General features: G+C 51.5%; 60 protein-coding genes, 1 tRNA gene and 1 riboswitch (1 of these 62 cut by a window edge). Of the genes, 8 read left to right on the forward strand and 53 right to left on the reverse strand.

Features of this window, described 5'->3' with window-relative positions; all coding sequences use genetic code 11:
* Nucleotides 1-308: 308 nt before the first annotated feature.
* The 10 genes from AC1BI1_RS06875 to priA form a co-directional block, all read right to left on the reverse strand.
* Nucleotides 309-443, reverse strand: a complete 135-nt coding sequence (locus tag AC1BI1_RS06875) for a cyclic lactone autoinducer peptide (RefSeq protein ID WP_476716548.1) — start codon at nucleotides 441-443, stop codon at nucleotides 309-311.
* Nucleotides 444-449: 6 nt separating this feature from the next.
* Nucleotides 450-1,118: an accessory gene regulator ArgB-like protein gene (locus tag AC1BI1_RS06880; protein WP_476716549.1), complete on the reverse strand. Its 669-nt coding sequence runs from the start codon at nucleotides 1,116-1,118 to the stop codon at nucleotides 450-452.
* A gap of 51 nt (nucleotides 1,119-1,169) precedes the next feature.
* A complete protein-coding gene (locus AC1BI1_RS06885) occupies nucleotides 1,170-2,030 on the reverse strand; it encodes a sensor histidine kinase (protein WP_476716550.1) in 861 nt (286 codons plus the stop codon).
* Nucleotides 2,023-2,526: a hypothetical protein gene (locus AC1BI1_RS06890; protein WP_476716551.1), complete on the reverse strand. Its 504-nt coding sequence runs from the start codon at nucleotides 2,524-2,526 to the stop codon at nucleotides 2,023-2,025. Before AC1BI1_RS06890 ends, AC1BI1_RS06885 begins: the two co-directional genes overlap by 8 nt.
* 28 nt (nucleotides 2,527-2,554) lie before the next feature.
* Nucleotides 2,555-3,922 (reverse strand): 16S rRNA (cytosine(967)-C(5))-methyltransferase RsmB, encoded by a 1,368-nt coding sequence (rsmB, locus tag AC1BI1_RS06895; RefSeq protein ID WP_476716552.1) that lies wholly within the window; start codon nucleotides 3,920-3,922, stop codon nucleotides 2,555-2,557.
* Nucleotides 3,912-4,607, reverse strand: coding sequence for a zinc metallopeptidase (locus tag AC1BI1_RS06900; RefSeq protein WP_476716553.1), 696 nt, complete (start codon nucleotides 4,605-4,607; stop codon nucleotides 3,912-3,914). Before AC1BI1_RS06900 ends, rsmB begins: the two co-directional genes overlap by 11 nt.
* Before the next feature lie 84 nt (nucleotides 4,608-4,691).
* On the reverse strand, nucleotides 4,692-5,492 hold the full coding sequence (locus AC1BI1_RS06905) for a DUF116 domain-containing protein (protein ID WP_476716554.1): 801 nt from the start codon (nucleotides 5,490-5,492) through the stop codon (nucleotides 4,692-4,694).
* Nucleotides 5,483-6,421 carry a methionyl-tRNA formyltransferase gene (gene fmt / locus AC1BI1_RS06910; RefSeq protein WP_476716555.1) on the reverse strand — a complete coding sequence of 313 codons (939 nt, stop codon included), beginning with the start codon at nucleotides 6,419-6,421 and terminating at the stop codon, nucleotides 5,483-5,485. The genes AC1BI1_RS06905 and fmt overlap by 10 nt, the downstream gene beginning before the upstream one ends.
* Nucleotides 6,422-6,425: 4 nt before the next feature.
* Nucleotides 6,426-6,893: a peptide deformylase gene (def, locus tag AC1BI1_RS06915; protein ID WP_476716556.1), complete on the reverse strand. Its 468-nt coding sequence runs from the start codon at nucleotides 6,891-6,893 to the stop codon at nucleotides 6,426-6,428.
* A gap of 24 nt (nucleotides 6,894-6,917) precedes the next feature.
* The gene (gene priA, locus AC1BI1_RS06920) at nucleotides 6,918-9,146 is read right to left on the reverse strand and encodes a replication restart helicase PriA (protein WP_476716557.1); all 2,229 of its coding nucleotides are present in this window, start codon (nucleotides 9,144-9,146) and stop codon (nucleotides 6,918-6,920) included.
* Between the two features lie 93 nt (nucleotides 9,147-9,239).
* On the opposite strand from priA, the gene AC1BI1_RS06925 reads away from it, so the two are divergent.
* Nucleotides 9,240-9,314 (forward strand) — tRNA-Thr (locus AC1BI1_RS06925).
* A gap of 415 nt (nucleotides 9,315-9,729) precedes the next feature.
* Here the strand turns inward: AC1BI1_RS06925 and AC1BI1_RS06930 are convergent.
* The 7 genes from AC1BI1_RS06930 to AC1BI1_RS06960 all read right to left on the reverse strand — a co-directional run bounded on the left by AC1BI1_RS06930 (nucleotide 9,730) and on the right by AC1BI1_RS06960 (nucleotide 16,252).
* Nucleotides 9,730-11,571, reverse strand: a complete 1,842-nt coding sequence (locus AC1BI1_RS06930) for a DUF342 domain-containing protein (RefSeq protein ID WP_476716558.1) — start codon at nucleotides 11,569-11,571, stop codon at nucleotides 9,730-9,732.
* A gap of 18 nt (nucleotides 11,572-11,589) precedes the next feature.
* Nucleotides 11,590-11,901, reverse strand: coding sequence for an STAS domain-containing protein (locus tag AC1BI1_RS06935; RefSeq protein WP_476716559.1), 312 nt, complete (start codon nucleotides 11,899-11,901; stop codon nucleotides 11,590-11,592).
* Nucleotides 11,891-12,616 (reverse strand): PP2C family protein-serine/threonine phosphatase, encoded by a 726-nt coding sequence (locus tag AC1BI1_RS06940; protein ID WP_476716560.1) that lies wholly within the window; start codon nucleotides 12,614-12,616, stop codon nucleotides 11,891-11,893. The genes AC1BI1_RS06935 and AC1BI1_RS06940 overlap by 11 nt, the downstream gene beginning before the upstream one ends.
* A complete protein-coding gene (locus AC1BI1_RS06945; protein WP_476716648.1) occupies nucleotides 12,591-12,935 on the reverse strand; it encodes an STAS domain-containing protein in 345 nt (114 codons plus the stop codon). Before AC1BI1_RS06945 ends, AC1BI1_RS06940 begins: the two co-directional genes overlap by 26 nt.
* A gap of 24 nt (nucleotides 12,936-12,959) precedes the next feature.
* Nucleotides 12,960-13,865 (reverse strand): ATP-binding protein, encoded by a 906-nt coding sequence (locus AC1BI1_RS06950; protein WP_476716561.1) that lies wholly within the window; start codon nucleotides 13,863-13,865, stop codon nucleotides 12,960-12,962.
* A 379-nt stretch (nucleotides 13,866-14,244) separates the two neighbouring features.
* On the reverse strand, nucleotides 14,245-15,651 hold the full coding sequence (gene ltrA / locus AC1BI1_RS06955) for a group II intron reverse transcriptase/maturase (RefSeq protein ID WP_476716562.1): 1,407 nt from the start codon (nucleotides 15,649-15,651) through the stop codon (nucleotides 14,245-14,247).
* 439 nt (nucleotides 15,652-16,090) lie between these two features.
* Nucleotides 16,091-16,252, reverse strand: a complete 162-nt coding sequence (locus AC1BI1_RS06960) for a hypothetical protein (RefSeq protein WP_476716563.1) — start codon at nucleotides 16,250-16,252, stop codon at nucleotides 16,091-16,093.
* A 549-nt stretch (nucleotides 16,253-16,801) separates the two neighbouring features.
* A riboswitch (cyclic di-GMP riboswitch) is annotated at nucleotides 16,802-16,889 on the reverse strand.
* A gap of 390 nt (nucleotides 16,890-17,279) precedes the next feature.
* Here AC1BI1_RS06960 and AC1BI1_RS06965 point away from each other — a divergent pair.
* From AC1BI1_RS06965 to AC1BI1_RS06980, 4 genes are read left to right on the forward strand one after another with little or no spacing between them, the layout of a single operon-like run.
* Nucleotides 17,280-17,747 (forward strand): hypothetical protein, encoded by a 468-nt coding sequence (locus AC1BI1_RS06965; protein WP_476716564.1) that lies wholly within the window; start codon nucleotides 17,280-17,282, stop codon nucleotides 17,745-17,747.
* Nucleotide 17,748: 1 nt separating this feature from the next.
* Entirely contained in the window at nucleotides 17,749-18,357 is a 609-nt protein-coding gene (locus tag AC1BI1_RS06970) for an accessory gene regulator ArgB-like protein (protein ID WP_476716565.1), read from the forward strand.
* Nucleotides 18,354-18,485 carry a cyclic lactone autoinducer peptide gene (locus tag AC1BI1_RS06975; protein ID WP_476716566.1) on the forward strand — a complete coding sequence of 44 codons (132 nt, stop codon included), beginning with the start codon at nucleotides 18,354-18,356 and terminating at the stop codon, nucleotides 18,483-18,485. Before AC1BI1_RS06970 ends, AC1BI1_RS06975 begins: the two co-directional genes overlap by 4 nt.
* 58 nt (nucleotides 18,486-18,543) lie before the next feature.
* Nucleotides 18,544-20,226: a diguanylate cyclase gene (locus tag AC1BI1_RS06980; protein WP_476716567.1), complete on the forward strand. Its 1,683-nt coding sequence runs from the start codon at nucleotides 18,544-18,546 to the stop codon at nucleotides 20,224-20,226.
* A 147-nt stretch (nucleotides 20,227-20,373) separates the two neighbouring features.
* On the opposite strand, the gene AC1BI1_RS06985 is transcribed toward AC1BI1_RS06980, so the two are convergent.
* From AC1BI1_RS06985 to AC1BI1_RS07035, 11 genes are all read right to left on the reverse strand, one after another.
* Nucleotides 20,374-20,613: a hypothetical protein gene (locus AC1BI1_RS06985; RefSeq protein ID WP_476716568.1), complete on the reverse strand. Its 240-nt coding sequence runs from the start codon at nucleotides 20,611-20,613 to the stop codon at nucleotides 20,374-20,376.
* 104 nt (nucleotides 20,614-20,717) lie between these two features.
* Complete coding sequence (locus tag AC1BI1_RS06990) at nucleotides 20,718-21,380, reverse strand: LysE family transporter (protein WP_476716569.1); 663 nt, start codon at nucleotides 21,378-21,380, stop codon at nucleotides 20,718-20,720.
* A gap of 200 nt (nucleotides 21,381-21,580) precedes the next feature.
* Nucleotides 21,581-22,768 (reverse strand): methionine adenosyltransferase, encoded by a 1,188-nt coding sequence (gene metK, locus AC1BI1_RS06995; protein ID WP_476716570.1) that lies wholly within the window; start codon nucleotides 22,766-22,768, stop codon nucleotides 21,581-21,583.
* A gap of 5 nt (nucleotides 22,769-22,773) precedes the next feature.
* Nucleotides 22,774-24,006, reverse strand: a complete 1,233-nt coding sequence (coaBC, locus tag AC1BI1_RS07000; protein WP_476716571.1) for a bifunctional phosphopantothenoylcysteine decarboxylase/phosphopantothenate--cysteine ligase CoaBC — start codon at nucleotides 24,004-24,006, stop codon at nucleotides 22,774-22,776.
* The gene (gene rpoZ / locus AC1BI1_RS07005) at nucleotides 24,003-24,206 is read right to left on the reverse strand and encodes a DNA-directed RNA polymerase subunit omega (protein ID WP_476716572.1); all 204 of its coding nucleotides are present in this window, start codon (nucleotides 24,204-24,206) and stop codon (nucleotides 24,003-24,005) included. Before rpoZ ends, coaBC begins: the two co-directional genes overlap by 4 nt.
* Nucleotides 24,207-24,210: 4 nt before the next feature.
* Nucleotides 24,211-24,822: a guanylate kinase gene (gene gmk, locus AC1BI1_RS07010; RefSeq protein WP_476716573.1), complete on the reverse strand. Its 612-nt coding sequence runs from the start codon at nucleotides 24,820-24,822 to the stop codon at nucleotides 24,211-24,213.
* On the reverse strand, nucleotides 24,823-25,095 hold the full coding sequence (remA, locus tag AC1BI1_RS07015) for an extracellular matrix/biofilm regulator RemA (RefSeq protein WP_476716574.1): 273 nt from the start codon (nucleotides 25,093-25,095) through the stop codon (nucleotides 24,823-24,825).
* A 21-nt stretch (nucleotides 25,096-25,116) separates the two neighbouring features.
* A complete protein-coding gene (locus AC1BI1_RS07020) occupies nucleotides 25,117-25,998 on the reverse strand; it encodes a YicC/YloC family endoribonuclease (RefSeq protein WP_476716575.1) in 882 nt (293 codons plus the stop codon).
* A 12-nt stretch (nucleotides 25,999-26,010) separates the two neighbouring features.
* On the reverse strand, nucleotides 26,011-27,186 hold the full coding sequence (locus AC1BI1_RS07025) for an LL-diaminopimelate aminotransferase (protein ID WP_476716576.1): 1,176 nt from the start codon (nucleotides 27,184-27,186) through the stop codon (nucleotides 26,011-26,013).
* Between the two features lie 16 nt (nucleotides 27,187-27,202).
* On the reverse strand, nucleotides 27,203-28,042 hold the full coding sequence (gene dapF / locus AC1BI1_RS07030) for a diaminopimelate epimerase (protein ID WP_476716577.1): 840 nt from the start codon (nucleotides 28,040-28,042) through the stop codon (nucleotides 27,203-27,205).
* Between the two features lie 99 nt (nucleotides 28,043-28,141).
* Nucleotides 28,142-30,883 (reverse strand): calcium-translocating P-type ATPase, SERCA-type, encoded by a 2,742-nt coding sequence (locus AC1BI1_RS07035; RefSeq protein ID WP_476716578.1) that lies wholly within the window; start codon nucleotides 30,881-30,883, stop codon nucleotides 28,142-28,144.
* A 428-nt stretch (nucleotides 30,884-31,311) separates the two neighbouring features.
* Here AC1BI1_RS07035 and AC1BI1_RS07040 point away from each other — a divergent pair, with 428 nt between their 5' ends.
* Nucleotides 31,312-33,120 (forward strand): Rqc2 family fibronectin-binding protein, encoded by a 1,809-nt coding sequence (locus AC1BI1_RS07040; protein ID WP_476716579.1) that lies wholly within the window; start codon nucleotides 31,312-31,314, stop codon nucleotides 33,118-33,120.
* Here AC1BI1_RS07040 and pyrF read toward each other — a convergent pair.
* From pyrF to AC1BI1_RS07075, 7 genes are all read right to left on the reverse strand, one after another.
* On the reverse strand, nucleotides 33,033-33,752 hold the full coding sequence (pyrF, locus tag AC1BI1_RS07045; protein WP_476716580.1) for an orotidine-5'-phosphate decarboxylase: 720 nt from the start codon (nucleotides 33,750-33,752) through the stop codon (nucleotides 33,033-33,035). The genes AC1BI1_RS07040 and pyrF overlap by 88 nt on opposite strands.
* Complete coding sequence (carB, locus tag AC1BI1_RS07050; RefSeq protein WP_476716581.1) at nucleotides 33,736-36,984, reverse strand: carbamoyl-phosphate synthase large subunit; 3,249 nt, start codon at nucleotides 36,982-36,984, stop codon at nucleotides 33,736-33,738. Before carB ends, pyrF begins: the two co-directional genes overlap by 17 nt.
* Nucleotides 36,985-38,076, reverse strand: a complete 1,092-nt coding sequence (gene carA / locus AC1BI1_RS07055; protein WP_476716582.1) for a glutamine-hydrolyzing carbamoyl-phosphate synthase small subunit — start codon at nucleotides 38,074-38,076, stop codon at nucleotides 36,985-36,987.
* A 65-nt stretch (nucleotides 38,077-38,141) separates the two neighbouring features.
* A complete protein-coding gene (locus AC1BI1_RS07060) occupies nucleotides 38,142-39,434 on the reverse strand; it encodes a dihydroorotase (RefSeq protein ID WP_476716583.1) in 1,293 nt (430 codons plus the stop codon).
* A complete protein-coding gene (locus tag AC1BI1_RS07065; RefSeq protein ID WP_476716584.1) occupies nucleotides 39,434-40,360 on the reverse strand; it encodes an aspartate carbamoyltransferase catalytic subunit in 927 nt (308 codons plus the stop codon). The genes AC1BI1_RS07060 and AC1BI1_RS07065 overlap by 1 nt, the downstream gene beginning before the upstream one ends.
* Before the next feature lie 118 nt (nucleotides 40,361-40,478).
* The gene (gene pyrR, locus AC1BI1_RS07070) at nucleotides 40,479-41,042 is read right to left on the reverse strand and encodes a bifunctional pyr operon transcriptional regulator/uracil phosphoribosyltransferase PyrR (RefSeq protein ID WP_476716585.1); all 564 of its coding nucleotides are present in this window, start codon (nucleotides 41,040-41,042) and stop codon (nucleotides 40,479-40,481) included.
* Nucleotides 41,043-41,239: 197 nt separating this feature from the next.
* Nucleotides 41,240-41,410: a twin-arginine translocase TatA/TatE family subunit gene (locus tag AC1BI1_RS07075; RefSeq protein ID WP_476716586.1), complete on the reverse strand. Its 171-nt coding sequence runs from the start codon at nucleotides 41,408-41,410 to the stop codon at nucleotides 41,240-41,242.
* A 148-nt stretch (nucleotides 41,411-41,558) separates the two neighbouring features.
* Between AC1BI1_RS07075 and AC1BI1_RS07080 the strand changes: the two genes are divergently transcribed.
* The gene (locus AC1BI1_RS07080; protein WP_476716587.1) at nucleotides 41,559-42,488 is read left to right on the forward strand and encodes an ABC transporter ATP-binding protein; all 930 of its coding nucleotides are present in this window, start codon (nucleotides 41,559-41,561) and stop codon (nucleotides 42,486-42,488) included.
* The gene (locus AC1BI1_RS07085) at nucleotides 42,485-43,252 is read left to right on the forward strand and encodes an ABC transporter permease (protein ID WP_476716588.1); all 768 of its coding nucleotides are present in this window, start codon (nucleotides 42,485-42,487) and stop codon (nucleotides 43,250-43,252) included. The genes AC1BI1_RS07080 and AC1BI1_RS07085 overlap by 4 nt, the downstream gene beginning before the upstream one ends.
* An 8-nt stretch (nucleotides 43,253-43,260) precedes the next feature.
* On the opposite strand, the gene AC1BI1_RS07090 is transcribed toward AC1BI1_RS07085, so the two are convergent.
* The 18 genes from AC1BI1_RS07090 to spoIIR form a co-directional block, all read right to left on the reverse strand.
* Complete coding sequence (locus AC1BI1_RS07090; protein ID WP_476716589.1) at nucleotides 43,261-44,469, reverse strand: hypothetical protein; 1,209 nt, start codon at nucleotides 44,467-44,469, stop codon at nucleotides 43,261-43,263.
* Nucleotides 44,470-44,572: 103 nt separating this feature from the next.
* Nucleotides 44,573-44,806, reverse strand: coding sequence for a putative signal transducing protein (locus AC1BI1_RS07095; RefSeq protein ID WP_476716590.1), 234 nt, complete (start codon nucleotides 44,804-44,806; stop codon nucleotides 44,573-44,575).
* Nucleotides 44,788-45,729, reverse strand: coding sequence for an RluA family pseudouridine synthase (locus tag AC1BI1_RS07100; RefSeq protein ID WP_476716591.1), 942 nt, complete (start codon nucleotides 45,727-45,729; stop codon nucleotides 44,788-44,790). The genes AC1BI1_RS07095 and AC1BI1_RS07100 overlap by 19 nt, the downstream gene beginning before the upstream one ends.
* The gene (gene lspA / locus AC1BI1_RS07105) at nucleotides 45,726-46,175 is read right to left on the reverse strand and encodes a signal peptidase II (protein WP_476716592.1); all 450 of its coding nucleotides are present in this window, start codon (nucleotides 46,173-46,175) and stop codon (nucleotides 45,726-45,728) included. The genes AC1BI1_RS07100 and lspA overlap by 4 nt, the downstream gene beginning before the upstream one ends.
* Nucleotides 46,176-46,178: 3 nt before the next feature.
* Nucleotides 46,179-46,976 carry a bifunctional hydroxymethylpyrimidine kinase/phosphomethylpyrimidine kinase gene (thiD, locus tag AC1BI1_RS07110; RefSeq protein WP_476716593.1) on the reverse strand — a complete coding sequence of 266 codons (798 nt, stop codon included), beginning with the start codon at nucleotides 46,974-46,976 and terminating at the stop codon, nucleotides 46,179-46,181.
* Between the two features lie 115 nt (nucleotides 46,977-47,091).
* Complete coding sequence (locus tag AC1BI1_RS07115) at nucleotides 47,092-47,814, reverse strand: TraR/DksA C4-type zinc finger protein (protein WP_476716594.1); 723 nt, start codon at nucleotides 47,812-47,814, stop codon at nucleotides 47,092-47,094.
* Nucleotides 47,815-47,836: 22 nt separating this feature from the next.
* Nucleotides 47,837-48,130: a DUF5665 domain-containing protein gene (locus AC1BI1_RS07120; protein ID WP_476716595.1), complete on the reverse strand. Its 294-nt coding sequence runs from the start codon at nucleotides 48,128-48,130 to the stop codon at nucleotides 47,837-47,839.
* Between the two features lie 86 nt (nucleotides 48,131-48,216).
* Nucleotides 48,217-48,807, reverse strand: a complete 591-nt coding sequence (gene pduL, locus AC1BI1_RS07125) for a phosphate propanoyltransferase (protein WP_476716596.1) — start codon at nucleotides 48,805-48,807, stop codon at nucleotides 48,217-48,219.
* A gap of 56 nt (nucleotides 48,808-48,863) precedes the next feature.
* On the reverse strand, nucleotides 48,864-51,650 hold the full coding sequence (ileS, locus tag AC1BI1_RS07130) for an isoleucine--tRNA ligase (protein WP_476716597.1): 2,787 nt from the start codon (nucleotides 51,648-51,650) through the stop codon (nucleotides 48,864-48,866).
* A 32-nt stretch (nucleotides 51,651-51,682) separates the two neighbouring features.
* Complete coding sequence (locus AC1BI1_RS07135) at nucleotides 51,683-52,219, reverse strand: DivIVA domain-containing protein (RefSeq protein ID WP_476716598.1); 537 nt, start codon at nucleotides 52,217-52,219, stop codon at nucleotides 51,683-51,685.
* Between the two features lie 31 nt (nucleotides 52,220-52,250).
* Nucleotides 52,251-52,517 (reverse strand): YggT family protein, encoded by a 267-nt coding sequence (locus AC1BI1_RS07140; RefSeq protein ID WP_476716599.1) that lies wholly within the window; start codon nucleotides 52,515-52,517, stop codon nucleotides 52,251-52,253.
* On the reverse strand, nucleotides 52,514-53,329 hold the full coding sequence (proC, locus tag AC1BI1_RS07145; protein ID WP_476716600.1) for a pyrroline-5-carboxylate reductase: 816 nt from the start codon (nucleotides 53,327-53,329) through the stop codon (nucleotides 52,514-52,516). Before proC ends, AC1BI1_RS07140 begins: the two co-directional genes overlap by 4 nt.
* Entirely contained in the window at nucleotides 53,330-53,767 is a 438-nt protein-coding gene (locus tag AC1BI1_RS07150) for a cell division protein SepF (RefSeq protein ID WP_476716601.1), read from the reverse strand.
* Nucleotides 53,768-53,780: 13 nt separating this feature from the next.
* Nucleotides 53,781-54,470 (reverse strand): YggS family pyridoxal phosphate-dependent enzyme, encoded by a 690-nt coding sequence (locus tag AC1BI1_RS07155; protein WP_476716602.1) that lies wholly within the window; start codon nucleotides 54,468-54,470, stop codon nucleotides 53,781-53,783.
* Nucleotides 54,471-54,505: 35 nt separating this feature from the next.
* Nucleotides 54,506-55,501: a biotin/lipoyl attachment domain-containing protein gene (locus AC1BI1_RS07160; RefSeq protein ID WP_476716603.1), complete on the reverse strand. Its 996-nt coding sequence runs from the start codon at nucleotides 55,499-55,501 to the stop codon at nucleotides 54,506-54,508.
* 5 nt (nucleotides 55,502-55,506) lie between these two features.
* Nucleotides 55,507-56,322 (reverse strand): peptidoglycan editing factor PgeF, encoded by an 816-nt coding sequence (pgeF, locus tag AC1BI1_RS07165; RefSeq protein ID WP_476716604.1) that lies wholly within the window; start codon nucleotides 56,320-56,322, stop codon nucleotides 55,507-55,509.
* Between the two features lie 86 nt (nucleotides 56,323-56,408).
* Entirely contained in the window at nucleotides 56,409-56,678 is a 270-nt protein-coding gene (locus tag AC1BI1_RS07170; RefSeq protein WP_476716605.1) for a YlmC/YmxH family sporulation protein, read from the reverse strand.
* An 82-nt stretch (nucleotides 56,679-56,760) separates the two neighbouring features.
* Nucleotides 56,761-57,244 carry the 3' portion of a stage II sporulation protein R gene (gene spoIIR, locus AC1BI1_RS07175; RefSeq protein ID WP_476716606.1) on the reverse strand. 161 nt of this gene lie beyond the right edge of the window, so 484 of the gene's 645 nt are visible here — the last part of the coding sequence; its start codon lies off the right edge, out of view; its stop codon occupies nucleotides 56,761-56,763.

Consider the following 57,244-nt stretch of genomic DNA (forward strand, 5'->3'; position numbering starts at 1 on the left):
AGGAGTCCCTGGTCAGTTACATCAGTAACAGGGGTATCAAGCTGGAAAAGAGCAGTTAGGGATTAATGGGGTTATCTTACGAACTAGTTCCTTTAATTCCTCCAGTCCGAAACCGCAAAGCTCAATTCTATTACCCATTGATTCCACCCTGATAAATATTATATCAGGTCTGCCACTAGTATAGCTAAACCCATTCCATTATATACCAAGTAGGAATAACAATAGCAAAAAAGAAAAGGGGAATGTACTCCCCTTACTTATGTATTGCCCCTGGTTGTATATTTGCTTTGCCCATTTTTATAATTTTTTTACTTTCTAAGGCTCTTTGGTACCTCTGGTTGGTAAAATGTCAATGCACTACTAGGCAGTACACTGCTCTGAGCCACGAATACAGAGAGAACTATCACCCAGGAAGCCACTATGGCTGCAACCTTCCTCCACATAGTGTTTCACCTCCTTCCCTCCAGGGGCAATAACCGCTGCAATCCCTTATCCAACCAGGCCATCCAGCGGTAGCCGGCCGGGGTGATAGTAATGGTCTGCATGATTACTGCCAGCACCGACGCATAAAGCAAACTGACCTTTACTCTCCCGACGGCTATAAGCATGAAAATAAGCCAACCTCCGAGGAAAATAAAGGCCAAATTTCTTAACCAATAACGCCGGCGCAGGCTATAGATAGGGTTAGCCGCTGTATCCGCCGGCGCCCAGTGCCACACTACCGGCAAGCTGACCATCACGGCCATAATACTAAAAAAAATAACTTCTCCTCCCGGAAATACCCCTTGTAGCCAGTGCCCGCCCCAACCTACCAGGATAAGAAAGACTACCGAGCTCACTAGGCAACGATAGTATGCTGTACAATGGGCCCCGCCGGAGCCGAAACGGTACAGGGCTTGGGTCAAAAAAGCGGCCATCACTTCCGGAAATATTCCTAAAGCCCTAGCAACTCCGGCTATGGCCAAAACTTCGACTACTGCTCCCAAGGCTATTTCCAGTCCATAAGCCACTATTTCCTGGCGTTCGCTCCCCTTCCCTCCCTGGAAGGTATCTATTGGAGCTGCCCTGGATAGTATATAGCTGGCCATATTTTTAGCTATACTGTGTATACTGATCATATTCCTTAATTTCTACATTAATATAAGAAAATCCTTCTTCTTTTTCCAAATTTAGTTTATCTTTTTCCAGCGCGGAAAGGTAACCGTAAAAACTGTACCCTGACCGCTGCTTTGAATAATAATACGGCCATCATATTCAGTTACCAGGCTTTTGACAATAAATAATCCCTGGCCATGGCCCTCCTTGTCTTTTTTAGTCGTAAAACCGCGTTCAAAAATCTTCTCCCTCCAGGCCAGGGGTATAGCCGGCCCGGTATTGCCCACTTCAAAGACATAGTCCTCATCTTTTTCATAAATGCGCAGCCAAATTCGCTTTTCTCCCGCCGTCTCTTTGAAACTGGCTTCAATGGCGTTATCCAATAAATTGCCGAAGATCCGGGTTATGGCAGTGGCCGGCACTAAAAATTCCTTAAGGTCCGTATTTATCTCACACTGCCAGGTGATGCCCTTGCTCTCGACCAGGCCCATCTTGCTCTGAATCAAGGCCGCCAGGGCCGGCTGGTTGATATGTATAATGCGGGTAGGCTGGCTTATCTCGGCGCATAAAGATTCGACATACTCCTTGGCATCATTAACTAGTCCTAATTGCATAAAACCGAGTATCACCTGTAGGTGGCTGATAAAGTCATGGCGCTGGGCGCGCAAGTTTTCCAGGCTTTCTTTTAAATTTTCTATGTAAATCCGTTGATTATTAACTTCTATTTCTTTTTCCATATACTTAAAAAGCAGATACGTCAAAGCCAGGGAAGTAATGATTAACAAGGTGGAAATTATCTGTACAGCTGTATGAATATCTATGTTAAAGGTAGGAAAAGCTGAGGCATTGATAAAGCTTAAATTTAACAAAACTACCAGGCAGGCCTCTATTAAAATTAAAAGCAAGGCGGCAATAATAGATGATCTTTTAATCATATCTTTCTTCTTCCCCTTTGCCGCTGGCTTTTCTTACCGGAGCAAGCAGGGATAGTCGCCGGTGCCAGATGAGATAAGCTAAGACTGCCAGAACAATTTCATGGGGCAAAGGGAAAAGTATCCTTAGCCAGGTATCGCTTAAGACATCAGCTATGGTTAGGCCTGTAATCCGCAACATGAGCGGAATAAAAGTGCCTTCGACTAGGCCTAAAATTATTATACTTAAAAATCCAACAGCAATTGCCCGCCACCATTCTATTTTTTTTAAACTGATTTTCAATAACAAAGCCAATAACAAAATATAAAGTAAAGTATGTATACCAAATACGAAAGGAAGTTGTCTAATAAAAAAAGAAAGTATAGAAATAGTAACCCCAATAATTACCACATACCTAAAAGGTGGAAGAAATCCTAACAAACCTAATCCAAGGCTAACAAGAATAATAGCTTCCGGTATAGATTGAAACACCAGCGCTTGCCAGGGCATATGGTCCATAATTTGCTCCCTCCTCCGGTTTTCACGCTTACTCTTGTTGGCCCCGCCCTCTCCGACGTAGCCTGGCTACAAAAAACCCATCCGTGCCATGACGGTGGGGTAAAAACTGAACCTGTCCACTCCTGGCCTGCCTTTGGAGATCTGGAGGAAGATTGGGAAGATAACCCGAAAGATCTTCGTATTCCATAAAGGTGACTTCCTGCAAAAATTGCTTTAATACTTCGTGGTTTTCTTCCGGTGCCAGGGAACAAGTGCTATATACCAGAACTCCGCCTGGTTTTAGAGTAGATACACTTCCTTTTAAAATAGAAAGTTGTAGTTTTACCAGTTCTTTCAGCCGCTGCAAGTCTTGACGCCAGCGGGCATCAGGGCGCCGCCTCAGTACCCCGAGCCCAGTACAAGGAGCATCAATAAGGAGATAATCTGCCCTACCTGGATATCTGTTCCCCAACTGGGTGGCATCGGCCAGATCTGTTTTTACACAAGTAACACCGAGCCGTCGGCAGTTCTCCTCAATCAGCTGCAGCCTACCGGGATGAATATCCAAGGCCAAAATGTTACCTCTATTTTCCATCAGCTGGGCCAGGTGTGTTGTTTTGCCACCCGGAGCAGCACTGGCATCTATTACTGTACTTCCCGGGTCCGGGGCCACAGCATGGCCTACTAGTATAGAGGCTTCATCCTGGACATAAAACAACCCCCGCTGAAAAGCAGGGCTTTTTTCGACAGCGAACAAATCCTTCACTATTAAGCCTTCAGGGGCATAACGAGCGCGATAAGCTGTCACTCCTTCTTGGCTTAAGACTTCGATCAGGGAAGAAACATCTATTTTTAAAGTATTAACCCGAATAACTAAAGGAGGAGGTTCGTTATTGGCCTGGCAAAGCTTAATAGTTTCTTCCAAGCCAAATTGGTGTAACCATCTGGCCACTAACCAAGGAGGATGGTAATACCGTAAAGCAATATGATGGACAGGATCTTCTTCAAGCTTTGGATAAGGGAGTTGATCCCTTTGGAGCAATAGACGACGCAAAACAGCATTTACTAGAGCTACCGTTCCTTTATGACCGTACTTTTTAGCCAGTTCAACGGTTTCATAGATGGCAGCTCGGGCAGGGATGCGCGAAAGAAAAAGTAGCTGGGAGGCTCCCACCCTCAGTACGCACCGGATCCAGGGAGGGAGGTCTTCCAGCCTTCTTTTATTTAAGCATAGATTAAGGGCCCAATCGATGGTGTTCCATGCTTTTATGGCCATATAAGCGATTTCCGTAGCCAGGGCCCGTTCTCTGGGGTCCAGTTGCGTAGCCCCTAAAACTTCATTGGCAGCCAGGTTGGCAAAAGCCCCTTCTTCCTGTACCCGGTATAAAATGTGAAGGGCAGCTTCTCTACTCTTCACGACGCCCAAAAAACCCCGCTAGAAACATTAAGCGTACCAGATTAAGGATTGCTGTTAAAGCGGCTGCCACATAAGTTAGCGCGGCTGCATTTAATACCTGGCGTGCTCCTACCAGTTCCTGCCTGCTCAAGTATCCTCCACTTTCCAACAAAGCGATGGCCCGACGGCTGGCATTGAATTCCACAGGCAGAGTGATCAAAGTAAAAAGCACGACCAGTGTAAAAGCATATACACCCAGGCGGGCTAGAGAAGGTAAACCTAGAATAATACCAAACAATAACAGGGGAATGGCCAGGTTGGAACCAAAGGAAACTACAGGTACCAGGGCGGAACGCAATTGCAAAGGCAAATAGCCGGTCCGGTGTTGTAAGGCATGCCCGGCCTCATGGGCAGCCACCCCTAGAGAAGCCAGCGAGCTGCTCTGATAAACAGGTGGTGACAATCTTAAAACTCTCGCCCTCGGGTCATAATGGTCCGTAAGAAACCCCTGTACCATTTCTACCCGCACGTGGTGCAGGCCTGCGCGGTCCAGTAAATTACGGGCAACCTCCGCGCCACTTAAGCCGCTACGGGAGGCTACCCGTGAATATCGGTCAAAGGTCGACTGCACCTTAAATTGAGCATACAGCGATAAAAGAATAGCCGGTATGAGCAAAATGAAGGTAGGATCCCCAAAGTAAAACATAGTTAGCCCTCCTCAATGGTAAGTTTTGCGTACTCCTACCAGGAATTATATTATGCCACAAATCCTATGTAAATACTGAGCAAACTAAGCCTCCAGACTCGGATAGGTCCCGGTTAATTTCGCCGATAAATCCCCTTCTAGGCCCAGGAAAAAGCGAATCACTTCCTCTACCTGAAATAGATTAACTTGCGTGTTTAAGCACGGCCCGTGAGGCCTTAAATTAACTACACCTAGGACGGGTAAGGGTTGAGTATCTTGAATACCGCTTGTCAAATCCCTTTCACAGGCAATAGCCACCACAGCGCGAGGGCGATAAAATTTAACAAAGTGCCGCGCCATAGTGCCTCCGGTAGCTACAGCCAGGCGCACCCCGTACTTTTCCGCTAAACTATGCAAAGCATCAATAGAGCAACGCCCGCAACGCCGGCAATTGAAAACATCGATGGTAATTTTATAAGGGCAATCGCTGCGTTGCAGGCAATGAGGCGCCAGCAAAAGAATCTGCTCTGGTTTAACTTTAATTCCCCGCAAGCGCACTAGCTGGTTGTTTACTTCGATAAAAGAAGCCTTTATGGTATCGGCACTTATACCCATTCTTTTCCCCAGGCTTAAAGCCAGGGGAAACAATAAATTAGCTGCCAGGAGGCCCAAATGCTGTAAAAAGGGGACATGACGGTGCCGCCAGAGAATGAGTACTAATCCCCCGATCCCTACGGTTACGGTTACAAAAATTAAAGCTAAGGTAATGGCTCCCAAAGTCAACAAAAGATTATTCCAGGTGCCTGTCCGATGGGTTAAAATATACCAGCCTCCAAAAAAGCAGGAAAGCAAGAAGAACAGGCTCAAAACCAATAAACCTATAAATACCCGTTTTTTTATACGCATCCTAGCCGTTCACCCGCCCTAAGGGGATATCCTCTTAAATACTCTGCTGCCGTCATAAGCCGTTTACCTGGGGGCTGAACTTCTGTAACCAGTACCTGGCCTTCGCCCGCCTGGACTATAAATCCTTGCTGGGGCAGGATGGCTACTACTTCTCCTGGTAAAGCTTTCTCCCCTTTTTCAACAATACGGGCTCGGTAAATTTTTAAACGTTGACCCTCTCGCCAGGTATACGCCCCAGGTAAAGGATTCATCCCTCGTATGAGATTTACTATCCTCTCTGCCTTTTCTTGCCAATTTATCTCTTCTTCTTCGGGCCTTATTGGCGGAGCATAAGTGGCCCGGGCTTCCTCCTGGGGAACCCTTGGCGCCTGGCCCGCCTCAATTAAATCTGTGGTACGTACTAGTAAGTGTGCACCTAAGGCCGCCAATACATCGTGTAGCTCGCCTGCGGTCATTTCCGGTTGAATAGTCACCCGCTCTTGTAAGATGATATCGCCGGCATCCAATTTTTCCGCCATATACATGGTGGTAACTCCTGTTTCTTTTTCTCCGTTTATAATAGCTCGCTGAATAGGAGCAGCTCCCCGGTAACGGGGAAGTAATGAGGCATGGAGATTAATACACCCCAAGGGGGGCAAATTTAAAATGCTAGCAGGCAAAAGACGGCCAAAGGCCACCACCACTATCAGGTCAGCTTTCCAACTTGCCAGGGTCTTCAGAAACTCAGGTTCTTTAAGATCGGTAGGTTGTAAAACAGGCAAATTATGATTTAGAGCCAGTTCTTTTACTTTGGAAAACGCCACCTTCTGCCCCCTGCCCTTGGGGCGGTCAGGTTGGGTCACTACTCCCACTACCTCATGCTTACTTTCCAGTAAAGCCTTTAAAGACACAGCGGCGAACTCTGGCGTACCCATAAAAATTAGACGCAAGAAACTATTTCCCCCCTGCACTACCTTCTAACCAGCGGACGGCCTTATCTATAAAAAGAATACCATCCAGGTGGTCAATTTCATGCTGGAGGGCCCTGGCGAAAAGCCCTTCAGCTTTATATTCCCTCTCTTTCCCGTCACGATCCAGCCCTCTGACCACCACTCTGGCTGAGCGCGGCACTTCCCCTTGGACTCCGGGTATACTGAGGCACCCTTCTAGGCCGATTTCCGTACCCTCAGCTGCCACTATTTCGGGATTAATCAGTTCCACTAAACCGTCGCCGACATCTACCACAATAACTCGCTTGCCCACGCCGATCTGGGGAGCCGCCAGCCCAACCCCCGGCGCAGCATACATAGTTTCCGCCATATTGTCCAGCAATTTAAGCAAATTAGGTGTTATCTTTTTTACCGGCTGGGCCTTTTCCCTTAGTATCGGGTCTCCTAAAGTCACAATTTTATAAACCGCCACCCGTTCGTAAGCCTCCCTCTGCAATTACCAAATAGTTACAGGGCCTATTTCTTTTATCATCTTAATCCCTTTAGGGCATTGATATGTAGCTAAAGCTTCGGTCAACGCTTTCTTTAATTGGTCCCAGGCAGGGGCTTTTAAGGTTAACTGCCAACGGTATTCTTTTTTAATTTTAGATATTGCTGCCGGCGCCGGACCTAATATCTCCACTTCAGCCTTTGTTTCACCTAAGGCTTTAGCCAAAGCATGAGCTGCGCTTATTACTTCTCCCTCATATAAACCCATCAGTCCCAGCCGGGCCAGTTTTACAAAAGGGGGATAACGCAAAACACGGCGAGCAGCAATTTCTACTTGATAAAAACTTTTATAATCTTGGCGAGCAGCAAAAATAATAGCTGGATCTTGGGGGTTAAAAGTTTGAATTAATACCGTCCCTTCCCGGGATCTCCGTCCAGCTCGCCCAGCTACCTGCATTAAAAGTTGAAAGGTCCGTTCGCGAGCACGAAAATCAGGAAGGAATAAAGATAGATCGGCATTTACCACACCGACCAGGGTTACACCTTCAAAATCCATGCCCTTGGCAATAGTTTGGGTACCAATGAGTATATCCGCCTGGCCGCAGGCAAATTGGTGATAAATTTCTGCCCATCGCCTGGGGTTTCTGGTGCTATCACTATCAGCGCGCAAAATGCGCGCCTCTGGGAAAAGAGCGCGGACTTCAGCCTCCACCCTTTGAGTCCCTACCCCCAGCAAAGCTAAAGAACCTTGGCACTGGGGACAACTGCTTTGCCATATTTTCTCTAGTCCGCAATAATGGCAGCGCAATTTTCCATCCGCATGGTAGGTTAAACTTACTGCACATTGACTACAAGTAGGTACATAGCCGCAATAGCGGCATACCACATAGGGGGCATACCCGCGGCGGTTAAGAAAAAGCAAAACCTGTTCTCCCCGCGTTAGTGTTGCCTTTATTTCCCTTTGCAATTCCCTGCTTAAGTAGCCATGATGACCGCTTTGATGTTCCTCTCGCATATCGATTATTTTAACTTTAGGCAGGCTACCCCCTCCTACCCTTTGATTTAGCGTTAATAATTTTAGCTGCCCGCGGAAGGCCAGAAAATAAGCCTCCGTACTGGGAGTAGCACTGCCGAAAAGAACTACTGCCCCTTCCAGTTGTCCTCGCTTTATAGCCACCTCCCTGGCATCATAGCGAGGAGTTGCTTCATGCTTGTACGTCGGAGCATGTTCCTCATCTACAACAATCAGACCCAGCCGCGGAAAGGGAGCAAAAAGGGCGGAACGCGTACCCACAGCCACCATAGCCTGCCCCTGCCGTACTTTCTCCCAGTTAGCTGTTCGTTCCCCCGGGGCTAATTCACCATGAATAATAACCACTTGGTCCGCAAACACTCTCTGCAGGCGTTCGGCCATCTGGGGTATCAAGGCATGTTCAGGGACTAAAACAATAGCCCCTTTATCCCGGCGCAGGGCAGCAGCGATACTGCGGATGTAAATTTCTGTTTTGCCGCTTCCTGTTATCCCATGAAGTAAAAAATTGCCGCCGTCGTTTTCCAGAGCAGCCTCAATACTTTCTAGTGCTTGTTTTTGTTCCTCTGTTAAGATTATTTCCGTACCTTGCCTATTTTTTTCTCCTTCGATCTGTGCCGTAGCCCTTTTAACGACCGGAAAAACAAGGCGCTTTTTCTTATCCCCTAACCCTCGGTACCTCTTAGTAATAAAGCCCCGTTCCTCTAATTCGTGAAGGGCCGCTAGGATATCCTGTTGTGGCCAGCGCCTTCGCAGCTGCCGCTGGCTCACCTCGCCATGTTTAGCCAGATAGGCAGCAATTTCCCTCGCCAGAGGGCAAATAAAAGAGTCTGTGTTAGGCATTTCTTCCTTTCCCGCCAGCCAGCACCAGGAGTACCCTCGCCGTTTAAGCAAAGGCGGTAATATTAACGGTAAAACTTCCCCAGGATCGCATAAATAGTATTCGCTTATCCAGAATAATAATTTTACCAAAGAAGGTGGTAAAAACTCTCTGTCCAGTACCTCCAGCACAAACTTAAGATCCTTTACCGGGGTCTGTGGGGAAAAGCCTACTACTAATCCCTCTACTTCCCGCTTTCCCAGAGGTACCAAAACCCGGGAGCCCAGACCGATTTCTCCAACTAAATGTATCGGCACCTCGTACACTAAAGGTTTAGTAATACGCTGCAGGGCCGAGTTGATTAGTACGGTGGTTAACTTATCCATAGAGCCATTATAACAAATTGAGAAGCAAAAGTGAACTAACTACCCTTGACCTCCATAGCTGAGCAATGTTATAATGCCACTCGGAAAAAATATGCTGATGTAGCTCAGGGGTAGAGCAGCTCACTCGTAATGAGCAGGCCGTGGGTTCGAATCCCACCATCAGCTCCAGACAAGCAAAGAACGGCAAGGATTCCGGGGTGGAAGTCCTTGCCGTTTGGCTAAAGAAGTGGGTGGTTTCCATCCTTCTTTGCTGCGCTAGCCTGTTCTACGGTACTCTCCCGCACTTTTCCGGTGCCGCCAGGTTGTGCAGTTCCGCCGCGGCGGTCGCAACGCGGCTGATTAGAAGATCTATGATCAGCTGAATTCGCCCCCTGAGGACGGCGCTGTCGCCGACAGCACCATGAAGAGATCATCATCGACTTCTACCTGAGTGGATATTTCAGCCGGGACATTGCCTGGATCACCTGGTACGACCCCCGAGGCTGTGGACAGGTACTTCGACGATTTCGCGCGAATGAGTCATGATCTTGGTGTTTATATGGCCTGGTGCCGGAGCTAATTGCTTGGGTTTTTCGGCAGTTTCCTAGGCTGGAATTCCCTTGGACCTGAGGTTCCCTTCTTTATCCAACCAGAGGCGGATGCTTTTTTCCTCCCTATCAAACCGATAAACCTGGCCGCCCACCACTACAAAAGTGCCCTCAAAGGCATATCCTATGGTAACTACGGCTGCCGCGCCAGTCACCACCCTTGTGGTGGCCCCACCTCTGGAACCCAGCTCTCCCACATGCACATCCCCGCCAGCCTGTATCTCGCCACCGCGAAATACCCCGGATACAGTCACTTTCTTACCAGCCTGAATCCGAGAATTATAACAACCGCTGCCCACCACCCGGACATCGCCGGTAGTTATAATGGTAGAATTGAGGACACTTGACGCCACCACACTACTTTCTGCAGATAGCGGGGACGCAAAGGCCAGTTCCCATTCCTCGGCTTGTCGGGCCAACGTTTCAATCTCTTGAAGGTCACGCACGGCCAAAGGGGAACGAACCAGCGCTCGTTCAACTTCCCGGATAAACTCTTCTAGGCCTTCAACGGCCATTCCTGGGGGCATAGTTTCGACCTGCTTCTTGAAGGTTTTGGCGGCAGCAGGAAGATGGCGAAACTTCCCCTCCAACAGCAACATTACCAGGGGGCCGATACCGCCTTTAAGATCGCCTTGCTTGAAGGCCGGGTGACTGAGTAACTGCCGGATAGCCACGGTCATCTCTTGCAACCCGGCCGCCAAGGTATGAACCTGTGGTAACATTCGTAGAAAAGCAGGAGCTCCTCCTGCGATTACCACCGATGACAGGATATTCCCCCTGATCAGGATAGATCCTTTGGCTTGAACCCTTGCGCCGGAGACCAACCCTCCAACCCTAACATTTCCGTCCGCTTCTACTGCCATCCCTTCTGTCACATTTCCGGAAATCAGGATATCTCCTTTAAAAACAATGTTACCTGAAGCAAGGTCTACGTCGCCAGCATGTACGAACTCAGATAATACACTTACCTTCACCAAGTTACGCCAGCGGGAGGCTACAGGACGTCCAGCCCGGGCCGCTACGGCCCGCTCACCATCCCTAGTAAGCGCCGCTCCTTCTCCCGCAGAAAGAATAAAGTCCCGGGGCGCCGGCGGCACGATTACCTCACCCTTGACGCTGGTGCCAGGACGTCCTGGCTCAGGCGGGTGTTTGACAGCCAGGACTTCTCCCGGTTCCACTGAAACAAAAACATAGCGTTCCCGGAAATCCACCGTTTCGTCTTCCCCCGCCAGTACCGGCACCTTGGAATTAGAGGGAAAAAGCAATTCTACCCAGCCGTCCTTTCCTGGTTGTGCAGGAATACCTCGGGCTATAACTATCTCTTCTTCAGCACAGGATGTAACACCACGAAAGCATGCTTCCCAGTCTACGCCATAGTTAATCCCCTGCCGGGATAACTCCTGCAATAGTTCGTCCCATGTGAGTGGGGGAAGACGTTCTTCCCGCTCCACTACCGCCAATTGTAGTATTTTGGCAGGCGGCAGATCCGGCAGTTCCCGGTGAACTATCACCGTAGGGCGCGTTTGCAATATCGCTTGTAGACCATCAGAAGAAACGGTCACAGACCACTTCCCTTCTCTTCGTTCATCCACCGTTTCCACCTGCACCGTATCCTTCATGGATACAGGGGTGGGTCGAGTGCACTCCCGGCCGTTAACAATCAGTCTTACCCCGGGGCAAGGTACCACCACCGGGTAAGGTCCCTCCGGACGGTGCCGGACAACAAGGCGCCCCTGTTTCACAAAAGCATATGGACCCATCGCTTCTCCGTCCAGAAAAGTATTGTCCGCTGTACTCGCTGTTACTGCAGGGGAGCCCCGGGTAATCTCCTCTTTCATTTAGGGACTCACCTCCTGCTAAGCGTTGGGATTTGTCTTTAAGATTTCTAGCACTCGGAAAAACCCTATCACTTCCAGGTCTTCTCGAATATGATCGGGGATGCGAGCAATTCTCAGGGTTCGACCCTGCCTGTACAGGTGTCTGGCCTGGTTCAGGAGCATGCCCGCCCCGGAAGAGTCTATGAACCTAAGTCCCTGCAGATCTATCTCCACCACTTCCTCCGGCCGCCGCTGAATTTCTTGTTGTAACTGCTCTACGTTGCTGAAATCCAGCTCGCCTTCCACCTCCACGATGGCCACCCCTTTCTTTTGCCGGACTCTAATCTCCACCCATTTCACCTCCCTTTTCCGTCACCTTAGTAACAACCAGTGTCACGTCATCCTTTTGAGGAATACCGCGGGTAAATGTCTCCAGGTCAGATAAAATGTTTTGTTTCATCCTGTCTGCATCAGCGCCCTCCTGAAGGCGAACTATCTCCTTCAATCGTTCTAGCCCGTACCTTTGCTCGCCCGGACCACAGGCCTCCACGAGTCCATCAGTATACAGCACCACCGCATCTCCGGGGGCCAGAAAAAATTCCTCCACCCCTGACCCAAGGTAATCTTCCAACAGGCCCAAGGCGACTCCCCGGCACCGGGCCACTTTCACCTTGCCGTCAGATAGAAGGAGGGGAGGGTGGTGCCCTGCATTGACACAGGAGAGGCGTCCAGTTATCCCGTCGTAACACAACAGGCATAGGGTGGCAAAAGCCCCGTATTTCCGCAGTTCATACCCTCCCACCTTGTTCAATCGGCGCACCACCTCCAGAGGATGGGGATTGATCCTGATACATTCCCGGAGCATATGGCGGATTGTTTCCATCAGCCGGGCCGCCCGGAATCCTTTGCCCATTATATCTCCAATGACAGCAAACACGGTTCTCTCATCGCAGGCGATAAACTCAAAAAAATCTCCCCCAACCTGTCCGGCAGGCAGGCTACACCCCCTACCTTCCAACCCGTAAGCCTTTAGTACTTGCTCATTCCCTGTGACGACTTCTATCATCCTGCTCCTCCTTCTCTTCTCCGTCTAGAGCGGTGCTTTGCGCCAGTAGCCTGTCCAGCCCTACCAGCTGCATCACCTCCGCCACTTCAGGTTGCGGCCTCAAAATCAGCATCTGGCCCCCTCTTTGCCGCCAGTCGTTGCTAATGTCCAGCAAACTTTTCAAACCGGTGGAATCAACAAAAGAAACGCCTGACAGGTCAACCTCCACCGTGTGTTCCTTCACTTTCCCAACAACCTCTTGCAGTTGCGTTACCGTTTCCACGTCCAATTCACCGCTCAGCACTATCCGGCACACTTCCCGGAAAACGTAAACATCCACTTTTAGCAATAACATCACCCTCTTTCATTGCTCTTTGTCCGGTTTTAACCTGTCTGCAGGTACAATGCCAAAGTCCAAAGCCAGGGTGGTACCTGATGGCCCTGTATTAAGGTAGAGGTAGTCCGCATAGTAAAGCATCAGGGTAAATCCACACCCCAAGGAATTCTTGGTTGAATAATGTTGCATCAGCGTTGCCCTGGCCAATTCGCTGGTTTTGATTCCTGGACCCCGGTCCTGCACGATAATCCTAACGGTATCCCCTGACTGTCTGGCTTGCCACCAACCACCCCCCGCATGTTTAAGAGCGTTGGCCAGCGCCTCTGACAAGCACAGCTCAATCGCGTGCCGCCTGCGGTTGTCGAGACCAGGCAAAGCTTCCCGCATTACCTGGCGGGCTTCCGGAATGTCATGGGTCTGCCGGACCTCACCCTGGGCCAGTTCTGTTCCTTCTGAAACCACTTTCTCCATCTCTTCACTATTCACCAGGTACAATCGTCCCCCCGTTACCGCCGCTATAGCCTCCCGGTAAGCCTGCACCTCCTGCTGGTGCATCTTTCTCTCCTTTTCAATCACCTCGGTGATGTCAAAGGCCAGCAGTCCACCGCTCCTGTGGTCGAACGGCACGCAGTGAAGGTCAAACACCTTTTGCCCGTCAGCACTAACGATCACCTCGCGCTGGTGTTCGGCCTGGCGAATAGCCTGGCGCATCAGTTTTTCCGCTTCTTCCATGGGCAGATCCAGGTCGGCCTGGCCCGAAAGGTAGCGGAAGCGCCCCCCTTCATATTTCATCACCTTCCCCACCTTGAGAGCGTTAATTAATTCGGATTTCTCCACTTCAGCCAGCAGTTTTTCCCTCACCAGGTCCTGAAGGTGCTCTGGCAAGCGGCGGGAAATCTCCTGTACTAGCTCGCTGGCGCTTCCGGCCAGCAACTGGTATTCCTCCTTGCTAAGACGCGGGGCAGTCCCTTGCTTCCTGTGGACGCACAGGATCTCAAAAACATGGACGTTATTTTTCCCTTTGAACGGCAATCCGGCTACTTCGACCCACAAGCTTTCCTGTAGCCTGATTACATACCGGCCCGGAACTGGAGCTTCCGTTTCCAGCCCAAACTCCCTGGTATTTAACACCAGAATGAGAGCCGGATATTGCTTGCCATGCTCATCTTCCAGTAATACCCGGACAGGCGGCGAAGGGACCCGGCGAAGGGGGCTCGGCTGAATAAAGTAATGGCATTCCACATCGGGTAGGAGGGGGCGGCTAACCCCCGTCCCCCCATACCACCGTACGTACCGTTCGGTATACGGCGGTTCATAAGGCGCTACGAAGTTCTAAGTACCGCTCAACTAAGCTCGTCAGCCCTTGGTCTCTCCAATATTTAAGGCCAAGGGCCTTATTCACTTGGGGAGTGTTCGCTAGCCTCCAGTACCCTTTCCGGGACCCGCTTATAAGGCTCGCCCAGTCTTCTGGTATCCCTAGCGCTACTAAGTTGCGTCTCCTAGTCCGTGGTCTCCTCCATTGCCTAAGCAAACACATCCTGAGCCGCCGCCTTATCCACTCATCTAGGGCTTCCAGGGTGCTTCGCGTATCTATTAGCCGAAAGTACCCTATCCATCCCTTAAGATAAGTGTTCAAAAGCTCTATGCGCTGCTTAAGCTCTATACTCCAGTTCCGCCTCGTTATCTGCCGTATTCTATCTTTGAACCGCTTTATCGTCTTGGGCGCTAGCCTTATCCTCGGTTCCCGTTCCCAGGTGAAGGAGAAACCTAAAAATTTCCTCCTCCATGGCCGGTCTACCGCACTCTTCTCCATATTAACTTTGAGCTTTAGCCGCCCCTCTACATACCTTTTCACGCTCTCCATTACGCGAAGTCCTGCCCTTTGACTCTTTACGTATATGTTGCAGTCGTCCGCATAACGGACAAATTTGTGACCCCGCCTCTCTAGCTCCTTGTCCAGGTCGTCAAGGATTATGTTGGCTAAAAGTGGGCTTAACGGCCCTCCTTGCGGTGTCCCTTCTTCGGAGGTTATACAGATACCGTTCACCATGACCCCTGCCTTAAGGTATGCCCGAATAAGCTTCAGGACTCTCTTGTCCTTAACTTTCCGAGCTACCCTGGCCATGAGAATGTCATGGTTTACCCGGTCAAAGAATTTCTCTAAGTCCAGGTCCACCACATACCTGTACCCCTCTCGGATATACCCCTGGGCTTCTTTTACCGCCTGGTGGGCGTTTCTACCCGGCCTAAAGCCAAAACTATGTTCTGAGAAACCCGGGTCAAAGATCGGCGTTAACACTTGTAGAAGGGCCTGTTGGATCAGGCGGTCCAGCACCGTGGGTATCCCTAATAGCCTTACGCCTCCGTCGGGTTTCGGGATTTCGACCCTCCGTACCGGCTGCGGCCTATAGGTCCCCTTGAGCAACTCTTCCCTTATCCTCGGCCAGTGCTCCTTGAGGTATGGTCGAAGGGATTTTATCTCCATACCGTCTACACCAGCCGCTCCTTTGTTGCTCTCTACCCGGTGCAGGGCACGGAGCATGTTGCTCCGCTCTACCACCTTCTCCATCAGGTCGGTACCGCCTCCGCAGGGTGGCTCCCCTATTCGTGCCGGAGAAGGACTAGGCACTCCCACGGTCCCCCGCAGATTCACCGCTTCCTCCCGTGGGTAGCTCCCTCCCGGGATTTTCGGCTGTCGTTGCCCTTCTCTCGAACTCATATAGAGCCCCCTGTCCTTATGTTCGGTCCTTCCCCCTCTTTGACGCCTAAGAGGGGTACTATGACCTCTGCTGACTCCTGCCAGTTCAGCCGCACCTTTCAGTGCGGGTTACCAGGTTACCTGGCGTACTTGGCAGGTCTCCCCGGGTAAGAGCGTTGACTTTCCCTCCATCCACCCGCCGCATATACTCTCAGCAGCCTTCGGTAGCAAGGATTTCGCTTTGTTTCGCAAGCTCATCCAACTGCTGCTAGCCTCCTATGCGGTTCCTGTTCGTCGGGCCGGAGGTTTGCCGCCGGCTTCCTTCAGACCCCACCTCACGATGGGCGCCCTTGCCTTAAGCTAACGACTACTGCTACCTTCGTCGTTCGGGACTTCCACCCTATAGCCAACGCCCATGCCGGGCACACACAATAACGATCCGGTTCTTTCTTTGCGCATTCTAAACACCGTCGCATTTTTCCACCTCCCTTCTGCCTGTCAGCCGCTCCCGGCCGCGTATCCTTTCAATCACCACAATATTACCAGCAAACGGTCCAGCCATGGCTCTGGGCGTATACCAGCGGATGATCGAACGTGACGTATGAAACCGCCAATTGTACAAGCCGTTGCTTTTTTCCACCTCTATCTGCCTTCCCAGCCTGACCGGGGCGAGATAGGTAAAAGTGCCTATTTTCAAGCCGAGATTAGCAACGTTAGCGCTCTAGAAGAATAATGTCGGCCAGGCCTCTTCCCCTTACTCCACACGGAATCCTTTGCGCCTATTTCTATGGGCAAGGTAGAACGGTTCTTCCAGACCGTGCGTATGCGTTTTTTAAGCAACCTGGGACTGGACAAGGTTAAATGCCTGGAGGAGTTAAACCTGCTCTTCTAACAGTGGCCGGAGGAAGATTACCAGAGCAAACTCCACAGTTCCGTGGGTATTAACCGCTGGACTACTCCATGTCCTAGGCCGACCGGGTGAATATGTTTCTAGACCCGGCGCTGTTAAACGAACATTCCCTTTTGCGGGTGACCCTGGAAGTGAATCATGGTGCTACCTTTTCTCTGGAACTGCCTTTAAACGCTAAAATAAAACACCAGGCGGCAGATACGGATACCGCCTGGTGTGGTTATCCTGGATACCAGCTTGTGTGGCATATTTTGGTACCCCACCGGCAGCCCGGCTGCCATAGCCCTCCACTAGCCTTAGGCCCGCGGCTTTGCGTCCCCGCCTTTCGACGGGTTTGCCATTGACGGCAGAGGTAAAGATTAAAGTCTTACTATACCTCACTGTGTTACTTCTATCTACTGTTTTTAGCATAACATGCTCTGGGGCACAAATCAAGAGAGCTTTCCTTCCGGTCCGTGTCAAGATTTAGTAGGTCTGGCTACAGCCGGGCGATGTTGGCTCTGGCTCCAATCTTCGATGAAAAACGGGCCATAGACCACCTAATTAACAAGGCGGTTATTGAAAAAACGGCCCGGGGAGTTACGTTTTCGTAGAGCCGATGTTCCAACGATACATTTTACAGGAATTTAGTTAAGGCTGGGCCGCGCAAGGTTTTCGGCGGGCATATAATCTCAGCTGCTAGATTCAATGAAGGAAAATAACGGTATATGTCGAATAAATCATTTCAGGTGAAGAGAAGATGAAAATCCCGTTTGTAGTTTGGCTGTTGCAGGGGTTGCCTGAGGCTATCGGCATAGCAGCCCTTATGTACTCCGTTGCCGGTCTTGGTTTCCCGTGGCGTTCCATCTTGCCTGTTGGTGTTCTTTTTGGAGTAACCTTTTACCTGATACGTTGGCTTCCTATATCTTTTGGCATTCATACCTTATTGAACTTTTTATTTACTATAGTTGTTTTTAGAAAAGCTACCTCCTGCAGTTTAGCCCTAGCCATAAGAAGCGGATTGGCAGCATTAGCCACTGTGGTCATAGCGGAAACTGTGTTCCTCCCGCTCTTTGTTTGGGCTTCAGGGCTAAACCTTGAGGAGATTTACGGAAATATCTGGCTGAGGGCGCTGTCGGGCTGGCCTAATGTGCTACTGCTCTTTCTGGTGGCAACATTGGCTACCAAAATCCATAATAAGCGGCTTAAAAGGGAGCCAGGCGTTTAAGATGAGTATCAATAAAGCGGCCCACAGCTTGGCCAGGTATTTGATTATGGAACTAAAAACCACAAAGGCGCCGGAAGAAGTCCTAGCGTATGGTTTAGAGCTGATTTTCCTGGGAATCATCGGGTTACTAGCTGTAGCCCTCGGGGGTTACCTGGTGGGGGCTCCAGCCGAGACCTTGGCAGCTCTAATTTCGGCTAGCTTATTGAGGCTTCCCGGTGGAGGGATACATCTAAGTTCACCGGTTAAGTGTTTATCTTTTACCGCGGTAATCTTCAGTATTATGGGGTTTCTAAGCCGCGGGATAACGGGATACTCGCTTGCTAAGCCCTACATAGCGTTTGCGGTCCTTTTGAGTGGCCTGTTAAGTTTAGCTGCAAGCTGCTGGCAGGCCCCTGTAACGAGTCCTAGCAAGCCGATAAATTCACCTGTCTTACGGCGCAGGTTACACAGAACCGCGGTGGGAGTTTCTGTAGCAGTTCCCCTCATTTTGTTTTTTATTAGTGGACGGTGGCCCTCCCTGGCCCTGGCCGGGGCTGTAGGCCTGGCCTGGCAGGGCGCCATAATTTTTCTTGCCAGTGTCCTTTACAATAAGGAGGTGAGATGGGAATGAGGCGTTTAACAGTGCTACTACTGGCGGCAGTTGCCTTTGCGGCCACCTTTTTGGCCTACATAAATGCGGCCTCAGCGTGTTACTTTATGGCCTATGAGCCTGAAACCCCGGAAGTGCTGAGAAATTAATCCAAGTGAGTAGAGAGGTGGGATCACCTCTCTATAAAATTTCTAGGGAAGGTTTATTATGAACTGGAAGGAAGAACGTAGCAAGCAACTCGCAGAATATATACTGTTCTTTCACCTGTGCGCCTTGACTGTTACGGCTATAGCTATAATTAGTACTCTAGGGCTGGCTTTTACTTTTGATACAATATATCACCACTGGCCAATATTTGGAATAACTTTAGCTACTTTTGCTTTAAGTGGAATGCTATATTTTGCCAAAGATAATTTAACCGTATTCGCTTCTAGCGAATCCCCAAATATTTTTAGTTTGATATTCAGTTTTATCCTTTTAATTTTTACCGCAATTATCGTGTTCATTTTAGATCTAAAGGGAAGCTCCTTTAAAGTGCTTTACTTCATACCAGTGATATATGCAGCTATAAATCACGGGCGGAAATGGGGTATCATATTTTCCTGTTTGTGCCTTGTCCCCATATTAATTATTGACTCATTATATGCTTTTTCTACAGGGATTAATAAAACTTTTGAAGCCGACTTAATCCTTAGTCTAATTATGTTTATCGCGGCCTGGCTTATCGGGGGTTTTATCGATATAGAAAGGGAAACTATAAAGAAACTAGCAGAATTGGCTAATAAAGACGACCTTACAGGACTATGGAATAAACGTTATTTTTACCATGCCTTAGAGGATCTGTTTGCCTGGGCTACAAAGGAAAATGCCAACCTTTCTCTGATTTTTGCCGACGTCGACTACTTTAAAACGTACAATGATGCTTTAGGGCACCTTCAAGGGGACGAGGCTTTAAAGAAAATCGGCGAGATAATATCCCGGGGAACTCCTCCCAGGGCTGTAGCTGTGCGTTATGGTGGAGAAGAGTTTGCTATAATTTTACCCGGATACTCCAGCCAACAGGCGCTGGCTGTGGCTGAACAAATACGTAAGGAAGTGGAAAATTATCCTTTCTTTGGCAAAGAATATCAGCCTACCCAAAAGGTTACTTTATCCCTCGGCATCGCTACTTACCCTGTTCACGCCAACACGCCTAAGGAGCTTATTAGCCGTGCCGATGATGCGCTTTTCCGTGCCAAGCTAGGTCGTAAAAACAGAACAGAAATTTATTTTTCTGTACTCGACGAGCTATGTAGTTCACGTACCAGCACCGATGAAGACCTGCTCCATACTCTAAAAACCCTTCTGAGTGTGATTCACGCCAAGGATCGGTATACACGTGGGCATTCAGAACGGGTTACAAAGTACGCGGTCATTGTCGGGGAGTATTTAAGTTTGTCCCCAGAAGACATGCAAACTATAAAGCTCAGCGCCTTTCTCCATGATATAGGTAAGATAGAGATAGAGCGAGACCTTTTAAACAAGCCAGCTCCTTTAAACGAGGAAGAGCGTTCTATTTTCAAACAGCACCCCATATGGGGAGCCGAAATAGTTCGTTGTGTACCGCTCTTAGCCAAATGTGCCCCTATAATTATCGCTCACCATGAGAATTTTGATGGTTCGGGCTACCCCTTCAAGCGGAAAGGTGGGGCCATACCTCTTGGCGCTAGGATTTTGCGAGTGGTCGATAGCTTTGATGCTATGATAACGGACAGACCGTATCGCCGAGCCCTAACTATTAACGAGGCTTTAGAAGAACTGAGGCGAGGAGCTGGCACCTTATATGATCCAGAAGTTGTAGCAGCCTTTTTTAATGTTTCTAAACAAATTATTTACCTGGCAGCGGTTTAGGACTTTTAGGTCGCTGTGTTGAGAAGCGTAGTCCAATAAGCAACGAAGAGGTGCTTGTAATTTTAGAAAAAATAAGGATGAAAGGGAATCTGGCAGGTTAGTTCAGGAGGCTCGCGGCAGACTTCCGGAAGGATATAAAAGCACCTTCTAACCCAGGGAGCGCAGCAGTGTTCTATAATATTCTCTGTTCGAACATATTTTCTCAATAGCCTTTTTAACAGCTGCGACATCATAGCCCAAGTATTCTGCTAAATCTTCAAACCACGCTGAGTCAAAAAACGTCTTGGCGCTATGCCAGTACGGCGAACTTTCATCTTTATAAATCAGATCGAGCAGTGCCCGATAGATAATGCTCGCAGCTAAGTGCCTGACCATTGCGGGGTCCAAAATCACTATGACCACCTCATATTAACTATAACATAAGCGGTGGCACACTTGCAATTTTTATGGACCTCCCAGATGAGTATCCTCGCCGGGGAAATTAATGGATTCTATCCCCGTAAACCCCAGAAAATAAAAGATCCACCCAGAAAAATTAGAAACAGACCGCAGGCCAAAAGTATACCCCGATAAATCGTGGGAGTTACAAGGTGTCGCCCCCCGGCTATAGCAGCTGCCACCAAGCTGTACCAGGCTAAATCCGATAAGATATGTCCGCTAAAAAAACTTACAAGTCCCGGTATTCCCAGTCTTAAAGACAAGACTATGTAACCCAGTCCTACCGTGGCCCACCATAACGTCCAGTAAGGGTTAGAAAGGCTGACCAAAATGCCAGCCAAGACAGGATGCATACTTTTTGGAGGCGAGGAATTAACCGATTCCAAAGGAGTGGCCTGTTGGGGATTTACGTTCAGATTTACCCTATGATGCCACGCATCACGGACTATACCCCAACCCATATAGCTTAGAAACAGGCCGCCTACCACGGCAATGACCTTGCCTACTACGGAAATAGTGAGGAAGGACCCCAGCCCCAGGGCCAGGGCGATAACCAGCGCCCCTTCTAAAATACCATGGCCCAGCACGAGCAAAGGGCCGGCTACAAAGCCCCGCCGGGCGCTCTCCCCAACGGTCACTGTTAAAAGGGGCCCGGGCATCATGGCCCCGGACAATCCCACCGCAAAGGCCGTAGCAAAAATAGTTGCTAGTTCCAAGTAAAAACCCTCCCCCTGGTAACATTTCCCGATGGGAAACATGAAGGCCACGAAAGCCTCTTCCGCTTTTCCCATTCATACTACGGCCTTCGTGGCCAACTCCGGCAAGAGTACAATCGTAAAGGATAGTAGCCTCCAGCTAAAATAGAGACCTGCTCCACCAATCTGGATACGCTCTGCCGGCCGGGTAATCCCTCTCCCTACAGTCCAGCAGCGGCGCGCAGTTCCTCTACTTTATCCAAGCGCTCCCAGGGCAGATCTAAATCCGAACGGCCAAAGTGGCCGTAAACCGAAACGGGGCGGTAGATAGGCCGGCGTAAGCCTAAATCGCGGATGATAGCGCCCGGCCTTAAGTCGAAGTGGGCCTTGATCAGCTCTACCAGGCGCTCTTCGGGCAGGATTCCCGTACCGAAGGTATCAACACTTATGGAAACCGGGCGGGCTACACCGATGGCATAGGCAATCTGTACCTCGCAGCGTTCGGCCAGTCCCGCAGCTACAATATTCTTGGCTACATAGCGGGCTGCATAGGCTCCGGAACGGTCTACTTTGGTAGCATCTTTACCGGATAAGGCCCCCCCACCATGCCGGGCCATGCCCCCGTAAGTATCGACTATAATTTTCCTGCCGGTAAGGCCTGTATCGCTCTGGGGTCCCCCGATGACAAACCGCCCGGTAGGATTGATAAAGTACCTCGTCTTATTATCCAGCATTTCTTCGGGAATAACCTTACGAATGACTTCCTGTAGAATGCCTTCACGCAAGTCCGCGAGATCGATGTCCGGACGGTGCTGGGCCGAAATAACTACGGTATCCACCCGGATGGGCTTGTCCCCCTCATATTCTACAGTCACCTGGGACTTGCCGTCCGGGCGTAAATAAGGTAAAATACGTTCTTTACGTACCTCTGCCAGCCTTCTGGTAAGTTTGTGGGCCAGAGAAATGGGCAGGGGCATAAACTCCGGGGTCTCTTTGGTAGCATACCCAAACATCATCCCCTGGTCCCCCGCTCCCAGGGTAGCCACCTCATCGTCCTCCAGGCCTTCCCGCTTTTCCCAAGCCTGGTTAACTCCCATGGCTATATCCGGAGACTGTTCATCAATGGAGGTAACGACTGCGCAGGTATCACAGTCGAAACCAAATTTAGCCCTCGTATATCCTATATCGCGCACCGTCTCCCTGACGACGCGAGGAATATCTACATAACAATCGGTAGTAATCTGGCCAGCCACTAAAACCAGACCTGTACTTACGAGCACCTCACAAGCTACTCTAGCCATAGGATCTTTCTCTAAAATAGCATCTAAAATGGCATCCGAAATGCGATCGGCCATTTTATCGGGGTGCCCCTCGGTTACTGATTCAGAAGTAAAAAACTTGCGCGCCACATTTTTCACTCCTTCCCCTGATTTTCGCCCATGCTTTTGAAACGCGGCAATTTTTTTATGGCATCGAGGATACGATGCGCGACTTCCAGTTTAGATAAGCGGGGTAGTTCTTCTGCCTGTCCACCGGGATAAAGTAAAGTGACAATATTAGTATCGCTGCCAAAACCGGCTCCTTCCTGGGTGACATCATTTACAACTATTAAATCTAAATTCTTCGCCCTGCATTTGGCAGCGCCGTGAAGTACAGCATCCTCAGTCTCAGCAGCGAAGCCGACCAAAATCTGATGTTGTTTTGTCTTTCCCAGCTCCGCCAGGATATCCACAGTCGGCTCCAGGGTTATACTCAGCTGAGCTTGCCCGCCTTTCTTGATCTTTTCTTTTTCTGTCCGCGCCGGCCTAAAATCAGCCACAGCTGCCGCCTTGATAACTACATCAACTTGGGGGAAGAGGGCTTTCACCCTTTCCCCCATTTCGGCTGCCGTCTCTACCCGGAGGACTTCTACGCCAAAGGGAGGTTCTAACCCTGTGGCTGCGCTCACCAGAGTAACCTGAGCCCCCCTCTCCCAGGCAGCTTGCGCCAGAGCATATCCCATTTTGCCGGAGCTGCGGTTGCTCAAATAGCGCACCGGATCTAAGGGCTCGCGAGTGCCGCCAGCCGTTACTAAAACCTTCTGGCCCTCAAAATCCTGGGGAAATAGAGCTTTGCGGATACTGGCCATTATCTTGTCCAGAGAAGCCAACCGGCCTTTCCCCTCAACACCGCAGGCTAACAGACCTTCCTCTGGCTCAATAATTATCCACCCTCTTTTTTTAAGTAAGGCCAGGTTCTCCTGGACCACAGCCTTATTGTACATGTTTACATTCATAGCCGGCGCTATTAAGGAGGGGCAGGTTACTGCCAGGGCCGTGGTACTGAGCAGGTCGTCGGCTATACCTGCGGCCAACTTGGCAATTATATTAGCGGTACCCGGTGCTATCAATAATAAATCCGCGCCAGCAGCGACTTCAATATGTGCCAGTGCGCTCTCTTCGGTGCCGGCAAACATATCAGTTAGAGCCGGGTGACCGGACAAAGTGCTTAAAGTAAGAGGGGTAATGAATTCCTGCGCCGCCCGGGTCATAATTACCTGGACTTGAGCTCCCTCTTTAACCATCAAACGGCATAGATCAGCCGCTTTATAAGCAGCTATTCCCCCACAAACTCCTAAAATAATCTTTTTCCCCTGGAGCACCTTCATGGTTTCTTTTTGCTCCATTCCATCTTAAGTTTACCGGCTGCAATTTCCTGCAGGGCTACGGTCACCGGTTTTGTCCCCCGGGGATAAAGGTTTTCCAGTTGCGCCTGAGCAAGCATGCGGGCTCGCTTAGCAGCTAAAACGGCCAGAGCATATTTACTATCTATATGTCGCAGCAGTTCATCGAGGGATGGGCGATTCATATTGTCAGCCCTCCTTACGCCAGAATAGCTCTCGCCAGCTTGCTTGAAACCTCTTGGTTCGGCATTTTTCCGCAGTGATAATAGCCTGTAATTTAGCTACAGCTTCGTCTAGCTGATCGTTGACTACTACGTAATCATAAAGTTCCAGTTGTTGTAGCTCTTTCTCCACCCATCCAAGCCGGGCAGCTATAGCTGCCGGTGTCTCCGTACCGCGTTTTTTTATCCTGTCCTCCAGTTCTTCAAATGTGGGAGGTATAATAAAGATAAAGACACCCTCAGGGTAATGCTTTTTTACCTGGGCTGCCCCTTGGGTATCGATTTCTAAAATAATATCCTGGCCCCGCGCCAGAGCTTCCTCCACCGGCCGCCGTGGTGTGCCGTAAAGGTTGCCGTAAACCTCCGCCCATTCTAAAAAGGCTCCCTCTGCCAGGAGGGCGAGGAACTGTTCTCGATCCAGAAAAAAATAATTCTCACCGTCTTTTTCTCCCGGCCGGGGCGGGCGGGTAGTAGCTGATATAGAATAACCTATATGAGGCATCCTTTCACGCAGGGTACGGCAAACAGTCCCCTTTCCTGCGCCCGAAGGCCCAGAAATGACCAATAAAAGTCCGCTCATCTAGTCCAAGGGCTCCTCCACAGAGCTCGCTGACTCCCGGGAGGAAAGGCGGTGGGCCACGGTCTCCGGTTGTACGGCAGAAAGAATAATATGATCGCTATCGGTAATGATCACCGCACGGGTACGCCGGCCGTAGGTGGCGTCTATAAGCATCCCCCGGTCTCTGGCCTCCTGAATAATACGCTTAATGGGGGCAGATTCTGGACTAACAATGGCCACTATACGCCGCGCCGAAACAATGTTACCAAAACCAATATTAATCAGTTTATCCATAAAGCCTCCTCCCAGGGTTATTTATTCTACGTTCTGTACCTGTTCTCGCATCTTTTCTAACTCGCTCTTCACCGCTATAACTAAACGGCTAATCTCCAGATCATTAGCTTTGGAGCTAATGGTATTTATTTCCCGGAACATTTCCTGCAAGATAAATTCCAATCTGCGACCTACAGCTCCTTCACTTTGTAAAAGTCCCTCCCACTCTTCCAGGTGGCTAGATATTCTTATTATTTCCTCATGGATATCACACCGCTCCGCCATCAACGCTACTTCCATTTCCAGCCGGCCAGGATCTAAGGCCTCTATCCCCCGAACAAGCTCGGCCACCCTTTGTCGCAGGCGGCCAGCGTATTCTACTGGAATTTCCGGTGCCCTCCCACGAATAGCTTCCACATATTCTCGAATAGTATGAGCCCTTTGCTCCAGATCCTTTTGCAGGCGTGCTCCTTCCGCCTGGCGCATGGAGAGCAAACCCGTCAAAGCGGTATCTAAGGCCTGATAAAGCACCGGCCACAACGTCTCTTCCTGCCACTGAGGTTCTTCTACAACAATTACCTCCGGCAAGGTTAATAATCGGCTGGCGGTAATATCCTCCGGAATAGCCAAAATTTGTGCCAGTTCCTTCAAAGCACTATAATAAGCTATTGCACGGCCTTTGTCAACGCATATTGGCTGATTTTCGGGATTTTCTTCGCTAATACTTATAAATACGTCAATATGCCCCCTGGCAAGCCTTTTTTTAACTTCGGCCCTGACACGTTCTTCCAAGGAAAGATAAGGACGGGGCAGGCGGATATTGATATCCAGAAAGCGGCTATTGACCGATCTGGCCTCTACTTTGACCGCTTTCCCCGCGCCAACAGCTTCTCCCCGCCCAAACCCGGTCATGCTCGAAAGCAAGGACTTCACTCCTCAATCAAACTGTACTTTCCCCAAAGCCCGGCGGAGCCTTTCTATGGCTTCTTTAATGCGCTCCTTATCAATGGTTAAAGCAATGCGGAAATACCCTTCTCCATAAGTACCATAACCATTGCCGGGGGTAACTATTACTCCTGCTCTTTCCAGGACGGTTTCGGCGAAGCTTTCGGAAGTATAGCCTTTAGGTACTGGCGCCCATACATAAAAGGTGCCCAATGGCTTGGATAACCGCCATCCCATAGAGTTAAGCCCTTCTACCACCAGATCCCGGCGTTCTTGGTAAACCCGGCATATCTCTTGTAAGCCGTCCTGCGGCCCGGTTAGAGCAGCGATACCGGCATACTGTACCGCCTGGAATACACCAGAATCTATGTTGGACTTAATACGGCCCAAAGCTTCTATAACATCCGCCCGGCCGCAAGCCCATCCCAGTCGCCAGCCCGTCATATTATAGGGTTTGGATACGGAATTAAATTCAATCCCCACCTCCTTGGCCCCCGGCGTAGCCAGGAAAGACGGGGCACGGTAACCATCATAGGTGATTTCGCTGTAAGCCGCATCGTGGCAAACGATTATATCGTAGCTCTTAGCGAATTCTACTACTTCCGCGAAAAAGTTATTCTGCACTACGGCACCGGTAGGGTTGTTGGGGTAATTAATGAACATCAACTTGGCTCGCCTGGCTACGTCAGAAGGAATAGCTGCCAGGTCGGGTAAATAACCCCTCTCTTCTTTTAAGGGCATAAGATATGGCTCTCCCCCGGCGAGCAAGGTGCCGATGCCATAGACGGGATAACCCGGGTCGGGGACTAAATTTACGTCTCCGGGATCTACATAGCAGAAAGAAATATGGGCGATCCCCTCTTTGGAACCTATTAAAGTTACGACTTCCGCACGGGGGTCGAGCTCTACTTCATAGCGCTGGCGATACCAGTCCGCTACAGCCTGTCTGAAGGAGAGCAGTCCCACGGAGGTGGGGTAGCGGTGGTTTTCAGGATTGTGGGCTTCCTCCGTTAATTTAGCAATCACATGAGCGGGGGTGGGCAAATCGGGATCTCCTATGCCCAGGCTGATGATATCCACCCCCTTCTCCCGGGCTTCTTCAATTTTTCTCTCAATGCGGGCAAAAAGATAAGGCGGCAACCTCTTGATACGCTGAGCTTGTTCCATGCAAAAACAACCTCCTCTATACTTCCTCCAGATAAAGACCATCAAAAACGCGAACAGCCGGCCCGGTCATAAATACATGGTTATTGGCCGACCACTCGATGAATAGATCGCCCCCAGCCAGGTGTACCGTGACCTGCCGGCCAGCACGGTGGGTTAAAGCGGCAGCCACTGCGGCCGCACACGCTCCGGTTCCGCAAGCCATAGTCTCGCCGGCACCCCGCTCCCAGACCCTCATTTTTAACTCCGTGGGGCTCAATACCTGGATAAATTCCACGTTTGTTCGCTGGGGAAACAAAGAATGGTTTTCTACCAGGGGCCCTAAAGTGGTTACCGGGGCTTTTTCCACATCATCGACAAAAATTACACAGTGGGGATTGCCCATGGAAACACAGGTGGCGATAATCCTTTCTCCCTCGACCTCCAGGGGTATTTCTATAGCCTTATCCCCCTCGCCCAACATGGGTATTTCCCGCCTGGCCAGGCGCGGCTCACCCATATCCACGCGCACCCCGCTGACCCGGCTGCCTTCCAAGATTAAATGCGGCACCATGGTACCGGCCAGGGTTTCCACCCGTATGGCCGGCCCCCGGGCCAGACCCTCCTCATAGGCGAAGCGCGCCAGGCAGCGGATGCCGTTGCCGCACATCTCGGCTTCGCTGCCATCGGGATTAAACATACGCATCTGGAGATCGGCTACCCGGGAGGGTAAAAGAAAAATCAAACCGTCAGCACCGACGCCAAAGCGCCGGTGGCAGATTCGGCGGGCCAATTCCGCCATATCTGTTTTCACTTTTTCGCGGAAACCATTCACCAGAACAAAATCATTACCCAGGCCGTGCATTTTGGTAAAGTGCAAGCTAAGCCACCTCGCGCCGTGCCAACCTTATTTTTCTATTTTAACACCTTGAAGGTTATTTTACCATGATTCCAGGCCAACGCGCTAGCTTCCATATCTCTAACGGGAGTGTAACCACACTACCCGCCGTAGCGGTCGCCACAAATAATGGGCGACGGCGAAAATACCGGTACGCCAGCCGGCTGCTAAGAGCACCAGTATCCAATGGAAACCATTTAAGGGTGCAGTATCAAACACTAACTGCAAAAGCGGCACGTAAATAACTACAAGTTGCATGACTACCGAGCAAGCTACGGCCAGCACCAGATATTTATTGCTGAAGTAACCCACGTCAAAGGGCGAATGCACCTCGGATCTACACTCAAAGACGGCAAAAAGCTGGGCAAAGACCAGGGTGGTGAAGGCCAGGGTACGGGCTGTGGTTAAATCCCCTTCCCCTAAGGCTAGCCCGGCCACGAACACCGCCAAGGTAACCAGCCCTATCTGGGTACCTAAAGTGAGTATCCGCCAGCTTAAGCCCCGCGCAAAGATACTTTCCTCTGCCCGGTAAGGTGGCCGCGCCATTATATCCGGTTCAGCACGGTCCACGCCCAAAGCCAAAGCCGGTAGGCCATCGGTAACTAAATTCATCCAGAGGATCTGTATGGGGACAAGGGGTAAGGGCAATCCCATGATAGCTGCTATAAACATGGTCAATACTTCACCCACATTGCAGGACAGGAGATAGCGGATAAACTTGCGAATGTTGGCATAGATATTCCGGCCCTCCTCCACGGCAGCCACAATGGTAGCAAAGTTGTCATCAGCCAGTATCATGTCTGCTGCCTCTTTAGCCACATCGGTACCGCTCTGCCCCATGGCAATACCGATGTCAGCCTCTTTAATGGCCGGCGCATCATTCACTCCATCTCCAGTCATGGCTACGATATGACCGTTCCTCTTCAAGGCTTGAACTATGCGCAGTTTATGGACGGGCGACACGCGAGCATAAACAGAAATATCTTTGACCCGCACCACTAATTCTTTATCAGTCAAGGCCTCCAGCTCCGTCCCGGTTATAACATTAGAATCTTCCGCTGGAAGGCCTAGCTCCCGGGCAATGGCCTGGGCTGTCAGGCGGTGATCGCCAGTAATCATGACCGCCTTAATGCCTGCCCGGTGACAAACCTGTACCGCCTCCTTAGCTTCCGGTCGTGGGGGATCGCTCATCCCCATCAAACCTATAAAGGTTAAATCCTGTTCTGCTGCCTCCGCCGTCAAGGTTAGTCCATCCGGTAAATCCCGGTAGGCCAGGGCCAAAACCCGTAAAGCCCCCCTGGCCATTTGCTCATTTTGCTCCAGAATGCGCCGGCGCCAATCAGAAGTTAAAGGGATGACCTTCCCTTCCAGGAAAAGGGAGGTGCAAAGATTGAGCAACATGTCTGGAGCCCCCTTAACATAGGCCCGCCTTCTCCCCTGGGTTTCATAAACTACGCTCATGCGCTTGCGTTCAGGGTCGAAGGGGATTTCCACCACCCTCCTGCTCTTTCTTTCCAGGTGCTCCCGCCATATACCTCCCTTGGCTGCCGCCACCAGGAGGGCTCCCTCCGTAGGATCACCGCTTATCTTCCAGGTTCCCTTTTCTTTCCGTCCCCTCAGCCATCCCCCGATGGTTAAACCGCCCTTCTGTAGAACAGCGTTATTGCACAGGGCGGCGGCGGTTAAAAGGAGTTCTAAAGGTTTATCCACCCCTACTTTCTGCCCGTTTAAGAAGAATTCCCCCTGGGGTGTGTAACCGGTACCACTAACGCTAAACACCTGATCGCTGACCCAAACTTCCCGCACGGTCATCTGGTTCTGGGTCAGGGTACCGGTCTTATCGGAACAAATTACAGTGGCACAGCCCAGGGTCTCCACGGCTGGCAATTTGCGCACAATGGCCTGGCGCCGGGCCATCCTCTGTACTCCTAAAGCCAGGCAAACCGTAACTATGGCCGGCAACCCCTCAGGGATAGCCGCCACCGCCAAGCTTACTCCCGCCAGGAACATGCGGTAGGGGTCTTCACCCCTGGCCATACCGATCACTACCATCAGGGCGCAAATAGAAAGGCAGGCCAGTACCAGCCAGCGCCCCAATTGAGCCAGCCGTTTCTGTAGGGGTGTTTCTCCTTCTTTGAGTTCCTGGAGCATACCAGCTATTTTCCCGATTTCGGTGGCCATGCCGGTGGCCACCACCACGGCCTTCCCTCGACCCCGGGTCACCACCGTCCCCTGGTGCAGCATATTGTGCCTGTCCCCCAGGGGCACCTCCCCGGCCAGGGCTCCTGGCTCCTTGGTCACGGGGTGCGACTCCCCGGTTAGTGCTGCTTCTTCCACCTCTAAGCCGGTGCCGGATAGCAAGAGGGCGTCCGCTGCCACCCTATCCCCGCTTTCCACCAGAAGAATATCCCCGGGGACCAGTTCGCGCGCCGGTATTTTTTTAACTTCCGCGTCGCGGATAACCCGGGCATAGGGTGCAGCCATTTCTTTTAAGGCTTCCAGGGACCGTTCGGCTCGATATTCCTGTATAAATCCTAGAAAAGCGTTGATTATAACAATAGCTGTGATAGTAATGGCGTCGGCTACTTCCCCCAAAAAGAAGGAAATGGCGGTAGCCCCCAGTAGGACCCAAACCATAAAATCGTTAAATTGCTGGCCCAAAAGTTTTAAAGGTGAGACCCCCGGCTCTTCTTTGAGCTGATTCGGCCCCACTTCCATTAAACGCCGGCTGGCCTCCTCAGTACTCAGGCCCCGGTCCGCGTCGCTCCGCAATATTTGTAATACCCGGGTTCCATCCATTTGATACCACTGGCTGGAATGCATCCCTGTCTCGCCCCTTTTTTACTTTTTAAGGCTGGTCCACCTTATCTTTATGCCTGTCCCCTATAGAAAAGAACTAGGTGATAAACTGTAGTTCGTGCTATACTTGGGAAAAAGGTCTTTCTAGGTAGGGCAGCATGGAAAGGATACACTTATCCTCAGTTTTAAACCTAGGCCTGCTTGGCTTGCGCTCGCTCCGAAAACCCTCGCGGGCCAAACTAGCGCTCGACCTCAAGGCTCCGGCAGGCTTCCCGGCAAATTCGGCATCCTGCCTCAGTTGCCGGCCTCGGCCTTCCATGGCCTCGGGCCTGCCTCCGCTTTCGGTCTCGCTAAGTTTGGCTGCCGCTCAGGTTTAGTCGCTCGCTTTCAAGCCTAGGCAGGCCTGCCCCGGCGAAAACTGCGGATACGCCAGTGGAAAGGAGTATTGTCCTGTGGCTTTCGATGGGCTGTTCTTGAGCGCCATTAAAGCAGAACTCTCTGCCTGGTTAGGGAGCCGCCTGGAACGCATCTACCAGCCGGACAAAGATACCCTCCTTATTCACCTGCGCCGCGGGCGCGAAATAAAAAAACTGGTGATGTCGGCCCATGCCGAGCACTGCCGCATTCATTTCACGGAAGCCAGCCCCCCCAATCCCCTAGAGCCGCCCCTTTTTTGCATGGTTTTGCGCAAACATTTGCAAGGCGGAGTTCTGGAGGAACTTAACCAGCCCGGCCTGGAACGGGTGCTGGAGCTTCGCTGTTCCTGTACCGATGAGCTGGGCCGGGTAGTCACCCGCATCCTGGTGGTGGAGATTATGGGCAAGCATTCCAATATCATATTGCTGGACCCTAGCGGTACCATCATCGATGCTCTGCGGCGCTATACCCATGCACTGAGCCGTCACCGGGAGGTGCTTCCCGGCCGGGCTTATGTTCCTCCCCCGGCGCAGGATAAAGTCGATCCCCGGTCCCTGGACCTAGAGCAGTTGGGTGCTATAATCTTCCAGGGTTCGTGGGATAAACCTTTAAAGAACTCACTAGTAGAAAAGCTGGCCGGCATAGGACCTCAAACCGCCAGGGAAATCCTGTTCCGGGCGGGTCTGCCGGCCGAAATAACGCCCGAGTTCTGCGGGGAACACGAATTAGGGCGCATTTGGCAGGCCTTACAGGAAGTGCTGGCTGCTAGCCTCCCAACGGGCTGGCAGCCCACAGTAGTCAGGGGTGAGGGCCAAGGGGTGCTAGCCTTTGCCGCCTTCGATCTTTTGCAGTTTGCCGGGCTCCCCCGCGAGCACTTCCTTACGCCTTCCCAGGCCTGTGAAGTCTTCTACGAGGAGAAGCGGGCTCAAAACCTTCTGGCTGCCGAAAGGCGTTTTCTGGCCGGTCTTATAGACCGGGAATTAAAGCGCTGCTTAAAAAAGGAGGCTTTGCAGGCCGAAACAGTGGCTGCTGCCGAAGGTGCCGAACAATGGCGGCTGTACGGGGAACTGATTACCGCTAACATTTACCGCCTGCAAAAGGGTATGACTTCATTTATCGCGGAAAATTTCTACGATCCCGGTGCCCCGCCCGTAACCATTGAGCTCGACCCTTCCCTTACCCCGGCCGAAAACGCTGAGCGTTACTTTAATCGCTATAACAAAGCTAAAAACGCTGCCTGCCAGGCAGTCCTTCAACTGCAACAAACGCGAGAGGAAATTGCCTATCTAAATTCCGTGGCTCAGGCCCTGGACATGGCCGATTCCCTGGAAGAACTAAAGGAGATTCGCGAAGAATTAGTTCGAAGCGGCTACCTGGAACCTGCCAAAGGCGAAAAAAAACAGCTCCAAAGGCAGAAAGAAGCTGTTTCTCGTCCTCTGGAGCTCTTTTCCAGCGAGGGTTTTATCATTTTAGTAGGTAAGAATAACCGCCAGAATGACTATCTGAGCTTAAAGCTGGCCCGCGACGAGGATATATGGCTTCACGCCAAAGGTGTGCCGGGGTCCCATGTGATCATTCGCACCCAAGGGCGACCGGTGCCCGAGCGCACCCTGGAAGAAGCCGCCGGCCTGGCCGCTTACTTCAGCCGCGCCCGCCAGGCGGGACGCGTACCCGTGGATTATACCCAGGCCAAGTACGTGCGCAAGCCGCCCGGTGCCCGGCCGGGTATGGTAATCTACGACCACCAGCACACCGTCTACGTGGCTCCCATTTCCCCCAAGATGCTGGCCACAGCCGCTACCGGATCGGAGGCGGAAGTTACCGGCCGGCCCACTACCAAGTAGGTAGCCCCTTTGCGCACCGCCTCGGCCGGGGTCATTACCCGGCGCTGGTCATGGGCCTGACTTCCGGCCGGGCGGATGCCCGGCGTCACTATCACCAAGTCCGGGCCGCAAGCACCTCTGATGGCTTCCAATTCTTGGGGAGAGGCCACCACGCCGTCCAGGCCGCATTCCCGGGCCAGTTTGGCCCAGTACACCACCTGTTCCGCAAGACCCCGTTCAATACCGACCTCGTACTTAAGGCTGGTCTCGTCCAGGCTGGTCAATACTGTGACAGCAATGAGCAGGGGCGGCTTCCTCCCCTGCTTGTACGCTTCTTCCTTGACCGCTTCCGCAGTCGCCTGAAGCATTTTCCTTCCTCCAGCGGCATGGACGTTCAGCATATCCACTCCGTGGCGGACCAGGGCACGGGCTGCCTGGGAAACGGTATTGGGTATGTCGTGCAACTTCAAATCAGCAAACACGCGCCCCCCGAGCTCCTTGATAAGCTGGATGGCCGCCGGGCCCACCGCGGTATAAAGTTCCAGGCCCACTTTAAACATACCTACATGGGGAGTCAGCCTGGTTACCAGGTCTTCAGCCGCTTTTAAGTCAGCCACATCTAAAGCTATAATGAGTTTATCTTTCACCGGCAATGGATCGCACCCCTTTCCCTGCAAGTCCCACGTATTCCTGCAAAGGCTTTAAATTGAAACCCTGGCCCTCGCGCAAGGCCCGCATAACTTGAAGCATCGCCCGGGCCGTATCCAGAGAGGTGAGGCAGGGAATACCCAGCTCAGCCGCTGCCCGCCGAATTTTAAACCCGTCCCGCTCGGGTTGCCGGCCCCTGGTCAAGGTGTTGACGATTAAGTGCACCTTACCCCCCCGGATATAGTCCAGGATGTGGGGAGAACCTTCCCGTATTTTGCCCACCCGTTCCACGAAGAGGCCGGCAGCAGCCAGGGCTCCGGCTGTCCCGGCGGTGGCTACGATCTTAAAGCCCAGTTCAGCAAAGCCTTTGAGGAGGGGCACGGCCTCGGCCTTGTCTTTATCGGCAATGGTGGCCAGCAAGGTCCCTTTTTCCGGAATAATACAACCAGCGGCCACCAGGCCTTTATAAAGGGCGGTCTCATAGGTGGTATCAATGCCCAATACCTCTCCGGTAGACTTCATCTCCGGCCCCAGGAAAGTATCTACTTGTAGCAGTTTCCCGAAGGAGAAGACCGGCACTTTCACAGCCACATAATCGGGTGGTGGAAGCAGTCCCCCCCGGTATCCCTGTTCCCTCAAAGTGCGGCCCAGCATAATATTGGTAGCCAGGGCCACCATGGGCACACCGGTAATCTTGCTTAAATAAGGTACCGTCCGGCTGGAGCGGGGATTAACCTCCAGGACATATACTTCACCTTTATGGAGGACAAACTGGATATTGAGCAATCCCTTTACCCTTAAGGCCCGGGCCAGGCGTACGGTATAAGCTATGATTTTCTCCTTAACCTCTTCGCTTAGAGAGCGAGCGGGATATACGGCAATGCTATCTCCGGAATGCACCCCAGCCCGCTCCACATGTTCCATAATACCCGGGATCAGTACTTCTTCTCCATCGCTTATAGCATCTACTTCCACTTCTATACCCGGCAGGTACTTATCCACCAGGATGGGGTGCTCCGGGGTGACCTTGACGGCTGTAGTCGCGTATTCCAGGAGCTCCCCTTCATTATGAACTATTTCCATAGCCCTGCCGCCCAGGACGTAAGAAGGCCGCACCAGGACTGGGAAGCCCAGTTCTTTAGCTATACGGGCTACCTGTTCTACGGAGGTGGCCGCACCGCCCCGCGGCCGGGGGATACCCAGTTCTCCCAGCAGGGTATCAAACTTTTCCCGGTCTTCCGCCCGGTCAATATCCTCTACCGAGGTGCCCAAGACCTTGAAGCCGGCAGCCGCCACAAACTTGGCTAAATTTATAGCCGTTTGGCCGCCAAACTGCACAATTACTCCCTGGGGCTTCTCCTTTTTTAATACATTAACTACGTCTTCTGGGGTGAGGGGTTCGAAGTAGAGGCGGTCGGAAGTATCGAAATCAGTGCTGACCGTCTCCGGATTATTATTGATAATAATGGATTTCACCCCCGCCCGGCGCAAGGCCCAGGCCGAATGCACGCAGCAATAATCAAATTCAATACCCTGGCCTATGCGGATGGGGCCCGAACCCAAAACTGCCACCTTATCTCCCGGCTCTACCTCTCCTTCATCTTCCTGATCATAGGTGGAATAAAAGTAAGGAGTCACGGCCTCAAACTCGGCGGCGCAGGTATCCACTATTTTGTAGACGGGCTTTAAGCCCTGAAGCTCCCTTTTTTCCCGCACTTCCCCTTCTTTGAGACCTGTCAGGCGGGCAATCTGGGAGTCGCTAAAGCCCTTCTCTTTGGCCCGGCGCAGGATCTCCGGCGTTAAGGCTTTCCCTGCTTTCCTTAGAGTCTCCTCCAGCTCCACTATATTTTTGATCTTGGCCAGGAAAAAGAGATCTATACCCGTGATCTCGTTAATTTCTTCTATACTCCAGCCCCGGCGCAAGCCTTCGGCTACCACAAACAAGCGCTCATCATCGGCTTCGGCCATTTTTTGCTTAAGGCAGGCATCGCTAAAGCGAGCAAAAGCATCCAGAGTAAGGCCATCCAGTTTCAACTCCAGGGAGCGAACCGCTTTCAGCAGAGCCCCCTCAAAGGTGCGGTCAATGGCCATGACCTCCCCGGTGGCCTTCATCTGGCTTCCCAGGGTTCTATCCGCCAGGGAGAATTTGTCAAAGGGGAAGCGGGGGATTTTGACCACGCAATAATCCAGGGCCGGTTCAAAACAAGCCTTGGTCTCCCGGGTAACGGCATTGGGTATTTCGTCTAAAGTCAAGCCTAAGGCTATTTTGGCTGCCACCCGGGCGATGGGGTAACCCGTAGCCTTGGAGGCCAAGGCGCTGGAGCGGCTTACCCGGGGATTAACTTCAATAACGTAATATTGCCAGCTTTTAGAATCCAGCGCAAACTGGATGTTGCACCCGCCCTCTATCCCCAGGGCCCGGATGATTTTTAAAGCTGCCCGGCGCAACATATGATATTCTTTATCCGATAGGGTCTGGGAGGGCGCTACCACTATGCTGTCCCCGGTATGGATGCCCACCGGGTCGATATTTTCCATATTGCACACAGTAATGCAATTATCGGCTCCATCCCGCATTACTTCGTACTCTATTTCTTTCCAGCCGGCCACCGACTGTTCCACCAGTACCTGGTTGATAAGGCTGAGCCGCAAGCCTTTAAGGACAATGGCCTTCAACTCCTCTTCATTGTGGGCTAGCCCCCCTCCGGTCCCTCCTAAGGTATAGGCCGGCCTTACAATGACGGGATAGCCGTTTTCCGCGGCAAATTCCAGGGCCTCTTCTACCCGGGTAACGATACGGCTGCGGGGGACGGGTTCCCCAATGGCCTGCATCGTGGCCTTGAACTGCTGCCGATCTTCCGCCCGCTGGATGGCCTCCAGAGGGGTGCCCAAAAGACGGGTACCTACTTCTTCCAGGATACCGGCCTCGGCCAGCTGCAGGGCCAGATTCAACCCCACCTGGCCTCCCAGAGTGGGCAACAGACCGTCGGGACGCTCTTTGCGCATGATTTCCGCTACGAAATCTAAGGTTAGGGGCTCCAGGTACACCCGGTCGGCCATTTCGGGATCAGTCATAATGGTGGCCGGATTGGAATTGACCAGGACAACTTCCATCCCCTCTTCTTTCAGGGCGCGGCAGGCCTGGGTGCCAGCATAGTCAAACTCTGCCGCCTGGCCGATTACAATGGGGCCGGAACCGATGACCATAATTTTCCGCAAATCCTTCCTCAGAGGCATTTAAACCACCTCCCCCCGCTTTCGGGCCGCCACCATATCCAAAAACTCCCGGAATACATATTCGCTGTCCGTGGGGCCGGGACCCCCCTCGGGATGGTACTGGACGGAGAGCACGGGCAGATAGCGGTGGCGCAGGCCCTCTACCGTCCCATCGTTTAGGTTAATATGGGAGATATAAACCTCCTCTGCCGGCAGAGAATCGGCCCTCACCGCGTAGCCGTGGTTTTGAGAAGTAATATAAACGCGGCCGCTGATAAGGTCTTTAACCGGGTGGTTGGCTCCGCGGTGACCGAAGAGAAGCTTGTAGGTATCCCCACCCAGGGCCAGACCCAACAGCTGGTGGCCCAGGCAAATGCCTAACATAGGTACCCTGCCCAGCAGTTCCCGCACCGTCTTTACGCCGTAGGGTACGTCCTTAGGGTCCCCCGGGCCGTTGGAAATAACCACTCCATCCGGCCGGGCAGCCAGAATATCCTCTGCCGTACTATGGGCCGGCATAACTAAAACGGTACAGCCTTCCCTTTGTAACCAGCGCAGGATATTGTTTTTTACTCCCAGGTTATAAACTACAATCCGCGGAGAGCCGCCTTCCAGGACAAAAGTTTGGTTGTTGGTAACCGCGGGTACCAGCTGGTCACCCTTTAAGGGGGGATCTTGAGCAGCTAGATATTTCAACTCTTCGATATTTACTTTCCCGCAGGCCAGGATGCCCCGCATGGTCCCCCGGGTCCGGAGATGGCGGGTAAGGGCCCTGGTGTCTACTCCCTGAATAGCGGGAAGGCGGTGGCGCTCAAGGTAAGAGGCTAATCCCTCCCTGGCCCGCCAGTTGCTGGGTGTCGGGCAGGCTTCACGCACCACCAACCCCAGAGCCTGGGGCCTGCCGGATTCCTGGTCTTCCTCGTTTATGCCATAATTACCTATAAGGGGATAAGTTAAAACTACAATTTGCCCGCAATATGACGGGTCGGTTAATATCTCCTGGTAACCCGTCATGCCAGTGTTGAAGACCACTTCTCCGTGGCATGACCCTGAATAGCCCAGGGCTCTCCCCTGAAATACCGTTCCGTCTTCCAGCACCAAGTAAGCCTGCATCCTTGGCCTCCTCTCCCCTCTTAACTCCACCGTACGAGTTTTCATCTACAGCCCCGCTTTCCGGGTTAAATCAACACCTTCCCTTCCTCCATGACCAGCCGGCCGCCCACAATGGTAGCTACCGGCCATCCTTCCAGCTTCCATCCCTGGAAGGGCGAATTTTTGCCCCGGGAATAAAAAGCCTTAACCTCCACTTCCCGCTCCCAGTCAGGGTTAATGATGGTAATATCGGCCACGCTTCCTACAGCCAGTGTTCCCCCGGGTACATTCAATATCCGTGCAGGATTTAAGCTAAAGGCCTCCACCAAACGCCTCCAGGAAAGCTTTCCGGTTTTTACTAATTTTGTTACCACCAGAGGCACGGCCGTCTCCAGCCCCACCATGCCAAAGGGAGCCAGGTCGTACTCTACATCCTTCTCTTCTTCCGCGTGGGGAGCGTGGTCCGTAGCCAAGGCATCGATGGTCCCTGCCGCCAGACCTTCTACCAGAGCTGACCTGTGCTCCTCATCCCGTAGAGGCGGGTTTACCTTGGTGTTGGTATCATACTCCTGCACTGCCTCATCGGTGAGGCAGAGGTGATGGGGAGTCACTTCCGCCGTAACTTTAATTCCCCTCTCCTTGGCCCCCTTAACCAGCCGGACAGAACCTGCACTGCTCAAGTGGGCCAGGTGCAGCCGGCCGCCCGTCAGTTCCGCCAGGATCAAATCCCTGGCTACCATCACCTCCTCGGCTGCCGCCGGGATACCTCTTAAGCCCAGAATAGTGGACATGAGGCCCTCATGCATTACTCCGCCGGCCACCAGGTTTAAGTCCTCACAGTGGGAAATAACCGGTATATCAAAAAGCCTGGAATATTCCAGAGCCCGGCGCATAACTTCCGCGTTCATCACCGGGCGGCCGTCGTCGGAAAGGGCTACCGCTCCCGCTTCCACCAGATCTTTGATTTCCGCCAGCTCTTCTCCCTGGGAACCTTTAGACAGGGCACCGATGGGGTACACGCGCACCGCCCCTACGGCCCGGGCCCTCTCTTTAATGTAAGTAATAACCGCGCCGCTGTCGGCCACGGGGTTAGTATTGGGCATACAGGCCACAGCCGTGAACCCGCCGGCGGCCGCGGCCCGGGTACCCGTAGCGATAGTTTCCTTTTGCTCATATCCCGGCTCCCGCAGGTGAACATGCATATCTATAAAGCCGGGAGCTACTATGCAGCCATGAGCATGGATAACTTTGGTATCCCCGTCGGGTTCAATATTTTTCTCCAGGGCGGCGACTTTGCCCTCAGCCACCAAAAGGTCGTAAATACCATCCAAGTTCTGGACCGGATCGATTACCCGGCCGCCGCGGATTAAGATCTTCATTACTGATTGCCACCTCCAATGAGCAGATATAGCAAAGCCATGCGGATAGCTACACCGTTAGTTACTTGTTCCAGTATGGCCGCCTGCAGGCTGTCGGCTACTGCGGGGGCGATTTCTATACCGCGGTTCATAGGGCCGGGGTGGAGAACCAGGGCACCCGGCTTGGCCAGGCTCAAACGTTCAGGGGTGAGCTCATATAGCAGGGCATACTCCCTTAAAGAAGGGAATAATCCTTTCTTTTGCCTTTCCCTCTGGATGCGCAATACATTAATTACATCCACCCCTCGCAGGGCTTCTTCCACGCGGTAAAAAACTTTTACCCCTAATTTTTCGATTCCCGGTGGGATCAAGGTCGGCGGTCCTACTACCCTCACCTCGGCTCCCAGCTTGGTCAGACCCCAAATATTGGAGCGCGCCACCCGGCTGTGGAGAATATCCCCCAAGATGGCTACCTTGAGACCCTCAACACGCCCCAGCTTCTCTTTTATGGTAAATATATCCAACAGAGCCTGGGTAGGGTGCTCATGCATGCCGTCCCCGCCATTGATCACCGCAGCCTGGATGTAGCGCGCAAGCAGGCCCGGGCTCCCGGCTGCGCTGTGGCGAATAATGACCGCATCGGCGCCCATGGCCGCTAGGGTCTCTGCTGTATCCCTTAAAGATTCGCCCTTGGCTACGCTGCTGGTGGCGGTGGCAATGCTTACCGTATCCGCACCCATGTACTTGGCCGCCAGTTCGAAGGAAGTGCGGGTCCGGGTGCTCGGCTCGTAGAAAAGGGTCACCACCAGCTTGCCCCTTAAAGTGGGAACCTTTTTGATATCCCGCTGAATTATCTCCTTCATGGGCGCGGCGGTTTCCAGGATCAACTCTATTTCCTCGGCCGTTAAATCCTTTAAGCCCAAAAGATGTTTACTTTTAAGCGCCACACTTCATCCCCCATTTCCGAAGTCAAAACCGTATATAATAAAAAACTCCTTATTGCCCGGTTAAGGCTAATAAGGAGGGAATTTGCCGTCCGTCCTTATTAGCCTCACAGGACTAATTTCAAGGACCGGCGGTATCTTGAGGTAAGGCGCGAATTAAAACTTGGTCCACGCCATCTATTTCCTCTAGTTGTACGGCTATTTCCTCTTTGCGGGAAGTAGGAACGTTTTTCCCTACATAATCGGCTCTTATAGGTAACTCCCGGTGGCCCCTGTCGATCAGGACGGCCAACTGAATATTTTGCGGTCTTCCCAGATCTATCAGGGCATCCAACGCTGCCCGCACCGTCCTGCCGGTAAAGAGCACGTCATCTACTAGAACTACTTTCTTGTCGGTGATATTGAAGGGTATTTCCGTACGGTGTACAATGGGATGGACGCTTAAAGTAGTGAGGTCATCGCGATACAGGGTGATATCCAAAACCCCCAGCGGCACCTTAACCCCTTCGATTTCTTCGATAATCCGCTGCAACCTCTCCGCCAGCGGCACTCCCCGCCGCCTGATGCCCACCAGCACCAGATTTTCCGTGCCCTTATTCCGCTCTAAGATTTCGTGGGCAATGCGGACTAAGGCACGGCGCATTTTTTCGGCGTCCATGATTTGGGCCTTTACAGTCAGTGTCAATCCTTTTCACACCCCTTTAGCGGCATAAAAAAACCTACGCTCCTCCGGCGTAGGTTTAGCATGTGCTATTCCCGCATATTCCTATCCCTTGCTAGCCTCGCCGGACTAGCTTAAAAGGATTTGCACTGGTTGTAGTGTATCCTAAGATGCGACCCCTGTCAAGCATTTTTGACTCCCAGCCACAAATTGGCTCCAATTCAGTTTTTATTATTTTTCTCTCCTGAGGTCATTTCCTCTTTAAAATCACGGATAGCTTTGCCCAAGCCCCTGGCTACCTCCGGCAATTTGCCAGGGCCAAAAAGCAGAAGAACTATGCCCAAAATCAATGCCCACGACCACGGGCTGAAAAGGACTCCCACAACAATCACCAAGATATCCCCCTCTCCCCAAGAAGCATAACATACCTTCCTACTCAGTTGCAAGTTGCCATAAGCCGGTCTAATAGCTATAATTAATGTTGGCAACTTTAGCCCCGGCTGTGCGGGGCCTTTTAGTTCTGGAGGAAAGTTTATACGAATGACCGACGTAATTGTAGCAGCCAGGGAATTGGTCAAATCCTACAACGGCTTTATGGCCGTGAAGGGTATCGATTTTATTGTCCGAGCCCAGGAATGCGTGGGATTATTAGGTCCTAACGGTGCCGGGAAAACCACCACTGTGAAGATGATTTATTGCTTTACTCCTATCACAGCCGGCAAACTATACGTTTTTGGCCTAGATGTGCGTTCCCATCCCCGGACTATTAAGGCTCAACTGGGGGTGGTGCCCCAGGAAGATAACCTGGACCCCGAACTTACGGTTAAAGAAAACCTCCTCCTCTATGCCAGTTATTTTGACCTTCCCCGCAAGGTGGCCGAGGAGAGGGCCGAAGAATTAATGGAGTTTATAGATTTAGAAGATAAAGCGGACACCCCGGTGGAACAGCTCTCTGGGGGCATGAAGCGCCGGCTGGCCATAGCCCGAGCTCTCATAAACCATCCCAAACTTCTCATTATGGATGAGCCAACTACCGGCCTGGACCCGGAGGCCCGGCGCCTGATATGGGAGAAGCTCCTCCAGCTCAAAGAAAAAGGCGTAACTCTGCTTTTAACCTCCCATTATATGGAAGAAGCAGCTTACCTTTGCGACAGAGTCTTAATAATGAATGATGGCCGGATCCTCGATGAAGGGACACCGGAAAACCTGGTGCTAAGTCACATTGGCGAGGAAGTAATAGAGCTGGCCCCCTTCAATGATCACCGGCTCGAAGAGATCCTGGCCTCCCTGGCCGGCCAGATAAAGGGATACCAGCTCGTAGGGGAAACTTTATTCCTGTACACAGACGAGGGCCAGGCCCTATGGGAAAAAATCCAAAAGCACCAGTTCTCTTTTCGTCATCGCATCTACCGTCCCGCCACCCTGGAAGATGTTTTTTTAAAACTAGCCGGCAGGGGGTTAACCCAATGAATCTGGAGTTGTCCAAACGAATTTGGAAAGTATTCTGGCGCAACTTCGTAGTATATCGCAAAACCTGGCTGGCCAATATCATGTTTAATTTTGTAGAACCCCTGCTCTACTTAGGAGCCATGGGCTTAGGATTAGGCAGCTATATCTCCTCCATTCAGGGCATGAGCTACCTCCAATTCCTGGCCCCCGGGCTTATCGCCTCTTCCGCTATGTGGGCTACAGCTTCCGAGTGCACCTACGATAGCTTCACCCGCATGCGCTACCAGAAAATCTACCATGCCCTGGTGGTTACTCCCATCAGCCTGGATGAAGTTGTAGTGGGAGAAATACTTTTCGGGACCTTTAAAGGCGTTCTCTACGGCAGTGTGATCCTTTTAGTAATCTTTATCCTGGGCCTGGTCCCCTCAGCTTGGGCTTTACTTGTACCCGCAGTTCTCGTCCTCTGTGGCCTGGCCTTTGCCGAGCTGAGTATGATCTGGACGGGCTTAGTCCCCAAAATTGACACCTTTAGCTATTACTTTACCCTAATAATCACTCCCATGTTCCTCTTTTCAGGTATTTTCTTTCCCCTGGATACCCTCCCTTCCCCGGCCCGACAGCTGGCATGGTTCATCCCGCTTTTCCACGTGGTAGAGCTCCTGCGGGCCTTAACCCTGGGCCAGGTAAGCGGGCACCTCTGGGTCCATGTGGTATGGCTAGCAGCCTTCATTGCCTTCTTCTTCTATCCGCCTATTTACCTCTTGCGCCGGCGCTTTCTGGGATAACCATCAATTTATAAGGTCAGACGAGGCCGGTGTCTGGAATAAGTTAGCCCTAAGATAGCAGCTAGTTTCAGGGCCAGGCGCACCGGCCACAAAGAAAGATATCTTTTTAATTCCTGCTTTTCCCTCTGCAGCTCAGCTACTGCCCGTTCCAGGTCCTCGTTAGCAATGAGTGTAGTCTGCAGGCGATATTCCTGCTCGCGCAGCTGCTGTTTTAGCCTAGCCTGTTCCGCCTGTGCATCGGCCACTGTCTTGTTCAGGGTGCCCTGGAGCTGCATAAGCCTTGTTTCCAGGTGGCTCACCCTCTTCTTTAAGGCATCTCGTTCCACCCGTAAATTGACCAGTTGTTCTTCTACCTGAGTTAATTCCTGTCGCAATTCTTCTTTGCGCTGGTGGAGCTTTTCCAGATCCGCCAGGAGATTTTTATTCTCTTTGCGCAGGTCTTCTACCTCCTGGCGCAAAGCTGCTAACTCCTTGTTCTCGCCGACCTTATCCTGGGTGGAAGCTGCTTTGCCCCCGTTAATAATACTGAATTCTTTACCAGTATTTATGACCAGGGTGGCTGCCTCTGCTCCGGCTGCTACTTCTTCCCAAGCTATATGACCTGCCACCTCGTTTTCAGAAGGTTTAAGGGGAAAGAGCGTGTCCCAAAAATCCTTTTCTCCCCTAACCTCATTGGTTGTCGGGGATTGTGCCAGGGGAATAATTTCTGAAGCTGGTATTTCAGCCAATGAGGGCGCTGAGGCTTTTTCCTCTTCTGGAGTCCGGTAAGACCAGTGAATCAGCCCCCATCTTCCATCCTTCAGCCTTAAGAATCGCCCGTCGTGCACCAGCTTTTGCTCTCCCGGAATCTCAGGTTTACCGCTTTCCCGGAGTTCCCGATTAATATCGCTTAGCCGCAATGCTTCCCCCTTGCTTTGAAGCAGGCGATGGGCTTGATCATTTTCCTTTATCCCGTCCAGGCGCAAACACCAAAAACCTTTTCCCTCGTTGCGAAAGCAAGGATTTTTCGTCAAACAGCGGTTTACGTTTTTTTGTATCTTAGCCGGGGAATGTGTAGTCAGAAGCTCCTTCTGGGCTGTAGCCACCAGCTCACTGACTGATTGGGGGGAGTACTCAAAAAGTCGCAATTTTAGCAGGTCCGTGAGAGAATCCAACCGGCCTGTAACCTGAATCTTAGTCACCTTGGGCATAGGAGCAATTTTAGATTTTTTGGCCATTAATGTCACCTCTTCCTGTAAGATGCATTTTGTCATTATTTTTCCAGGAATTATTTGACATTAAAGGCCAAATCTCCTTCGGGAAAAAGCAAATGTTATGTCATTATTTGGTAAAATATGGCCCCGGTTTTGCGTCGAGGATTTCCCGGGCATATTCTATTTTCCCTTCCGGCACCAGGACCTCCACTTGCCCCAGAGGGCCTAAGGTTAATCCATATAGTCTCCCAATAGCCTCGCCCCTCAAGCGCACCGGTATCCCGGCAGATTCCAACAAATCTTTCACAAAAGGTGCTTCCAAGGGCGAAGTAGCTGCCACAGCTACCCATTTCTCGGCCACTGCTGTCCCTCCCCCCGTAAAAGGGCAAGTACCCGGCAAAAGGCTTCCGGCGGTGGCGCAGTGAATTCCAAGTAATCCTTGGTGCGAGGGTGAAAGAAGCCCAGTTGTCCCGCATGCAAGAGTTGCCCCGGTACCCCAAAAGCTTGTTTGCGGGGCCCATATTTTGGGTCCCCAACCACCGGATGGCCGAGATAAGCCATATGTACGCGAATTTGGTGGGTCCGCCCGGTTTCCAGTTGGACTTGCAAGAGGGTAAACCCTGGAAACCGCTCCAGAACGCGATAATAAGTAACGGCCGGCCGCGAATTTTTTAGAGTTACAGCCATCCGCTGGCGATCAACCGGATGACGGCCAATAGGCGCCTCTATACGGCCTGAAGATTCTTTAACTTCTCCATGTACTAAAGCCAGATACAATCGCTTCACTTGACGAGCCTTAATCTGAACAACCAGGGAACGGTGGGCATCATCATTCTTGGCAGCCACCAGGAGCCCGGAAGTATCCTTATCCAAGCGATGGACTATACCGGGCCGTAAAATACCATTAATTCCCGAAAGATCGCCACAATGATAAAGGAGGGCATTTACCAGGGTGCCCCTTTCGTTGCCCGGTGCCGGATGAACAACCATTCCTTGAGGTTTATTGACCACAATTATATCTTTATCTTCGTAAACAATATCCAGGGGTAGGGGCTCAGGTTTGGCTTCCAGGCGACGGGGCGGTGGTATTTCTCCGGTTACGGTATCACCGGGGCGGACCTTATAATTGGCCTTGGCCGTCTTGCCTTCCACGAGTATAAGGCCTTGTTCTATCAGGGTCTGGATTCTGGTGCGCGAAACTCCTGGCAGGTGCCGGGTCAGCCACACATCGAGACGGATTCCAGCTTCCTTATGGTCAACCACGAAAGCAAAGCGGCCCGTCACTCGGTTTCTCCTTTCTCATCCCTCCGGCATAACTGCCAGCAGAGAAGACCTACCCCTACTACTATGGCCACATCAGCCAGATTGAACACTGGCCAGATGCGAAAATCCAGAAAATCTACTACATAACCGAACCGCAAGCGATCCGCAAGGTTTCCTAAAGCCCCACCCAGCTGGAGAGCTAGAGCCAACTTAAGGTAAGGCTGACTATTTCGCAATCGCCGGTAAGCTATAACGATTACCCCGATAACAATTAAACTTATGGCCACAAAAAAAGGAGTCTGGTAGGCCAGCATGCCGAAGGCTGCTCCCGGATTGTTTATATAAGTTAGGTGAAAAATATTAGTCACTACGGGAATACTTTGGTTAGGCTGCAACAATTGGCGCACTAAAAATTTGCTTATCTGGTCGCCGCAAAAAACGGCTATAGCTAAGAGTACAAAGGGCAATTTTTAATCCCCCCAGGAATAGTAGGCGGCGAAATGGTGCACCGGGCCATAGCCACTGCCAATAGGGCGGCCGGCAGCCATGGCCTGCCACAAGTATTCTTTGGCCTGACCTACTGCTGCAGGAACCTCTAACCCCCTGGCCAGGAAAGCAGTTATAGCCGCGGCAAAGGTACAGCCCGTCCCGTGGGTATTAGGGGTGCTCAACCGCGGGGCTGCAAAGCGGTAGACGGTCTGGCCGTCAAAAAGAATATCCACCACCTCTGTTTCGGGCAAATGTCCACCTTTAATTACTACAAAGGAAGCGCCATAACTATACAGGCATCGGGCAGCCTCCACCATTTCCTTTTCGTTTTGTATACTTAAACCCGTTAGCGCCTCCGCTTCATCAATATTGGGTGTGACCACCAGGGCCAGAGGCAAAAGTTCCTTTTTAAGAACTTCGCAGGCGTCTTCAGCTAAAAGCAAATGACCGCTTTTAGCCACCATTACAGGATCAACTACCAGATTACTTGTGCCGTATTCTTTAAGTTTAGTAGCAACTGTCTTAACAATGGCGGCATTAGCCAGCATACCCGTCTTAACAGCGTGGGCCCCAATATCTGATAAGACCGCATCCAATTGCCGGGCCACAAAATCTGCCGGTAAATCATAAGTTCCCTGAACCCCGCAGGTGTTCTGGGCTGTAACAGAAGTGATAACGCTGGTCCCGTACACTTTGAGGGCGGCAAAGGTCTTAAGGTCGGCTTGAATACCGGCGCCTCCACCCGAGTCCGACCCGGCAATGGTCAAGGCTTTGTACATTTTACTCCTCTCCCGACCACATACTATCCGGCGGGGACAGCTCCCCGCCTTATTACCACGCCTTTCGGTTCGTGCTGTTATCTATAATATCACTACCGTACGGAAGGGTAAATAATTAATCTTCTACCTTATCCCAGCCCTCATCTCCCACTAAAGGTTCTCGCGGGGGGCTTTCATCATCGATATAAGCTCCGGTATCCTTATAAAACATGCCGTCAGCCCCTTTGAAATAGGGGATACCGTCCACCGGCTCTACGTACCCGCGGTCTTCATCCATATCCAGAGGCCCGTAGTAAGAACCGATACCGGCCTCTGAAGCGTGTTCCGTTGTTTTAGCCAGTTCCTGCCAGGCATCTTCCCCATCATAAATTTGCCTATCTTCCCATTGGCTCACTGCCCGATGCAGCTTAAGACCACCGAAGGGAGGAAGGATCACCTCTTCTTCCATGGGCCGCCGGCGGCCCTCCCCTTTCCCCTCTATAGCTTGGCGGCATTCCAGGCAGAGGGTAGTTTCCGGGACAGCTTCCAACCGCTCCAAAGGGATGTCTTGGCCGCACCGCCGGCAACGGCCATAGGTTCCCTCCCGCATACTATCCAGGGCATCTTCAATTTTTTGGAGCTGAAGGGTGGCGTTGTCTCTCAAAGCAAGGTCTTTGCTCCGCTCAAAGAGTTCGCTACCCAGGTCTCCCGGATGGTTATCATAACTGGAAAGTTCCTGGATAGAATCCTGGAGGGATTCGTTTAGACCTCCGTAGCGAAAAGACCGCAACTGTTCCTCATAGGCTGCCCGCAGGGCCAGCAACTTCCGGCGAAAATACTCTAGCTTTTCTTTATCCACTTAAGAATCACCTGCTGCTGTTTTAATAAATTTCCTTCTGCACCATACGTACGATTTCAGCGATCAGTTTACCGATCACAGGAAGGTTTTGGAGGGCCAACTCGCGTACTATATAAATGACCAGGGTACCCAATATAGTCACCCCTACGGCAATACCCAACCCCCTAGCCACGCCGGCAATAAAGTTTAGGTAAAGCAAACGCCCTGGCCGGCGATAAAGTTCTACCCATTCAGCTACATTAGCCTTTTCTACGGCTAGGATTAGCTCCTGAAGTTTTTCGGCTAACAAATTGGCATCCCGGCTGGTCTCAACCAAATCATCTCTCCCCTGTTCCTTAAGATATATTACCCTTAAGCCTGTATCTTAAAACCTCCTCGTTTAAATCCATAAAAAAATCCTGCTCAAGGTCGCAGGATTTGAACAATGTCGCCATTTTTGAGCAAAGCGGCATTGGCTTCATCTGTATCCAGGTGCAATTCCAGGCAAGAATGTGGTTTGGTGCGGATAATGACGTTGTCAAAAATTAATCGTCTCTCTCCGCTTACCAATACTTGGACCCGCTGTCCCTCCCTCAAGTCGAATTTATGAGCACTTTCAGTATCCATATGTATATGCCGCGCAGCCAGAATTACTCCCCTGGGCAGGGTGAGGGCACCCCGTGGACCGACAACGGCTATTCCCGGCGTGCCCTCGAGATCTCCAGACTCCCTTACTGGAGGTCTTAGCCCGAGGCGATAGCTATCGGTTAAAGCCACCTCTACCTGAGTATATTCTCGCGGTGGACCCAGCACTCTTAAACCCTCAATTACTCCCCGCGGCCCTACTATGGTTACAACTTCTTCTGCCGCATACTCCCCCGGCTGGCGGAGCTCCCGGTAAGGTTTGAGTTTATACCCAGGACCAAAAAGCACCTCCAGATCCGCCTGGCTCAGGTGAATATGGCGGTTCGAAACCCCTACCGGTACTGCCAGTGGTAACACTTCCCCAAACACCCGACCAAGACCTCCTTTGTCCCGCGTCCTGGGTAAAACTCTGCCCCATCCACTGTCTATGGCGTCTGAATCTCCCTTAAGGCCGATACACACTGGTGACAAAGGCCGGGGTGGTCTGCGTCCTTACCTACTGTTTCACTGACCTTCCAGCAGCGTTCGCATTTTTCTCCCGGCGCGGATACTACCAGGATTCTTAACTGTGGCACATCCACGCCGGCTTGGGCTTTTTCCGGTACAGTTTCAGCCGGAGAGTGCACCATGACCTGGGAGACTATAAAGATAGTGGCCAGTTCTCCCTCCAAGGGTTGCAAGAAAGCATAAAGCTCTTCCTCAGGATAAAGGTGCACAAGGGCATTTAAAGAATTACCTAGGCCCTGTTCCCGCCGGGCTTGTTCCAGTGCCCGGTTTACTTCCTCCCGAATCTCGAGTAACTTATCCCACCTGGCCTCCAGGTCCTCGTCTAAATATTCCCTTTGTACCTCCGGCCAGGCCGTAAGCTGCACACTCCAAGGCTTATCTGGAGCCGGCAGGTGTTGCCAAACTTCTTCGGTAGTAAAGGCCAGTATGGGAGTTAGCAGGCGGACCAGGGTTCCCAGAATTTCATAAAGAGCCGTCTGGGCCGAGCGGCGGCCATGAGACCCCGCCGGCCAGGTATAAAGCCGATCTTTGAGGATATCCAGGTAAGTGGCGCTCAAGTCAACCACGCAGAAGTTATGCACGGCGTGATAGACTACGTGAAACTCATAATCCTCATAGGCCCGGGTTACTTTTTCTACCAGACGCTGTAATTTGGCCAGGGCCCAGCGATCTATCTCCAGCATCTCCCGGTAGGGAACACGGTGTTTAACCGGATCAAAGTCATAAAGGTTCCCTAAAAGGAAGCGGAAAGTATTGCGGATTTTCCGGTAGGCATCCGCTATCTGCCGGAAAATATTATTAGAGGCGGCCACGTCCCGACGGTAGTCGGCCGAAGCTACCCACAGGCGCAGGATATCCGCTCCCATATCCTTTATCACATCAGCGGGGTCAATACCGTTACCCAAGGACTTGGACATTTTCCGGCCTTCCTCGTCCACCAGGAAACCATGGGTTAAAACAGCGCGATACGGAGCCTGGCCCCGGGTAGCTACTGCTGTGCAGAGAGAAGAGTTAAACCAGCCCCGGTGCTGATCGCTCCCCTCCAGGTACAGATCCGCTGGCCAGGAGAGCTCCGGCCTGGTTTCTAAGACAGCCGCATGGCTGGACCCGGAGTCAAACCATACATCCATGATATCTGTTTCTTTCCGGAAATCGTGGCTGCCGCATTCCGGGCAGGTCAGTCCCGGAGGAACAAGCTCTGCAGCCTCCCGGGCAAACCACACATCTGAACCGTACTGCCGGAACAGTTCTTGAACATGCTTGATGGTGACATCATTGACGATCTCTTTGCCGCACTCATTACAGTAAAAAATAGGAATGGGTACACCCCAGGTTCGCTGCCGGGATATACACCAGTCGCTGCGTTCGGCGACCATATTATAGATGCGTTCTTCTCCCCAGGCCGGTATCCACTTTACCTGGCGAATGGCGGCTAATGCCTCCTGGCGAAAACCATCGATGGAGGCGAACCACTGCTCGGTAGCCCGGAAAATGAGGGGATGCTTGCACCGCCAGCAGTGAGGATACTGGTGGTTGATAAAGCTAAAATGCAGCAATACACCCCTCTTATCGAGTTCCTCAATTATTTCTTTGTTGGCATCCTCCACAAAGAGCCCCTCAAATTGACCGGCCTCCACTGTGAAGCGGCCCTGATCATCTACAGGGGAAAGCACCGGAAGACCATAGCGCTGGCCTATTTCAAAGTCTTCCAGGCCGTGGCCTGGAGCCGTATGAACACAACCGGTACCCTGTTCCATGGTGACGTGTTCCCCGAGTACTACCAGGGATGGTCGATTCATGAGCGGGTTACGGCATATAATGCCTTCCAGATCGGCACCCTGGAAACGGGCTATTATTTGGTAGTCCTCCACATTTAACAGTTCCAAGACCTCATTTAACAGTTCTTCGGCCAAAAGTATTTTTTCGGCATGCACTTGTACTAACACGTAATGCTCTTTCGGGTGCAGGGCGATGGCCACATTAGCGGGCAAAGTCCAGGGTGTGGTTGTCCAGATGACAACGTAGCTATTTTCTGTCTCGAATAAGCCTTGGGCGTCTATAACAGGAAACTTCACATAGATGGAGGGCGAACGCTTTTCTTCGTACTCAACCTCCGCCTCAGCCAAAGCCGTTTCGCAATCCGTACACCAGTACACCGGCTTGCGGCCCTTATAGATGTATCCCTTCTTGGCCATCTCCCCGAAGACGCCAATTTCCACGGCTTCATATTCCGGGTCCAGGGTAAGATAAGGATGCTCCCAGTCTCCGCGCACACCAAGGCGTTTAAATTGCTCCCGCTGAATATCGACATATTTAAGGGCATACTCCTTGCAGTGCCGCCGGAATTCCAGGACATCCACCTGGTGGCGGTTTAAACCCAAACTTTTAATGGCCTGTTGCTCGATAGGCAATCCATGGGTATCCCATCCCGGGACATAGGGAGCATCATAACCCGACATGGAGCGATATTTGACAATGATATCCTTAAGGATCTTATTTAGAGTATGTCCCAGGTGGATATCCCCGTTAGCGTAAGGCGGCCCATCATGGAGGATAAACTTGGGTTTGCCACGGTTGGCCTTTTGTACTGCCTCGTAAAGGCGGTTTTGCTCCCAAAATTTAAGGATCTCAGGCTCACGTTGAGGCAGATTGGCTCGCATAGGAAAATCTGTTTTGGGCAAATTCAGGGTTTTGCTGTAATCCACGGGTTGCCGTCACTCCTAAACTATATCTTTGTTTAGTATACGTCTGAAAGTGTATTACCGTCAAATTTATCTTCGGTTATTTCCTTTGGAGCCCCATGTGCCGGCTCTAATTCTGTAGCCGCAGTCTCCGCTTCAGCTTCCAGCAGCTCCAGCTGAGACAGAAGAAAAGAGCGCCAGCGGGCTTTAAAGCTCCGCACCCTGGCTTCCAGCACAGCCTGGTAACGTTCTGCTTCTGCTACTTTATTTTGCGCTTGAGCTAGCATACTCTGCACTTTAGCCTCGGCCTCTTGTAAAAGAGCCTCGGCCTCCCTCCTGGCATTCTCTTTGGTCTCTTCTGCTGCCTTTTGAGCCATAACTAAGGTTTCTTTCAAGGTATTTTCCAGTCTGTTAAATCTTTGCACCTCTTCCTCAAGATACAAGATCTTTTCCCTGAGCTCCTGGTTTTCCCGGAAAACTTGGCTGTAGTCCCGTAATAACTGTTCCAGGAATTCGTCTACTTCTTCACAGGAATAGCCGCGAAAGGCCCGGCGAAATTCCTTTTTGTTGATGTCCAGGGGGGTTAGCACCATAGCCCTCAACTCCCTTAACCTAAAAGGCCTATTAACTGATTCTTATTAGAAAACTGATCACCAGGTGCTCTATTAACTGCAAAGCTAAAATGGCCGCTAGGGGCGAAAAATCCAGCGGTAGAGAAGTTCGCGGTAAAAGGCGGCGGAAGAAGGCCAGTACCGGCTCTGTGCTTTCGTAAATAAACCGGAATACAGGATGGTAAGAATTATGAGGTATAAAGGACAGAATAACCCGCGCTATAATTAACCATTGAAAAACTTCAAAAGCCGTTCTTACTAAGGTAATTAATAATATCATAGCGCCTGCTCCTCGCTTAGAACCTTTGCTCGTTCACTGCCAACCCTTACCGCCTCCATCAGGGCTCCCCTAACGGCCCTGCTCTCCAAAACTTCCAGCCCGGCGATGGTAGTACCCCCTGGCGAGGTTACCTGGGTTTTTAGCACAGCAGGATGTTCCCCAGTAACCAGCACCATCCTGGCCGCTCCCAAAAGGGTCTGAGCGGCCAACTTTAAGGCCACTTCCCGAGGTAGCCCGCACCGTACGCCACCATCGGCCATAGCTTCGATAAAAAGATAGCCGTAGGCCGGTCCGCTCCCGCTTAAGCCCGTAACAGCGTTGAGCTGTTCTTCTGGCAAGACTAAGGCCTGGCCTACAGAACCAAAAATAGCTAAAGCCACTTTTATCTGCTCCGGGGTTACTCGGCGGTTGCCGGCTAGCACCGTGATACCTTCACCCACTAGAGCAGGAGTGTTGGGCACTGCCCTTACGATGGCTATGTCCGGCCCTATCCACCTTTCCAGTTGCTTCAGGGTAATGCCGGCAGCTACAGAAATTACCAGATGGGATCGGCCGAAACGGAGATCCTTTAGGGCCTCGGCCAGCACCTGGGGCTTTATCGCCAACACTATTGTGTCCGCTTCTACTAGCACTTGAACACCACTATCAGCTATTTTCAAACCGTATTTCTTATGTAGCTCGTCTAGCCGCTCCTGTCGTATATCATAGGCTATAATTTTACCTGGGACCACTAACCCTGAAGTGATTAACCCCTCGATGAGGGCTCCGCCCATGGCCCCGGCCCCGATAAAACCTATATTCCGCTCCATCATCTACCTTCTTCCTGTAGTAGAATGAATATCTAGCAGGCTCAGCCCGCTGCCTGTAGACTTAAAGTCCAGATCACCGCTCAAATCTATATTGCTGGGTGTAAACACAAAAATACCATTGCTTACCCTGCTCACTTGTCCGCCCAGAGCAAAGACCGCACCGCTTAAGAAATCCAGTAACCTCCTGGCTTCTTCCGCCGGCATTTTTTCCAGATTTACTATTACCGGCCGGTAATTTTTCAGATTTTCCGCCAGGACAGCCCCTTGTTCATAAGACTGGGGGTGGACAACCATCAGGCGCATGGCTCCCCTCGCAGTAGGCAGACCCACCAGCTTGGCCTGCTTGGGCAGCGACATAACTGGCACCTCAGGCGGGCTTTTTTCCTCCTCTTCCGGGCCGTAACCCAGCCAATTAAGCAGAACTTCCCAAAATTTGGCCATAAAACCCCTCCTGTTAATCCCGGGGACCAAAAATAGCAGTGCCAAGTCGTATCATATTGGCCCCTTCTTCGATGGCTACCTCAAAGTCATTGCTCATTCCCATGGATAAATACCGCATTTCTATTTGCGGTAAACCCAAAGCCTCTATTTCCCGCGCCAGCTCCTTCAGGCGGCGAAAAACGGGCCGTACTTCCTCCGGATCATCCACCAGGGGGGCTACCGTCATAAGCCCCTGCACCCTAAGATTGCTGAAGCCTACCAACTCCTTCATAAAAGCAGGAACAGCTTCCACGGACAAGCCAAACTTACTGCTCTCTCCCGCCACGTTAACCTCCACTAAAACATTTACCTTTTCTCCAGCTGTGCTAGCTCTCTTTTCCAGTTCCTGGGCTAGAGCCAGGCTATCCAGGGAATGGATGAGCTTGACCCGGTCCCACACGTACTTAACCTTATTACGCTGGAGGTGTCCTATTAGATGCCAGTTAACTTTCTCACTTATAAAAGGCTGCTTTTTTAGCAATTCCTGGACACGGTTTTCTCCCAGCTCTTTAATTCCCAAAGCTATTGCTTCTCTTATCTTTTCCACAGGGACATTTTTAGTAACAGCGATAAGGGTAATATCTTCCGGTTTCCGGCCGGAATGAAGTGCAGCGCGGGCTATCCTTTCCTGGACCTGTTCAAGATTTTTCTTGAGATCGGTCACAGGTTCACTCCTTTCCCTAAATTCCTTCTACATCTTTAACGCGAATCCTGCCGCTTTTGCTCAACTTTCCCGCCCAATACACGTCCCCAATAAGGATTAACTACCACTTCTGTTCCTTCCCTTAGACCTTGAACAACAGTTCTTCCTCCCACGATACCCACTACTTTCACCTGCTGAAATTTAACTTGCTTTTCGGCCAGGTAATATACACCAAAGGAACCATCCTCTAAAGCGACCAGCGCCGCTCGAGGCAGGACAATGCCCTCATACCTATCACCTATGGCCTCCATACTGGCCAGCCGCGTATGTAACCACTGGCTACTCCATTTATCCAGCTTTAACACCATAACCAACTGGCCGTCCAGGGGATAAGAACGAACTATTCTGGCTGTCATCTTGTCCTCCTGGCCTGGCCAGCGTAAGATGACCTGTTTTTTTTCCTGCCAGGTAGCCGGAATTTCCTCCACCCGCGTATATAAGAATAGAGGATGCAAATTATTTACCAAGCGGATTACCGGTACTCCGGCCTTTACTATTGCTCCTCCTTCCACAGTTCGCGCCCGTTGGGCCAGGGGAAAGACCTCTTTAGGGTCTATCTGTTCTATAAAGGCGGGCTGCAAAACCTTCTCCAGGCCATCGGGATGATAACAGACCTGACCGGCAAAAGGTGCCGCAATATCTCTCACACCTGAATCCCCGACCGCCACCCCTGCCACCTTTAATTGGGCAATGGTTCCGCCTGCAGCTACCCTTTCCCCTTCCTGAACCACCCTTATTAAAGTGCCATCTACCGGGGCGGCCAGGGAAGTCTCTTCCCGGATAACAACTACTTGCAAAGGGATGGTTTTTTCCAGTACACCGCTGGTCGCTTTTTCTATTTCCAAGGCATGCCAGGCAATCGCCCGGAAAAGCCAGGCACCTCCATGATAAAAAAGTAGACCTGTAAAAGCCCAAAAAAGCAGTCCTTTAAAGAGACCCCCCTTTTTTGATTTAGTTTTTAACTTAGGATTGCCCAGATTAGGTAACTCCACCGGGTTTAATCCTCCTTGCAACTCAGCAGAGCAGCTAACCGGCCGGTGTGGCCACCGTCCCGACGGTGCGAGAAAAACAACTCCGGATGGCAGAAGGTGCAAGTACGAGCTACAGCTATTTTCTGAGGGGATAGGCCGTAGTCTAAGAGCTCCAAACGGTTAGCTTCCCAGAGGTCCAGATACCAGCTGTCATTTCCGCCAGCCTTTAACACTTGTTCCGCCCAGGGCAGTTCCTTCTTAAAATTTTCGGCCATCTGTTCATCAACTTTATAGCAGCATGGCCCAATAGCGGGTCCGATAACCGCCCATAAGTCTAAAGGCTTACAGTTAAAAGCCTCAAGCAAAGTGGTCACGGCCTGGGTGGCTATCCCGAAGAGTGTCCCCCTCCATCCTGCATGGGCTAAAGCTATTGCGCGCCGGACAGGATCCACCAGGTAAATAGGTACGCAGTCGGCAAAAAAGGCCACCAGCGTAATACCGGGCTCAGAAGTTGCCAGGCCGTCTACTCCTTTTATGGCCGTATCGAGGCTATCCGCCCCCCTGCCTTTCTCTTCTTTTCCCACAACAGCCACCTTGGCTCCGTGGACCTGTTCGCCCACCACCCAAGTTTCCAGGGATAACCCTGCAGCCGAGGCCAAAAGGCGCCGGTTATTTAAGACGCGGCCGGGATCGTCGCCTACATGAAAACCCAAGTTTAAGGTTCCAAAGGCACCCTGGCTTATTCCTCCTTGACGCGTGCTGAAAACAGCCTTAACAGGAGCCTTCTCTTCCAGGAAAGGGAGGTGAAAATAAGGGACTGTTCCTTCTACTAATTCCAACACGCTCAGGGAAGATCACCTCTAGGTGTTATTATATAACACCTGTTTAATAATCTAAAATATAAAAGGCCGGGATTCCAGTCCGGCCTTTAAGATTTCTTAAGGTGTTGCGGGGAAACAAAATTGGGGTTTTCTACCAAAATAACGTCCACTCCGACTTTAACAACCTTTTCCCAGGGGATTATAACATCTTCATTATGTCCGAAGAAAAATAAAAACTTCCCCGTCTGACCTGGTAAGATTAAAGCCTTAATCCGGCCTTGTTCCACATCTAGCTCCACATCTTTAATAAGCCCTAGCCGGCGACCATCGACCACATTGATTACATCCCTCAGGCGGAGTTCGGATACCCTGATCACCCCCGCCACCCCCAACATAATGATAAAACCTTTAACTTAACATCATTATATGCGGGAACAGCGGGGGAGTAAACTTTTACTGCTAGAATTCAGTACCTGACCACAGGGAAGCCAGGCGCTGGCTAGAAGCCTTTAAAACCTCCAAAATCTTGAAACGCAGTTCTAACTGATGTTCCAATTGAGGTGGTCCCCCCGGCCTGGTCATAACTTCTTGAGCCGCACCGCTGTCAGCTACATCTACCAGGCATAAAGGTGGGAAAAGGACACACCACCAGTTTTCCCCTTTGCCTTCTCCAATAATCAACCGCACAGCTTCGTACTGTCCGGCGGGGAGCACCAGTGAACCGTAAGCGCGGGTGGGAAAAGCAAAGTCGCCCCACTGTGCTTTAACCGGGTAAGGATTCCCTTGCCTTTCCAGCCTCTTCTCAGCCACTGCAGTTAAGGTAGCAAGATTGTCTGCCAGCCAGCGGCGAGCCTCGTCTACATTTTGAGCTCTTTTAAGTTTTTCTCTGGCTTCCGCCAGTACAACGTCGCGAACCTCACGCTTTAAATCCTGGTCCTCGGCA

It is taken from the genome of Thermanaeromonas sp. DSM 22490 (assembly GCF_056378755.1).

What these genes read in the sequence shown, in the direction of transcription:
- carB (WP_476716581.1), bottom strand. Translation starts at nt 36,984, where the DNA reads ATGCCTCTGAGGAAGGATTTGCGGAAAATTATGGTCATCGGTTCCGGC.
- AC1BI1_RS07025 (WP_476716576.1), bottom strand. Translation starts at nt 27,186, where the DNA reads ATGGAACAAGCTCAGCGTATCAAGAGGTTGCCGCCTTATCTTTTTGCC.
- AC1BI1_RS06975 (WP_476716566.1), top strand. Translation starts at nt 18,354, where the DNA reads ATGAGGCGTTTAACAGTGCTACTACTGGCGGCAGTTGCCTTTGCGGCC.
- AC1BI1_RS06900 (WP_476716553.1), bottom strand. Translation starts at nt 4,607, where the DNA reads ATGTTTTACTTTGGGGATCCTACCTTCATTTTGCTCATACCGGCTATT.
- proC (WP_476716600.1), bottom strand. Translation starts at nt 53,329, where the DNA reads ATGATGGAGCGGAATATAGGTTTTATCGGGGCCGGGGCCATGGGCGGA.
- AC1BI1_RS07140 (WP_476716599.1), bottom strand. Translation starts at nt 52,517, where the DNA reads ATGATATTATTAATTACCTTAGTAAGAACGGCTTTTGAAGTTTTTCAA.
- AC1BI1_RS06890 (WP_476716551.1), bottom strand. Translation starts at nt 2,526, where the DNA reads ATGGACCATATGCCCTGGCAAGCGCTGGTGTTTCAATCTATACCGGAA.
- AC1BI1_RS06885 (WP_476716550.1), bottom strand. Translation starts at nt 2,030, where the DNA reads ATGATTAAAAGATCATCTATTATTGCCGCCTTGCTTTTAATTTTAATA.
- gmk (WP_476716573.1), bottom strand. Translation starts at nt 24,822, where the DNA reads ATGAGCGGACTTTTATTGGTCATTTCTGGGCCTTCGGGCGCAGGAAAG.
- priA (WP_476716557.1), bottom strand. Translation starts at nt 9,146, where the DNA reads ATGGATAAGTTAACCACCGTACTAATCAACTCGGCCCTGCAGCGTATT.
- carA (WP_476716582.1), bottom strand. Translation starts at nt 38,076, where the DNA reads ATGCAGGCTTACTTGGTGCTGGAAGACGGAACGGTATTTCAGGGGAGA.
- remA (WP_476716574.1), bottom strand. Translation starts at nt 25,095, where the DNA reads ATGGATAAACTGATTAATATTGGTTTTGGTAACATTGTTTCGGCGCGG.
- AC1BI1_RS06880 (WP_476716549.1), bottom strand. Translation starts at nt 1,118, where the DNA reads ATGATCAGTATACACAGTATAGCTAAAAATATGGCCAGCTATATACTA.
- AC1BI1_RS06930 (WP_476716558.1), bottom strand. Translation starts at nt 11,571, where the DNA reads ATGAAAGAGGAGATTACCCGGGGCTCCCCTGCAGTAACAGCGAGTACA.
- AC1BI1_RS07090 (WP_476716589.1), bottom strand. Translation starts at nt 44,469, where the DNA reads ATGGCCAAAAAATCTAAAATTGCTCCTATGCCCAAGGTGACTAAGATT.
- AC1BI1_RS07060 (WP_476716583.1), bottom strand. Translation starts at nt 39,434, where the DNA reads ATGAAGATCTTAATCCGCGGCGGCCGGGTAATCGATCCGGTCCAGAAC.
- AC1BI1_RS06970 (WP_476716565.1), top strand. Translation starts at nt 17,749, where the DNA reads ATGAGTATCAATAAAGCGGCCCACAGCTTGGCCAGGTATTTGATTATG.
- AC1BI1_RS06905 (WP_476716554.1), bottom strand. Translation starts at nt 5,492, where the DNA reads ATGCGTATAAAAAAACGGGTATTTATAGGTTTATTGGTTTTGAGCCTG.
- AC1BI1_RS07150 (WP_476716601.1), bottom strand. Translation starts at nt 53,767, where the DNA reads ATGGCCAAATTTTGGGAAGTTCTGCTTAATTGGCTGGGTTACGGCCCG.
- AC1BI1_RS07035 (WP_476716578.1), bottom strand. Translation starts at nt 30,883, where the DNA reads ATGCATTCCAGCCAGTGGTATCAAATGGATGGAACCCGGGTATTACAA.
- coaBC (WP_476716571.1), bottom strand. Translation starts at nt 24,006, where the DNA reads ATGAAGGTGCTCCAGGGGAAAAAGATTATTTTAGGAGTTTGTGGGGGA.
- AC1BI1_RS07085 (WP_476716588.1), top strand. Translation starts at nt 42,485, where the DNA reads ATGAATCTGGAGTTGTCCAAACGAATTTGGAAAGTATTCTGGCGCAAC.
- rpoZ (WP_476716572.1), bottom strand. Translation starts at nt 24,206, where the DNA reads ATGAATCGCCCATCCCTCGATGAACTGCTGCGACATATAGATAGTAAA.
- AC1BI1_RS06940 (WP_476716560.1), bottom strand. Translation starts at nt 12,616, where the DNA reads ATGATAGAAGTCGTCACAGGGAATGAGCAAGTACTAAAGGCTTACGGG.
- ltrA (WP_476716562.1), bottom strand. Translation starts at nt 15,651, where the DNA reads ATGAGTTCGAGAGAAGGGCAACGACAGCCGAAAATCCCGGGAGGGAGC.
- AC1BI1_RS06875 (WP_476716548.1), bottom strand. Translation starts at nt 443, where the DNA reads ATGTGGAGGAAGGTTGCAGCCATAGTGGCTTCCTGGGTGATAGTTCTC.
- AC1BI1_RS07135 (WP_476716598.1), bottom strand. Translation starts at nt 52,219, where the DNA reads ATGGTGCTAACCCCCCTGGACATCAACAAAAAGGAATTTCGCCGGGCC.
- thiD (WP_476716593.1), bottom strand. Translation starts at nt 46,976, where the DNA reads ATGTACAAAGCCTTGACCATTGCCGGGTCGGACTCGGGTGGAGGCGCC.
- AC1BI1_RS06980 (WP_476716567.1), top strand. Translation starts at nt 18,544, where the DNA reads ATGAACTGGAAGGAAGAACGTAGCAAGCAACTCGCAGAATATATACTG.
- AC1BI1_RS06965 (WP_476716564.1), top strand. Translation starts at nt 17,280, where the DNA reads ATGAAAATCCCGTTTGTAGTTTGGCTGTTGCAGGGGTTGCCTGAGGCT.
- AC1BI1_RS07080 (WP_476716587.1), top strand. Translation starts at nt 41,559, where the DNA reads ATGACCGACGTAATTGTAGCAGCCAGGGAATTGGTCAAATCCTACAAC.